The organism is Corynebacterium glyciniphilum AJ 3170 (genome assembly GCF_007673095.1).
Classification (GTDB): domain Bacteria; phylum Actinomycetota; class Actinomycetes; order Mycobacteriales; family Mycobacteriaceae; genus Corynebacterium.
This window is the reverse complement of record NZ_VDYZ01000016.1, coordinates 1-57671: the sequence shown is the minus strand read 5'-3', so window position 1 is coordinate 57671 and position 57671 is coordinate 1. Positions and strand designations below refer to the sequence as shown.

At 66.6% G+C, this 57671-nt stretch carries 48 protein-coding genes, 1 tRNA gene and 2 riboswitches (1 of these 51 running past the window's edge); of the genes, 27 read left to right on the top strand and 22 right to left on the bottom strand.

Annotation, left to right across the window (positions count from 1 at the left end):
• Window positions 1–534 carry the 3' portion of a zf-HC2 domain-containing protein gene (locus FS507_RS14290; protein ID WP_260853512.1) on the top strand. It extends 303 nt beyond the left edge of the window, so the window shows 534 of its 837 coding nt (coding positions 304–837); the start codon falls outside the window, past its left edge; it ends in the stop codon at window positions 532–534.
• 10 nt (window positions 535–544) lie between these two features.
• Here FS507_RS14290 and FS507_RS14285 read toward each other — a convergent pair whose 3' ends face one another.
• Window positions 545–2104: a dolichyl-phosphate-mannose--protein mannosyltransferase gene (locus tag FS507_RS14285; protein ID WP_145943473.1), complete on the bottom strand. Its 1560-nt coding sequence runs from the start codon at window positions 2102–2104 to the stop codon at window positions 545–547.
• 102 nt (window positions 2105–2206) lie between these two features.
• Here FS507_RS14285 and rsmI point away from each other — a divergent pair, with 102 nt between their 5' ends.
• The 11 genes from rsmI to FS507_RS14230 all read left to right on the top strand — a co-directional run bounded on the left by rsmI (window position 2207) and on the right by FS507_RS14230 (window position 17207).
• Window positions 2207–3124, top strand: a complete 918-nt coding sequence (rsmI, locus tag FS507_RS14280; RefSeq protein WP_145943457.1) for a 16S rRNA (cytidine(1402)-2'-O)-methyltransferase — start codon at window positions 2207–2209, stop codon at window positions 3122–3124.
• 200 nt (window positions 3125–3324) lie between these two features.
• Complete coding sequence (locus tag FS507_RS14275) at window positions 3325–4980, top strand: BCCT family transporter (RefSeq protein WP_145943472.1); 1656 nt, start codon at window positions 3325–3327, stop codon at window positions 4978–4980.
• Window positions 4981–5065: 85 nt separating this feature from the next.
• Window positions 5066–6895, top strand: coding sequence for a methionine--tRNA ligase (gene metG / locus FS507_RS14270; protein WP_145943456.1), 1830 nt, complete (start codon window positions 5066–5068; stop codon window positions 6893–6895).
• A gap of 135 nt (window positions 6896–7030) precedes the next feature.
• Window positions 7031–8212, top strand: coding sequence for an HNH endonuclease signature motif containing protein (locus FS507_RS14265; RefSeq protein WP_145943455.1), 1182 nt, complete (start codon window positions 7031–7033; stop codon window positions 8210–8212).
• Between the two features lie 133 nt (window positions 8213–8345).
• Window positions 8346–8441, top strand: a riboswitch (TPP riboswitch).
• Entirely contained in the window at window positions 8429–9112 is a 684-nt protein-coding gene (locus FS507_RS14260; protein ID WP_145943454.1) for a TenA family protein, read from the top strand. (Overlaps the previous riboswitch by 13 nt.)
• Window positions 9113–9150: 38 nt before the next feature.
• On the top strand, window positions 9151–9993 hold the full coding sequence (locus FS507_RS14255) for a TatD family hydrolase (protein ID WP_145943453.1): 843 nt from the start codon (window positions 9151–9153) through the stop codon (window positions 9991–9993).
• Between the two features lie 227 nt (window positions 9994–10220).
• On the top strand, window positions 10221–11372 hold the full coding sequence (locus FS507_RS14250) for a resuscitation-promoting factor (protein ID WP_145943452.1): 1152 nt from the start codon (window positions 10221–10223) through the stop codon (window positions 11370–11372).
• Window positions 11373–11419: 47 nt separating this feature from the next.
• Window positions 11420–12343, top strand: a complete 924-nt coding sequence (rsmA, locus tag FS507_RS14245; protein ID WP_145943451.1) for a 16S rRNA (adenine(1518)-N(6)/adenine(1519)-N(6))-dimethyltransferase RsmA — start codon at window positions 11420–11422, stop codon at window positions 12341–12343.
• On the top strand, window positions 12340–13425 hold the full coding sequence (locus FS507_RS14240; protein ID WP_145943450.1) for a 4-(cytidine 5'-diphospho)-2-C-methyl-D-erythritol kinase: 1086 nt from the start codon (window positions 12340–12342) through the stop codon (window positions 13423–13425). The genes rsmA and FS507_RS14240 overlap by 4 nt, the downstream gene beginning before the upstream one ends.
• A 48-nt stretch (window positions 13426–13473) precedes the next feature.
• Complete coding sequence (locus FS507_RS14235) at window positions 13474–15312, top strand: ABC-F family ATP-binding cassette domain-containing protein (RefSeq protein ID WP_145943449.1); 1839 nt, start codon at window positions 13474–13476, stop codon at window positions 15310–15312.
• A 71-nt stretch (window positions 15313–15383) separates the two neighbouring features.
• Window positions 15384–17207 (top strand): alpha/beta hydrolase, encoded by a 1824-nt coding sequence (locus FS507_RS14230; protein ID WP_260853510.1) that lies wholly within the window; start codon window positions 15384–15386, stop codon window positions 17205–17207.
• A gap of 1353 nt (window positions 17208–18560) precedes the next feature.
• Here the strand turns inward: FS507_RS14230 and FS507_RS14225 are convergent.
• Window positions 18561–19649, bottom strand: coding sequence for a type I restriction enzyme HsdR N-terminal domain-containing protein (locus tag FS507_RS14225; RefSeq protein ID WP_145943448.1), 1089 nt, complete (start codon window positions 19647–19649; stop codon window positions 18561–18563).
• Window positions 19650–19959: 310 nt separating this feature from the next.
• Here FS507_RS14225 and FS507_RS14220 point away from each other — a divergent pair, with 310 nt between their 5' ends.
• Both FS507_RS14220 and ppk2 read left to right on the top strand, forming a co-directional pair.
• A complete protein-coding gene (locus FS507_RS14220) occupies window positions 19960–20283 on the top strand; it encodes a putative quinol monooxygenase (RefSeq protein ID WP_075812491.1) in 324 nt (107 codons plus the stop codon).
• 18 nt (window positions 20284–20301) lie between these two features.
• A complete protein-coding gene (gene ppk2, locus FS507_RS14215; protein WP_145943447.1) occupies window positions 20302–21195 on the top strand; it encodes a polyphosphate kinase 2 in 894 nt (297 codons plus the stop codon).
• Between the two features lie 15 nt (window positions 21196–21210).
• On the opposite strand, the gene FS507_RS14210 is transcribed toward ppk2, so the two are convergent.
• On the bottom strand, window positions 21211–23100 hold the full coding sequence (locus tag FS507_RS14210) for an AMP-dependent synthetase/ligase (protein WP_145943446.1): 1890 nt from the start codon (window positions 23098–23100) through the stop codon (window positions 21211–21213).
• A gap of 161 nt (window positions 23101–23261) precedes the next feature.
• On the opposite strand from FS507_RS14210, the gene FS507_RS14205 reads away from it, so the two are divergent.
• Window positions 23262–24329, top strand: coding sequence for an enoyl-CoA hydratase/isomerase family protein (locus tag FS507_RS14205; RefSeq protein WP_186314697.1), 1068 nt, complete (start codon window positions 23262–23264; stop codon window positions 24327–24329).
• Here the strand turns inward: FS507_RS14205 and FS507_RS14200 are convergent.
• Window positions 24304–25062 carry a nicotinamide mononucleotide transporter family protein gene (locus tag FS507_RS14200; RefSeq protein ID WP_145943444.1) on the bottom strand — a complete coding sequence of 253 codons (759 nt, stop codon included), beginning with the start codon at window positions 25060–25062 and terminating at the stop codon, window positions 24304–24306. The two genes, FS507_RS14205 and FS507_RS14200, sit on opposite strands and share 26 nt — an antisense overlap.
• Window positions 25063–25071: 9 nt before the next feature.
• Window positions 25072–25204, bottom strand: a riboswitch (FMN riboswitch).
• Window positions 25205–25279: 75 nt separating this feature from the next.
• Here FS507_RS14200 and FS507_RS14195 point away from each other — a divergent pair.
• From FS507_RS14195 to FS507_RS17650, 4 genes are all read left to right on the top strand, one after another.
• The gene (locus tag FS507_RS14195; RefSeq protein ID WP_186314696.1) at window positions 25280–26047 is read left to right on the top strand and encodes a DUF1648 domain-containing protein; all 768 of its coding nucleotides are present in this window, start codon (window positions 25280–25282) and stop codon (window positions 26045–26047) included.
• 22 nt (window positions 26048–26069) lie between these two features.
• Window positions 26070–26798, top strand: coding sequence for a DUF1648 domain-containing protein (locus tag FS507_RS14190; RefSeq protein ID WP_145943442.1), 729 nt, complete (start codon window positions 26070–26072; stop codon window positions 26796–26798).
• Between the two features lie 142 nt (window positions 26799–26940).
• Window positions 26941–27837 carry a M23 family metallopeptidase gene (locus tag FS507_RS14185; RefSeq protein WP_145943441.1) on the top strand — a complete coding sequence of 299 codons (897 nt, stop codon included), beginning with the start codon at window positions 26941–26943 and terminating at the stop codon, window positions 27835–27837.
• Entirely contained in the window at window positions 27834–27998 is a 165-nt protein-coding gene (locus tag FS507_RS17650) for a hypothetical protein (RefSeq protein ID WP_186314695.1), read from the top strand. The genes FS507_RS14185 and FS507_RS17650 overlap by 4 nt, the downstream gene beginning before the upstream one ends.
• Before the next feature lie 209 nt (window positions 27999–28207).
• Here the strand turns inward: FS507_RS17650 and FS507_RS18545 are convergent, their stop codons facing one another.
• The 3 genes from FS507_RS18545 to FS507_RS14170 all read right to left on the bottom strand — a co-directional run bounded on the left by FS507_RS18545 (window position 28208) and on the right by FS507_RS14170 (window position 31848).
• Window positions 28208–28621, bottom strand: coding sequence for a DUF1648 domain-containing protein (locus tag FS507_RS18545; protein ID WP_260853505.1), 414 nt, complete (start codon window positions 28619–28621; stop codon window positions 28208–28210).
• A gap of 133 nt (window positions 28622–28754) precedes the next feature.
• Window positions 28755–29405: a TetR/AcrR family transcriptional regulator gene (locus FS507_RS14175; RefSeq protein WP_145943439.1), complete on the bottom strand. Its 651-nt coding sequence runs from the start codon at window positions 29403–29405 to the stop codon at window positions 28755–28757.
• Window positions 29395–31848 carry an MMPL family transporter gene (locus FS507_RS14170; protein WP_145943438.1) on the bottom strand — a complete coding sequence of 818 codons (2454 nt, stop codon included), beginning with the start codon at window positions 31846–31848 and terminating at the stop codon, window positions 29395–29397. The genes FS507_RS14175 and FS507_RS14170 overlap by 11 nt, the downstream gene beginning before the upstream one ends.
• Window positions 31849–31960: 112 nt before the next feature.
• On the opposite strand from FS507_RS14170, the gene FS507_RS14165 reads away from it, so the two are divergent.
• A complete protein-coding gene (locus tag FS507_RS14165) occupies window positions 31961–32632 on the top strand; it encodes a hypothetical protein (RefSeq protein ID WP_145943437.1) in 672 nt (223 codons plus the stop codon).
• Window positions 32633–32636: 4 nt separating this feature from the next.
• Complete coding sequence (locus tag FS507_RS14160; RefSeq protein ID WP_260853503.1) at window positions 32637–33641, top strand: alpha/beta hydrolase-fold protein; 1005 nt, start codon at window positions 32637–32639, stop codon at window positions 33639–33641.
• Here the strand turns inward: FS507_RS14160 and FS507_RS14155 are convergent.
• On the bottom strand, window positions 33622–35166 hold the full coding sequence (locus FS507_RS14155) for an alpha/beta fold hydrolase (RefSeq protein WP_145943435.1): 1545 nt from the start codon (window positions 35164–35166) through the stop codon (window positions 33622–33624). The two genes, FS507_RS14160 and FS507_RS14155, sit on opposite strands and share 20 nt — an antisense overlap.
• A 78-nt stretch (window positions 35167–35244) precedes the next feature.
• On the bottom strand, window positions 35245–36924 hold the full coding sequence (locus FS507_RS14150) for a peptide chain release factor 3 (RefSeq protein WP_145943434.1): 1680 nt from the start codon (window positions 36922–36924) through the stop codon (window positions 35245–35247).
• 123 nt (window positions 36925–37047) lie between these two features.
• Between FS507_RS14150 and FS507_RS14145 the strand changes: the two genes are divergently transcribed.
• A complete protein-coding gene (locus FS507_RS14145; protein WP_145943433.1) occupies window positions 37048–39054 on the top strand; it encodes an aconitate hydratase in 2007 nt (668 codons plus the stop codon).
• 10 nt (window positions 39055–39064) lie between these two features.
• The gene (locus FS507_RS14140) at window positions 39065–39922 is read left to right on the top strand and encodes a DNA-formamidopyrimidine glycosylase family protein (RefSeq protein WP_145943432.1); all 858 of its coding nucleotides are present in this window, start codon (window positions 39065–39067) and stop codon (window positions 39920–39922) included.
• Between the two features lie 3 nt (window positions 39923–39925).
• On the opposite strand, the gene FS507_RS14135 is transcribed toward FS507_RS14140, so the two are convergent.
• From FS507_RS14135 to FS507_RS14085, 11 genes are all read right to left on the bottom strand, one after another.
• Window positions 39926–40720, bottom strand: coding sequence for an ABC transporter permease (locus FS507_RS14135; RefSeq protein ID WP_145943431.1), 795 nt, complete (start codon window positions 40718–40720; stop codon window positions 39926–39928).
• Entirely contained in the window at window positions 40717–41679 is a 963-nt protein-coding gene (locus FS507_RS14130; RefSeq protein ID WP_145943430.1) for an ATP-binding cassette domain-containing protein, read from the bottom strand. The genes FS507_RS14135 and FS507_RS14130 overlap by 4 nt, the downstream gene beginning before the upstream one ends.
• Before the next feature lie 41 nt (window positions 41680–41720).
• A complete protein-coding gene (locus FS507_RS14125) occupies window positions 41721–42920 on the bottom strand; it encodes an HNH endonuclease signature motif containing protein (protein WP_145943429.1) in 1200 nt (399 codons plus the stop codon).
• 101 nt (window positions 42921–43021) lie between these two features.
• Complete coding sequence (locus FS507_RS14120; protein WP_145943428.1) at window positions 43022–43876, bottom strand: spermidine synthase; 855 nt, start codon at window positions 43874–43876, stop codon at window positions 43022–43024.
• Complete coding sequence (pth, locus tag FS507_RS14115; RefSeq protein ID WP_145943427.1) at window positions 43873–44517, bottom strand: aminoacyl-tRNA hydrolase; 645 nt, start codon at window positions 44515–44517, stop codon at window positions 43873–43875. Before pth (FS507_RS14115) ends, FS507_RS14120 begins: the two co-directional genes overlap by 4 nt.
• Before the next feature lie 10 nt (window positions 44518–44527).
• Window positions 44528–45097 carry an aminoacyl-tRNA hydrolase gene (pth, locus tag FS507_RS14110; RefSeq protein ID WP_145943426.1) on the bottom strand — a complete coding sequence of 190 codons (570 nt, stop codon included), beginning with the start codon at window positions 45095–45097 and terminating at the stop codon, window positions 44528–44530.
• Window positions 45098–45132: 35 nt separating this feature from the next.
• On the bottom strand, window positions 45133–45759 hold the full coding sequence (locus FS507_RS14105; RefSeq protein WP_145943425.1) for a 50S ribosomal protein L25/general stress protein Ctc: 627 nt from the start codon (window positions 45757–45759) through the stop codon (window positions 45133–45135).
• Between the two features lie 166 nt (window positions 45760–45925).
• Window positions 45926–46891 carry a ribose-phosphate diphosphokinase gene (locus FS507_RS14100; protein ID WP_038546968.1) on the bottom strand — a complete coding sequence of 322 codons (966 nt, stop codon included), beginning with the start codon at window positions 46889–46891 and terminating at the stop codon, window positions 45926–45928.
• A 109-nt stretch (window positions 46892–47000) separates the two neighbouring features.
• The gene (glmU, locus tag FS507_RS14095) at window positions 47001–48470 is read right to left on the bottom strand and encodes a bifunctional UDP-N-acetylglucosamine diphosphorylase/glucosamine-1-phosphate N-acetyltransferase GlmU (protein WP_145943424.1); all 1470 of its coding nucleotides are present in this window, start codon (window positions 48468–48470) and stop codon (window positions 47001–47003) included.
• 81 nt (window positions 48471–48551) lie between these two features.
• The gene (locus FS507_RS14090) at window positions 48552–49895 is read right to left on the bottom strand and encodes a hypothetical protein (RefSeq protein WP_145943423.1); all 1344 of its coding nucleotides are present in this window, start codon (window positions 49893–49895) and stop codon (window positions 48552–48554) included.
• Window positions 49896–50008: 113 nt separating this feature from the next.
• Window positions 50009–50080: transfer RNA gene (locus FS507_RS14085), tRNA-Gln, on the bottom strand.
• Between the two features lie 70 nt (window positions 50081–50150).
• Here FS507_RS14085 and mfd point away from each other — a divergent pair.
• Both mfd and FS507_RS14075 read left to right on the top strand, forming a co-directional pair.
• Window positions 50151–53879 (top strand): transcription-repair coupling factor, encoded by a 3729-nt coding sequence (mfd, locus tag FS507_RS14080; RefSeq protein WP_186314694.1) that lies wholly within the window; start codon window positions 50151–50153, stop codon window positions 53877–53879.
• 31 nt (window positions 53880–53910) lie between these two features.
• Window positions 53911–55056, top strand: a complete 1146-nt coding sequence (locus FS507_RS14075; protein WP_145943422.1) for a MazG nucleotide pyrophosphohydrolase domain-containing protein — start codon at window positions 53911–53913, stop codon at window positions 55054–55056.
• A gap of 11 nt (window positions 55057–55067) precedes the next feature.
• Here FS507_RS14075 and nrdF read toward each other — a convergent pair whose 3' ends face one another.
• Together nrdF and nrdI are read right to left on the bottom strand one after the other, a co-directional pair.
• Window positions 55068–56090, bottom strand: coding sequence for a class 1b ribonucleoside-diphosphate reductase subunit beta (nrdF, locus tag FS507_RS14070; RefSeq protein ID WP_145943421.1), 1023 nt, complete (start codon window positions 56088–56090; stop codon window positions 55068–55070).
• Window positions 56087–56563, bottom strand: coding sequence for a class Ib ribonucleoside-diphosphate reductase assembly flavoprotein NrdI (gene nrdI, locus FS507_RS14065; protein ID WP_145943420.1), 477 nt, complete (start codon window positions 56561–56563; stop codon window positions 56087–56089). Before nrdI ends, nrdF begins: the two co-directional genes overlap by 4 nt.
• A 78-nt stretch (window positions 56564–56641) precedes the next feature.
• Between nrdI and FS507_RS14060 the strand changes: the two genes are divergently transcribed.
• Together FS507_RS14060 and FS507_RS14055 are read left to right on the top strand one after the other, a co-directional pair.
• Entirely contained in the window at window positions 56642–57073 is a 432-nt protein-coding gene (locus FS507_RS14060) for a pyridoxamine 5'-phosphate oxidase family protein (RefSeq protein ID WP_145943419.1), read from the top strand.
• Window positions 57070–57576: a flavin reductase family protein gene (locus FS507_RS14055; protein ID WP_145943418.1), complete on the top strand. Its 507-nt coding sequence runs from the start codon at window positions 57070–57072 to the stop codon at window positions 57574–57576. Before FS507_RS14060 ends, FS507_RS14055 begins: the two co-directional genes overlap by 4 nt.
• The last annotated feature ends 95 nt before the right edge of the window (window positions 57577–57671 follow it).

Below are 57671 nucleotides of genomic sequence, written 5' to 3'. Positions count from 1 at the left end.
CGGTCACTGCCGCTGGTGCTCAGCAGGGTGGCGCTCGTCGCCGTGGCCGTGTGCTACATCATCTGGTCGCTGTTGCTGCTCACCGGGGCCGCCGGTGGCGGTGCGGAGTCGGTGGACGGCACCGGTCCGGGTGGAACGGTCGGCAACGCCGGTGACCCCGATGTGGCGTCGCTCTCCGTCGATGCCGCGGCTGTCCGGCTGGCGTTGGCGGCCGGGCTGTTGTGGGGGGCGGCCCGTCCCCGTTCAGCTCCCGGGCTGTTCCCTGTGTTCCTGGCGCTGTGGGGGTTCGGCGCTGGTTTCGCGACCCGCGACATCGTCCTCGGTGTGCTGGGCGGGGGGACGGACCTGACCCTGATCGCGGGTCTGCTGCTGCACCTCGCCGCGTGTGCGGCCCTGGTCAGCGTGTGGTTGTCCCGGAACCACGCTGTCGCCCCGCTCCGGCAGTCACTGCGGGGCCTGTCGGCACGTCCGGTGAGCTACAGCCCTGATGATGCCCGGAGCAACTCGTCCTGGCGTCCGGGGGACGACCGGTAACCGCGACCGGTCAGGTCCAGCCCGGCAGCCACATCCGCCACTGCCACTGCTCGTCGGTGAGCGGCATCCCGGTGAAGATCGGGAGGAAGAAGAGGAACATCCAAACGACCAGCACCAGGTAGGCGACCACGAGCAGCATCCCGGTCTTGCCGAGGACGAGTCCGCGCGCGTCGGCGGACACAGAGCGCCTGTCGTCCGTCCCGGGGGCCGGTTCGTCCGGGCGCAACGCCCACCCGGAGACCTGCCCCAGGACAAGGGCCAGTCCGAGGATGAGGAAGGGGGCGAGGTTCGTGGCGTAGAACAGGTACATCTGGCGGTCGACGTTCAGCAGCCACGGCAGGAAACCAGCGGCGTAGCCGACCAACGGCACGAGCCACCTCATGTCGCGCCGGCCGATGATCCGCCACAGGCCCCACAGGAGCACCGGGACGGTCAACCACCAGATCGCCGGCGTACCGATGAGCAGCACCACCTCACGGTGCCCCGAGTCATCGCCGGACGAGTGGTAGAGCAGTGCACGGGTGGAGGCCAGCCAGTCCCACGGCTTGGACTCCCACGGGTGGTGGTGGCCGTTGGAGTTGGTCAGTTCACCGTGGAAGCCCAGGACGGAGACGTGGTAGTAGATGAAACTGAGCCAGCTGTCGGGCAGGAAGTCGAGGCCCCACGAGCTGATCCGGTCACTGCCTGCAGCGGCTTCGTGCCGGAAGACACCGGTCTCGGAGGCGAACCAGGACCGCCAGGACAACAGGTAGACCACCAGAGGGACGAGGACCAGGGAGGCGAACGCGGGGACGCAGTCCCGCACGATGGTTCCCGTGAACGGGCGGGTGACACCGAAACGGTGACGCCGCCACCAGTCGACGGCGACGACGGCTACCCCGAAGAACGCCATGTAGTACAGGCCGGACCATTTGACCGCGAGCGCACAGCCCAGCGCGACCCCGGCGCCGAAGCGCCACCAGCGGTACCCCACCCGTGGGCCGAGTGTGTTGTCGGTGATCCTGCCTTCGGCGGCGACCCGGCGGAACAGCCGTTCCATCTGCCCGTGGTCGCGCAGCAGCAGGTAGACCGCGAGGATCACGAAGAAGACCTGGAAGTGGTCCAGCATCGCCGAACGACCGGTGACGAAGAGGATGCCGTCACACAACGCCAGGATTCCCGCGGTGAGCCCGACCCAGTCGGAGCCGGTCAGGCGGCGGGCGGTCGCGGCGATGAGCAGGATGACCCCTACCGCGAGGAGGGCGACGACGATCCGCCACCCCCACGGAGTGTTCCCGAAGACGGCCATACCCAGGGCTTCAAGATGTTTGGCCAACGGAGGATGCACGACGAGTCCGTAGGCGGGGTTGTCCTCGATGCCTCCGATGAGCAGGTCGCCGCCACCCTCCGTGCCACGCAGCACCTGCCATGACTGCGGTACGTAGTGTTTCTCGTCGAAGACCGGGGTCCCGTCGTCGGTGGGACGCCCCAGCCAGAGGAGCCGACTGACCAGGCCCAGGACCCCCAGTGCCACCAGGATCGACCACCATCGGCGTGGCCGTTCCTGCAGCCCGGGTGCAGGGCCGGGCATTGTGCCTGTCGTGGCTGGAGTCTCCGTCACAGTGGCTTATCCTATACGTCTCCGGCGGGGCCGCGGGGCCCCGAGTCCCCCGGCGGGTAGAGTCTGGTGACCATGCAGGACAACACCCCGGAGCGCCCCGAATCCGACACGGTCACACGTGCGCTGGAGCGCGCACGGGCCGACCGTCCTCTCCCCGGAGGCGGTGTGATCCTCGCGGCGACGCCGCTGGGTAATCCGCTGGACGCCTCGATCCGGCTCATCGACGCCCTCGGCAGCGCCGATGTCGTGGCAGCCGAAGACACACGCCGGACGCGTGCCCTGGCTGATGCGCTCGGGGTGGAGATCACCGGCAAGATCGTCTCCAACTTCGACCACAATGAGTCTGACCGTGCCGCCGGCCTGGTGGCGCGGGCTGAGGCGGGGGCGCGGGTCCTGGTGGTGACGGACGCCGGGATGCCGGCCGTCTCCGACCCCGGCTTCCCCCTCGTCCAGGCGGCGCAGGAGGCGGGAGTGCCGGTGACGTGCCTGCCCGGCCCGTCGGCAGTCCCCACCGCCTTGGCGCTCTCCGGGGTGGGGGTGGGCCACTTCGCCTTCGACGGCTTCGCCCCGCGTAAGGACGGGGCACGGCGTCAGTGGCTGGAATCGGTCCGGGACTCTACCCGGGCGGTGAGTTTCTTCGAGTCCCCGCACCGGCTTGCGGCGACCTTGTCCACCGCCGCCGAGGTCTGCGGGGCAGACCGGGAGGCGGCGGTGTGTCGGGAACTGACCAAGACCTTCGAGGAGGTGGTCCGCGGACCACTGGGTGAGTTGGCGACGTGGGCGGCGGACGGCGTGCGCGGGGAGATTACCGTGGTGATCTCAGCCTCGTCCGGGCCGGAGGCACGGCGTCCCGAGGAGCTTGTCGGAGAGGTAGAGGAGAAGGTCGGGGAAGGGGTGCGTCTGAAGGACGCCACCCGCGAAGTTTCGGCTGTTCACGGCGTCTCCCGCCGGGAGCTCTACGAGGCGGTTCTCGCAGCGCGTGAGGGTTGACCGCAGGGTTCCCCGTGACGGCTGGGAGAGGGGGGTTCGGGCCCGTGTGCGGGGAGTATGGCAGAGTAGTCTGCATGTCCGTTTCAGAAGAGAACCCGCAATCTGACGATATCGGCCCCCCGGGAACCGGCTCCGACGGTGCCCCTTTCACTGATCCCGGTCTGAGTATGGAGAAGATTTCCCCGGTCGCCACCGAGGACATGCTGCCTCCTCCGGCCGAGGATGAGAATGCGAAGGTCGACAAGGCGGTGGTGTTCTTCGCCGCACTGATCGTCCTCGCCGTTGTCGCCTGGGGACTGATCGCCCCGGACAACTTCTCGGCCTTCGCCGATTCCGCCCTCGACTTCGTGGTGACCGACTTCGGTTGGGTCTACATCATCGCCGGCTCGGTGTTCGTGTTCTTCATCCTCTGGGTGGCGCTGAGTAAGTTCGGCAATATCCGTCTCGGTCAGGACCACGAACGACCTGAATTCAACGCCGCCAGTTGGATCGCCATGATGTTCGCCGCCGGCATGGGTATCGGCCTGATGTTCTACGGCGTCGCCGAGCCGTTGACGTTCTACCGCGACGGCGTACCGGGTGAGGCTACGGAAAGTAATCCGGTCGCTTTCTCCACGACGTTGTTCCACTGGACTCTGCACCCGTGGGCGATCTACGCGATCGTCGGCCTGGCCATCGCGTACGGCACCTTCCGGCTGGGCCGTAAACAGTTGCTGAGTTCGGCATTCATCCCGTTGATCGGCGTGCGACGCGCCGAGGGGTGGCTCGGCAAGCTGATCGACATCCTGTCGATCTTCGCCACGGTGTTCGGTACCGCCGCCTCCCTTGGACTCGGCGCCCTGCAGATCGCCTCCGGCCTGGACGCTACTGACATGGTCAGCGACCCGGGTACGGGATGGCTGCTGCTGATCATCGGTGTGCTCGGAATCTGCTACCTGGTCTCCGCTTTCACGGGCGTCAGCAAGGGCATCCAGTACGTCTCGAACTTCAACATGGTCATGGCCGCCATCCTGGCGTTCTTCGTCCTGATCGTCGGCCCCACCGTCGTCATCGCGAACACCGTCCCGACGGCCTTCGGCAACTACCTCCAGGAGTTCTTCGGTATGGCGGCCCGCACGGCCGACTCCGCACCGGGCATGGACGAGTGGCTCGGCGGAAACACCCTGTTCTACTGGGCATGGTGGATCTCCTGGTCGCCCTTCGTCGGTACCTTCATCGCCCGTATCTCCCGGGGCCGTACCGTCCGCGAGTTCATCCTCGTCGTCATGCTGGTCCCGACCGCGGTCTCCGTGGTCTGGTTCGCGATCTTCGGTGGCAGCGCCATCCACGAGGAGAACCAGGGTGCGGACATCTTCGGCGACGGCACCTCGGAGTACATGCTGTTCAACCTGCTGCATGAGCTTCCTCTGGGGACGATTGCCTCGGTGATCGCCATGATTCTGCTGGCGACCTTCTTCATCACCTCGGCGGACTCCGCGTCCACCGTGATGGGCACGATGAGCCAGAACGGCAAGCTCATCGCCGACCGGAAGATCACCGTCCTGTGGGGTCTGCTCACCGCCTTGATCGCTGTGGTTCTGCTGCTGTCGGGTGGGGATGACGCACTCAACAGTCTCCAGTCCGTGACGATCATCGCGGCCAGCCCATTCGTGATCCTCATCTGCTTCCTGTGTCTGGCGATCTACAAGGGGTTGTCGCAGGACCCCTTGTTCCTCGACGAGAAGCAGAAGCGGGCCTTCGCCCTGCGGCTCGCCCGCGAACGTCGGCACCAGGAGACCGCAGAAGCTCGCGCGGCGCGGGAACGCCGACGCGGCAAGCGCGGTGCTGCCGCCGACAAGGCGGACACGAAGAAGTAGTACCGTCTGTGCACGACCGTTGCGCGCGCCAGGGGAACCAGCCCCTGGTGCGCGCTTCGTCTGTGCCATGGCTTAGTCTGGTCGCATGTCGAAACACGTGCTCACCGCCGTTGCCTGGCCCTACGCAAACGGACCCCGTCACATCGGACACGTCGCCGGATTCGGCGTCCCCTCGGATGTCTTCGCACGGTTCCAGCGAATGTCGGGGAACAAGGTGCTGATGGTCTCCGGGACCGACGAGCACGGCACTCCGCTGCTCGTGCAGGCGGAGAAGGAAGGTGTCGGCGTCCAGGAACTCGCCGACCGGTACAACCGTGTCATCGTCGAGGACCTCGCGGGCCTCGGCCTCTCCTACGACCTGTTCACCCGCACCACCACACGGAATCACTACGCTGTGGTCCAGGAACTCTTCCGCGGGCTCAACGACAACGGCTACATGGTCCGTCAGACGACCACCGGTGCCATCAGCCCGTCGACCGGTCGCACCCTGCCGGACCGGTTCATCGAGGGAACCTGCCCGCTGTGCGGTGCCACCGATGCCCGCGGCGACCAGTGTGACAACTGCGGTAACCAGCTCGACCCCGCAGACCTGATCGACCCCCGCTCGAAGATCAACGGCGAGACCCCTGACTTCGTGGAGACCGAGCACTTCATGCTCGACCTCCCGGCGGTGGCGGACGCCCTGGAGTCCTGGTTGACGACTCGCGACGGGTGGCGCCCCAATGTGCTGAAGTTCTCGCTCAACCTGCTCAAGGACATGCGTCCGCGGGCGATGAGCCGCGACATCGACTGGGGTGTGCCCGTCCCGATCGAGGGATGGCAGGACAACAACGCCAAGAAGCTCTACGTCTGGTTCGACGCGGTCGTCGGTTACCTGTCCGCCTCCATCGAGTGGGCGTGGCGGTCCGGGAAGCCGGAGGCCTGGCGTGACTGGTGGTCTGACCCGGAGGCCCTGTCCTACTACTTCATGGGCAAGGACAACATCACCTTCCACTCCCAGATCTGGCCGGGGGAGCTGCTCGGTTACGCCGGGCGTGGCGACCACGGCGGTGAGGCAGGGGAGTTCGGCGAGCTGAACCTCCCGACCGAGGTCGTCTCGTCGGAGTTCCTGACGATGTCCGGGTCGAAGTTCTCCTCGTCGAAGGGCGTGGTCATCTACGTCCGTGACTTCCTGCAGGAGTTCGGCCCGGACGCGCTGCGGTACTTCATCGCCGTCGCCGGCCCGGAGAACATGGACACCGACTTCACCTGGGACGAGTTCGTGCGACGGATCAACACCGAACTCGCGAACGGCTGGGGCAACCTGGTCAACCGCACGGTGTCGATGGCGCACAAGAACTTCGGTGAGATCCCCGCCGCCGGCGAACTCACCGCGGAGGACACCGACCTGCTCGAGGACGCCGCCGCCGCGTTCGACACCGTCGCGGAGTGCCTGGAGCATTCCCGATTCAAGGCGGGGATCGCCGAGGCGATGCGTATCGTCGACCGTGGCAACCAGTACATCGCGGCCCAGGAGCCGTGGAAGCTGGCGAAGGACGAGTCCCAGCGGGAGCGGCTCGCGACGGTCCTGCACACCGCCCTGCAGGTGGTGTCGGACGCCAACACGCTGCTCACCCCGTACCTGCCGTTCTCCGCCCAGCAGGTCTTCGAGACCCTCGGTGGTTCCGGCGTCTGGGCGGCACAGCCGCAGGTCGTCGAGGTCACCGATGATTCGCCGCGGACACCGGTGGGCGCCGGTCTGCCGGCGGAAGGTCGCAGCTACCCGGTCATCATGGGTGACTACGACGATCAGCAGGCGCACTGGGGCCGGACCACGCTCACCCCGGGGACCCCGTTGACGAAACCGTCCCCGCTGTTCACGAAACTGGACCCCGAGCTGGCCGAGACCGGCCCGTCCTGGGCCGCGGTGGAGTAGGGGCCGGGACCGGGGACGGTCGTGCCGTAGTGACGACACCTGCACCACTCGAACGCATGTTCGAACAGGTGCAGGTGTCGTGCTTTCCGTGTCCGTGCTGTCCGATACGGTGTTCCCATCATAAGGAGGGGACCCATGACAAGCACCCGCACCACTGAACCCACCACCGGTGAGACCTACACTGCGCTGGCGGCCCGCTACGCATCGGCGGTCAACACCGCCGAACTCGACCTGGTGGCCTTCCTGACCACCATCCCGGTGGACGCCCGGCACTCCACCGCCCTGGCGATACGCCGTCGTACACCCGCCGAGGCCCACCGTTACACCCACGCCGCCGACCTGGCCGAACGTATGCCTGACCTGTTCCACTCGTTCCGTACCGACGGGCGCTACTCCCTCGACCACCTCGATGCGATCTGGACCAAGGTCAACCGGCACGCCCGGGCGCTGACTGCCGCCGGAACAGAGGTCCCGGCGAACCTGGACGCCGCGGTGGCTCTGGGGATCGCCGGCTGGATCCGTGCCACCGGGATCACCGCCCTGACCGCCCTGGCTGATGTCGCCGACGAGGTACTGTGCACGCTTGCCCCACTGGCCGCGGCCGACACCGAGGCCCGGGAGGCCGCGGCGGTGTCCCTGACCCGGAGCGGGACCCGGTTGACCCTGGACTGCGGTAGCAGGTACACCGCAGAAGCACTCTGGTCGGCGATCAGCGCCGCCGCGCTGGAGGTGCGCCGGGAGATCGTGCAGGACGACCGGGAGGGCCCGTCGGCCCCGTCGACGGCACACTGCCGTGGGCAGGTGGCCCTGGGGCTGCTGGGTGGGCATCGTGAGCAGCTGAAGGTCACGTTGAACGCCTACCAGGCCCGACCGGAGGCACCGGCTTATGTGCTGGGGTGCGGGTGGGTCAGCCCCGCCACCGCCGCGCAACTGGCCGCTCTGGCCGACAAGGTGCGTGAGCTGCCCGAGGCCGGACGGATACCGGAGAGTCCTGCCTACCGGTTCCCCGCGGTGCACAAGGCGGCGATGCAGGGCCGCGACGCCCACTGCCGGTTCCCCGGCTGCACGGTTCCCGCCGACGACTGTGAGCATGATCATCTGGTCAACTCCCCGCACACCGACCCCGGCAGTGACGGGCCGACCAGTGTGGCCAACGGGATCTGCCTGTGCCGGACGCACCACACGCTGAAGACCGCGGGGATCTGGAGGCCTGTCAGTCAGGATGATGCGGTGACGATCAACTGGTCCGGGCCCGGTGGGGTCAGGGTCACCACGACTGCGGCGGGCCCGTTGTCGCCGGTGAGAGATCCCGCCTGACACCGCACGCTGCAGGTGTAGTCCTCGCCGTCACCCCGACCGGCGAGCACATCAGCATGCCCGGGGACCTTGACCGCCGCTCGGCGATCCCTCGGCACGCGTTCTGCTAGCGTGGCAGCGCGCACCCGCGCGCTTCACCGACACGGGGTGCCCGGACCCGGGCTGAGATCCATACCCGTTGAACCTGATCGAGGTCACACTCGCGGAGGAATTGTCATGACCGACCACGCACGTTTCACCGACCGGCTCCGACAGGAGCATGCCGACACCTGGGACGCCGCCGTCACCCACGGCTTCGTCCGTCAACTCTTCGCCGGCACTCTCCCGGACGACGCCATGGCGTCCTACCTCGTCCAGGACTACCGGTTCGTCGACGGGTTCATGGCGCTGATCGGCGCCGCGATCGCCACCGCCGACAACTTCACCTCCCGCCACCGTCTGGCGGAGTTCATCGGCGAGGTCGCCGGAGACGAAAACACATACTTCATCGAAGCCATGGACGAGCTCAGCACCGGAGAGGGTGACGACGTCCCTGATACGGCTCCGACCGTGGGCTTCAAGAAGATCTTCGCCGAGGCGGCGGAGACCAGGAACTACGCGGCGATCGTCTCCGTCCTGGTGGTCTGCGAATGGCTGTACCTGGACTGGGCGACCCGCGAAACGAACCGGGCTGAGGCGCCGGACGGTTCCGGCGGATACCCGGAGCGGTACGTCCATGCGGAATGGGTGCGTCTGCATGACTACCCGGCGTTTCATGAGCTTGTCGCTTTCCTGCGCGACGAGGTGGACCGGACTGCGACACAGTCAGCGGAGAATGAGGCGCTGTCCCGTGACTTCTTCCGGCGGACCGTGGATCTCGAACTCGCGTTCTTCGACGAGTCACTGCCGCGGCACTCCTGAGGATCTTCCCCCGCCGGACGGCAGCTAGCCTGGGGACCATGTCACGGAAGAAACCACGTCCCACTCCTGTGCCTCCCGAACCGCTGGCGGAGGTCTTCGACGCGCACACCCACCTGGCCTCCTGCGGGGCCGCCGACGCAGAGTCCGTGCGGGCCGTCATGGACCGTGCTGCCGCGGCAGGTGTGAGCGGCGTGTGCACCGTCGGCGACGGAATCGACGAGGCGGAGCTGGCCCTGCAGGCGGCCTACGCCGACGACCGGATCGTCGCGGCATGTGCCGTACACCCGACCAAGGCACATGAGCTCACCGACGACGTGAGGACGCGACTGCGTGTGCTCGTCGCCGACGACCGGTGCGTCGCGGTGGGGGAGACGGGGTTGGACACCTACTGGATCACGCACGATCCGGAAGGCACCGCGCCGCTGGAGGTCCAGGAGGAGGCGTTGCGCTGGCACATGGGCCTGGCTGCGGAGGTCGGCAAGCCACTGATGATCCACAACAGGGAGGCCGACGAGGACCTCATGCGGGTGCTCGACGACGCCCCGGACGGGCTGACCGTGATGCTCCACTGTTTCTCGTCACCGTTGGAGGTCGCCCTCGAGGCCATCGACAGGGGGTACTACCTCAGCTTCTGCGGCAACGTCACCTTCAAACGCAATGAAGAACTGCGGCAGGCGGCTGCCCGGGTTCCGGGGGACCGCATCCTCGTGGAGACGGATGCGCCGTACATGACTCCGGAGCCGTTCCGGGGTGCCCGCAATGAGCCGACGTTCGTCGGCTACACCGCCCGGCTCCTCGCCGAGGTGCGTGGCGTTGATCCCGACGAGTTCGGTGCGTCGGTGTCGGCGAACGCCCGGCGGCTCTACGGCCTGACGGTGTGACGCGTGGGGACGCTGTCTCATTCTGTTGCTTCCTGTCACCTGCTGTTATCCGCGGTGGGAGGAGCGGGTGTGATGATCGCGACAGAAACGGGGGCAGAATCCCGAATTTCTTGATCGTGACCCAATCGTTACCGTATCGTGATCAACGTTATGTCGGTTGACCCGACTCGTCGTCCCTGCGAGATAGGGGCTCGGCAGAGACAAAGCCACCGGAGGTAGAAGAGCGCGTGTCCCCCAAGAAGAAGTCCACCCTGCACCGCATCAACAGCACCAGCTCGGTCCCGCTGCGCGCGGCGACCGGCGGCATGCTGGCGGTGCTCGTTGTCGGTGGCACCGTCGTCGCCACCAACCACAAGGACGTCACCCTGGACGTCAACGGCGAGATCATGCAGGCCAGTGCGATGTCTGGCGACATCCGCAGCCTGCTTGAGGACAACGACGTCCAGGTCGACGACCGCGACATGATCACCCCGGGGCTCGACGAGAAGGTGGAGAACGACGGCACCGTCACGGTGCGCTCGGCACGCCAGGTCGCGGTCACCGTCGACGGACAGCTCAAGGACGTCGACACCACGTCGCTGACCGTCGCCGACCTGCTGTCGGAGCTGGGCTACGAGGGCAACGACGCCACCCTGTCCGAGGGTGTGGGGACGCAGATCCCCGTCGAGGGCATGGAACTGAACATCACCACCCCGCGTGACTTCACCCTCAACGACGGCAACCCCGGCGAAGAGCCCGCCCGCCTGTCGCTGGCTGCGGCCACCGTGGGTGAGGCACTGGAGCTGCGCGGCACCCCGCTGGGCAAGGACGACGTCGTCACCCCGCCCGCCGACACCCCGCTCACCCCCGGCACCCATATCGAGGTCCACCGCGTCAGCACCGACGAGACCACCGAGGAACGTCCGTTCGACCCGCCGGTGAAGGTCCAGGAGGACCCGGAGAAGCCCGAGGGCGAGGAGGAGGTCCTCGAGGAGGGCTCCGCCGGCCGCGAGAAGGTGACCTTCAAGATCACCAGGACCAACGGCGAAGAGACCGACCGTGAGGTCCTCGAGCGCACGGAGCTCGAGCCGGCAACGGAGCGGGTTGTGGTGCGCGGCACCAAGAAGGGCTCCAGCGCCGCAGCCGTGGCCGGGGGATCGGTGTGGGATGAGCTGGTGCAGTGTGAGGCCACCGGCGACTGGTCGGCCAACACCGGCAACGGTTTCTCCGGCGGCCTGCAGTTCACCCCGTCCACCTGGGCGGCGTTCGGCGGAACCGAGTACGCACCTGAAGCGCACATGGCCTCCCGTGAGGAGCAGATCGCCGTGGCCGAGAAGGTCCAGGCCGCACAGGGCTGGGGCGCATGGCCTGCCTGCACCTCGAAGATGGGTCTGCGCTAGACTTTCCGGTTCGGGGGACCGGGTGCGGACGACTAGGCTGGTGAACCGTGGAACTAGACAACAGCACCGGTGTCCGTCTGCTCGGCCCCGGCGAGATCCGGGATTTGGCGGCGGAGCTTGACGTCACCCCGACGAAGCGGCTCGGCCAGAACTTCGTCATCGACCCCAACACGGTCCGCAGGATCGTCTCTGCGGCGGAGGTCGGCCCCGATGACCATGTCATCGAAGTGGGGCCGGGACTCGGGTCGTTGACTCTGGCGTTGCTGGAGTCCGTCGGCCATGTCACCGCGGTGGAGGTCGATCCACGGTTGGCCGGACGGCTGGGACGCACCGTCTCCGAGCACGCCCCGGACCGGGTCGCCGACCTCACCGTGGTCACCGCGGACGCCCTGTCGGTGCGTGGGGAGGATCTTGGCGAACAGTCCGCTCCGACGGCACTGGTGGCGAATCTGCCGTACAACATCTCGGTGCCGGTCCTGCTGCATCTTCTGGAGGTCTTCCCCAGCATCCGGCGGGTGTTGGTGATGGTGCAGCTGGAGGTCGCCGACCGGCTCGCCGCCGCCCCGGGCAACCGGGTCTACGGTGTGCCCAGCGTGAAGGCAGGCTTCCACGGGCGGGTGCGCAAAGCCGGCACCATCGGCAAGAACGTGTTCTGGCCCGCGCCCAAGATCGACTCGGGTCTTGTCCGGATCGACCGCTGGGTCGATGGGGACCGTCCGTGGCAGCAGACGATCGACGAGGTGGGGGAGGACGCTCTGCGCCGGGAGGTCTTCGCGATCACCGACGCCGCCTTCCTGCAGCGGCGGAAGACCCTGCGCGCCGCCCTGTCCGGGTACTTCGGGTCAGCCCCTGCGGCGGAGAAGGTCCTGACCGATGCGGGGATCGACCCCCGGGAGCGCGGTGAGAAGCTCGACACCGCGGCGTTCGTGGACCTGGCTGTGGCGTCCCTCGCGGCAGGAGAACAGCCGTGACCGCCGCAGACAGTGCGGAGTTCTCGGTGCAGGGGCAGTCTGTCACGGCCACGGCACAGGGCAAGGTGAACCTGCACCTCTCCGTCGGTGACGCCCGTGATGACGGCTACCACGACCTGGTGACGGTATTCCAGGCCCTCGACCTCACCGAGACCGTGACTCTGACGGTGGCCGACATCCATGAGGGTGTGCCCGCCGAGATGGCGGACCTCATCGGGGCCTTCAAGGTCACCGGTCGCGACGCCGCGAAGGTCCCCACCGGCGATGACCTGGTCGACAACCTCGCCGTCCGCGGTGTGTTGTCCGTCCTGGAGCACTACCGCGACGATCTGGCGGGCGTTCCCTCTGCGACGTTCCCCGTCCTCGACATCGTGGTGGACAAGGGTGTACCGGTCGCCGGTGGTATGGCCGGAGGATCGGCGGACGCCGCCGCGGCGATGGTCGCCACCCGTGAGATCCTCCACGGCGCGGGCGCCGTGGACGCCGGTTTCGACCGGGCACCGCGGCCCGACGATGACACGTTGGCGGTCCTTGCCGCAGGACTCGGGGCCGACGTCCCGTTCTGCCTGACCGGTGGCACCGCACTCGGTCAGGGCAGGGGCGACGTCCTGGTTCCGGTCCTGACCCGGGGCACCTACCACTGGGCACTGGCGATGGACCCGCGTGGACTGTCCACCGCCGATGTCTTCGCACGCCTTGACGAACAGCGGGCCGCTGCCGCACGGGGCGAGCGTCCCGACCAGCGGGCCGGTGGCCCCGAGGACGCCCAACGCGCGATCCTCACCGGCGACGTCGACGTGCTCGCCGCACACCTCGACGGCGCGGTCGTCAACGACCTGCAGGCACCGGCCATCAGCCTCAGCCCCGATCTGCGTCGTACCCTGGCGGCGGGCAAGGACGCCGGCGCGCTGGCCTGCCTGGTGTCCGGGTCCGGACCGACCGTGGCGATGCTCTGCCGCGACCGGGAGCACGCGGTGGACGTCGCGACGGCGTTGTCCTCTGAGGGGGTCGGCGGCCGCGCCGTCCCCACCACCACCGCGGCGTCCTGCCGCCACGGTGCGCGTATCGTGTCCCCAGCCTGACCCCGACAGCCTTACCGTCACCAACCGAGAGGATCCTCCCGAACCGCCATGGCAACACCGGTCAACCTGATCAACCTGGAGAACGTAGAGAAGTCCTACGGTCTCAAAACCCTGCTGGACAAGGTCAGCCTGGGAGTGAACTCCGGCGACCGTATCGGTGTCGTCGGGCTGAACGGTGGAGGCAAGTCCACCCTCCTGCGGATCCTGTCGGGCGCCGACACCGCGGACGCCGGACGCGTGTCGCGTAACAATGATCTGCGCATGGCGCGGGTCTCGCAGGACGTCGACCTGGTGGGCGACACCGTCGGAGAGTCGGTCCTGGAACCACTGGGGCTGCAGACCTTCGAGTGGGCCTCGGATCCACGGGTCCGTGAGGTGCTCCACGGGCTCGGGGTCGTCGACCTCGGCGAGGACGGCCTGGACACCCCGGTATCGGGGCTGTCCGGTGGCGAGCGACGTCGCGTCGGTCTCGCCGCTGCGCTGGTGCGCGACCTCGACCTGCTGATCCTGGACGAGCCCACGAACCACCTGGATGTCGAGGGTGTGCAGTGGTTGGCGTCCCACCTGCTGTCCCGTCGGTGCGCACTCATCGTCGTCACCCACGACCGCTGGTTCCTCGACACCGTCGCCAACCACACGTGGGAGGTGCACGACGGTGTCGTCGACGTCTACGAGGGCGGTTACAACGACTGGACGTTCGCACGTGCCGAACGCGCCCGCCAGGCCGATGCCGCGGAGCAACGCCGGGCCAACCTCGCACGGAAGGAACTCGCGTGGCTGCGTCGTGGGGCGCCGGCCCGGACCTCGAAGCCGCGGTACCGCATCGAGGCCGCCGAGGCGCTGATCAAGGATGTCCCGGCCCCGCGTGACTCCGTGGAACTGATGAGCTTCGCGGCCCGCCGCCTGGGCAAGAAGGTCATCGAGCTCGAGGACGCGACCATCACCACCCCGGACGGCCGCCCCCTCGTCGAGGACCTCACCTGGCGGCTCAACCCCGGCGAGCGCATCGGCCTCGTGGGTGTGAACGGTTCGGGGAAGACCACGCTGCTGCGCACCCTCGCGGGCGAGTATCCGCTGGCCGGTGGTCGGCGGATCGAGGGCAGGACGGTGAAGATCGGATGGTTGCGTCAGGAACTCGACGACCTCGACCCCACCCGTCGTCTCCTCGACGCGGTCGAGGACGTCGCCACCCGGGTACAGATCGGGGACAAGGATCTCACCGCGTCCCAGATGGCGGAACGTCTCGGCTTCTCCTCCAAACGCCAGCGCACCCCGGTGGGGGACCTCTCCGGCGGGGAACGGCGGCGTCTCCAGCTCACCCGGGTGCTCATGGCGGAGCCGAATGTCCTGCTGCTCGACGAGCCGACCAATGACCTGGACATCGACACCCTGCAGGAACTCGAGAGTCTGCTCGACGGGTGGGCCGGCACGCTGGTCGTGATTTCCCACGACCGTTATCTCGTGGAGCGTATCTGTGACTCCACCTGGGCCCTCTTCGGGGACGGGAACCTGACGAACCTTCCCGGCGGTATTGCGCAGTATCTCGAACGGCGCGCTGAGCAGGCGGCGGTCGAGAGCAGGCACACCGGCAACATGGCACTCGGTGGTGCGCAGGCCTCTCAGCAGCCCACCGGTCTGTCGGCCCAGGAGGACCGGGCCCTGACCAAGGAGCTCAACGCCCTGGAGCGGCGGATGTCCAAGGTCCAGGCCACAGTCGAGGACCTCAACCAGCGGCTCGCTGCGGCATCGGCGCCGGAGGACGGCAACGTCGACACCGCCCTGCTTGCCGACCTCGACGCGAAGCTCACCGCGGCGAAGGACGAACACGACGAACTCGAGATGAACTGGCTGGAGGTCGCGGAACGGCGGGAGTCCGGCGGCGCCTGACCTTGCTAGACTCACTGGACGATACTGATATGAACTGACGTGAAGTGGTGTGACGGACGGGAGCCGGTGCGGTGCAGGATGACTTCCCGGGCGTGATCGTCCGGCAGGACCACAGCAGGATCGGTACCGCCGACCCGGAGAAGCCGGCGCACACCGGATTCCTCCGTCGGCTGATGGAACCCAGTCCCTGGGGCCTCGTCGTCGGCGCACTGATGTTCGCCCTGTCACTGACTCCGTCGCTGCTCACCCGCGACTGGTTGTTTCAGGGGGTCGCCGCCGGACTGTCGGCGGCAACCGGACACCTGATCGGGGTACTGCTGCAGTGGGTGTGGGTGTTGTGGATCCGTGACCTGGTGGAACCGTTGGTCACTCTGCTGACCCGGGGACGGTCATTACCGGCACGTTGGCAGCTGCGCCTGCGCATCGCCCTGATCGCCGTGATCGTCGTCGCCCTGCTGGTGTGGATCCTCTTCGCGGTGCGGTGGCAGCAGGAGATCGCCGACATCATGGGGGACGAGGCGTACTCCGCCGGCGAGTTCCTCAAGGTGCTGCCTGTCGGGTTGCTGCTCTGGGTGGGCATCTACGTGGTGGGCAAGGTGGTGGTCCGCGGGACGGTGCTGCTCGCCCGCGCCGTCCCGGGGCAGCACACCCGGTACGGCCTGAAGCTGCTCCTGTCGTGGGCTGTCGTCGGTCTGGTGACCGTGTTCGTGGCGGACCAGGTGCTTCCCGGCACGATTCTGCGGGTCAGCGAGCGGATCTTCTCGGTGCGCGACCAGGAGATCCGTGAGGACCTGGTCCGCCCCCACGTCAGCGAGCGGAGTGGCGGACCCGGGTCACTCAACGAGTGGGAGGACCTGGGTGCCTACGGCACGCGGTTCACTGCGCTGGGGTTGTACAAGGACCAGCTCGAAGAGCTCACGGGACGGGACTCGGAGGAGCCTATCCGGGTCTACTCGGGACTGAGCAACGGTGACTCCGACCGCGAGCGTGCGCTCAATGTGGTTGACGAGCTGGAGCGGACGAATGCCCAGGACCGCCAGGCACTGATGATTGCCCCGACGACGGGGACGGGATGGGTGAACCCCACGGCGGCACAGGCGTTTGAGCTGATGTTCGACGGTGACACCGCCATCGCCGCTGACCAGTATTCATACCTGCCCAGCGCGATCCAGTTCATCACGGACCGGAACCGCGTGCGTGAGGCGGGCAAGGAGCTGATCTCCACGGTGGCCGAGTGGTGGAACAGGCTCCCGGAGGACAACCGCCCGAAGCTCTACGTGTACGGGGAGTCCCTGGGCACCACTGCCGGTGAGGGAGGGTTCTCCGGTATCCGTGACATCGCTTCGACGGTGGACGGCGTGCTGTGGCTCGGCCCGCCGAACAGCAATGAGCTGTGGCGTGATTTCGTGTCGCGGCGGGACCCCGGTACCCGTGAGGTCGACCCGGAGTACTCCGGCGGCATGATGGTGCGTTTCGCTGAGAACTCGGAACAGATCCAGAAGTGGATCGAGGATCCTGAGGACGGTGGGACCTCCTGGGGCGGTAGCCGTGTGCTCTATGTCCAGCATCCGTCGGATCCGGTGGTGTGGTGGTCACCGAATCTGCTGTTCCGTGAACCCGACTGGTTGAAGGAGCCGCCGGGCTTTGACCGCTCGCCGACGATGCGGTGGATGCCGATCGTCACGTTCTGGCAGGTGACTCTGGACCTTCCGCGTGCCGGGAACGTCCCCAACGGGCACGGTCACAACTACGGCACCTCCGTGTTGGACGGCCTGGTCGCGGTGGCGGGGGAGGACCGGTTCTCAGTACAGGATGTGGAGAAGCTGCGTGGTGAGTTGGACAAGGCCATGGAGAACCAGGGACCGGAGAAAGAGGTCGGCGTCGACAACGGGTGACGCGTGGGCGTGGCCTGCGCCGTGAGCGGGGTGGTCCAGAATATGTGGAGGGCCTAGCGTGGACACTGCAGGGAGTGGATGGCCCCGGTACCAGGTACACATCGATCATGTATCACCTCTGGTTGACGCACCCTACGGTTCTCATACGGTGGACCGTAGGGTGTTTTGCTTTTCCTCCGTCAACGAGTAAATGATGCTCGCTGGCATGAGCGGCGATGTCGGCCCCCGCACCTCGGTGCGGGGCTTTCTGTGCGACTACCCCCGGGGGTAAATACGTTCATTGCCTTAACTAACCGCTTCTGCCGTTGTAATGTACGTCTCGTGACTGGAACACCCGTCGCACCCCAACTCGCCTTTCAAGGAGATTCCCCATGATCGAGACCATTCAGGACATCATCGACACCGTCTTCGGCGCCATCGCCGTCATCGCCGTCAACGTCGTCAGCTCTCTGCAGGGCGCCCGGTAGTTTTCCGGAGCTCATCGCCCCCGCACTTCGGTGCGGGGGTTTTCTGCTGGCGATGGGGGAACGGTGGCCTGACCCTCTGGCCGGCGACGGTAGGGCTGCGCCGCTCCGAGGTTCGGCGGATCGTACCCCCGGGGGTGTGGTGATTCGGGCGGAGATTTCCAGGGGGATAATGTTCTAGTTGCAGGGGACATGGATGGCCCCCGCGCAACGATACAACTCGATCATGTATCGCCTTTCTCGGTAGGCGCACATCACGATCCGCAACGGCGGAGCGGATGTGCGTCTATTCGTGTTTACCCTCCCTGACCTGCCGATATAAGCTGCGCTAACCCATATGGGGGTAGGTAATATCCCTGTGTAACGTTTCTTATCCCCCCACCGGTATGGTCCATCGTGCGACTCAGAACACTGGGGCGCGAAACCAAACTTCTACCGAAGGGAAGATCATCATGATCAACACCATTCAGAGCATCATCACCACCGTCACCGACGCCATCGTCTCCGTCTTCCAGGACGTCGTTGGCTCCATCAACAACTAGTTGATGCTTGTCGCGTAAGCGACATAGTCGGCCCCCGCACCTCGGTGCCGGGGGCTTTCTGCATTCAGCAACAACGTGTGTGCCTGCCAACGGCGGGGTGCCTGGGGAGTCCGGTGTGGAGGGGGCTGGTTGCGCACCGACGGTGATGAACAGCGGTCACGTGAGAACGATTTTCGGTAGTATCGGTGAAGCGCCTCCAGTCCCATGGGAGCGCTCTGTGGAACGTTCCTGGTGTCAGCCGACTCTCACGTCAGGAACAGTGCTGGCCCGTTCAGTGCGGTCTTCGGCACCGAGTCCCCATCGCCGGCGTGACGATGGGGGCTCTTGCTGTACGGCGACCGCCGAATTTATCCGGCTACTAGCGACCTGACGCGAGAGCGCAGGTGGTCGGCGTGACTGTAGATACCTTCGATGGAGTCCAGGTCATGCGGAGTTTCGTTCTTGTTCTCATCGAACAGGACGATTCGGGGGATTTTGCGGTCGAACAGGAGGCGTGCGATCGGTTTGCGGTTGTTGTCCTGAAACAAGATCGCACAGTAGGTCTTGGCGTCTCGCATGGTGATGTCGGTGGCGGGTACGTCGGAACAGCAGATTGCGCGGATGATGCTGTGGGCCTGCCGTTCTTCTTCGGTGGTCACCACGCCGTCTTCTGAGACCGGCACGTCGGGGGCCTTCTCTTCGACGCTATCGGCGCCGGTTGCGACGGCTGTGGTGGGATCCTCAAGGTCCTGGGCGGAGCGGAGACGACGGTTCGTTTCGTCCCGCAGGTACTGGCTGGCAGCAGTCGCAGCGAGACGGGTGAACAGATCCAGGTTTGCCGCGGTCATTCGGCGGGAGGTGACTCGGGCGGCCAGCAGCTTGACCCATTCCGTGGATGGCTCCTTGAGCTCCGCTGCGATGCCCTTCCTCAGTTCAGAGACGTATTTCAGCTCTTCTGCGCTGGCGGCGATCGTCTCGGAGTCGAACCGGGTTTTCGTGCACATCTCGAGGTGCGGGAAGATTCGGGCGTCAACGGACGAGAGGTCGAGGGTCATGAACGGTTTCTCGTCCATACGGTTGACGGCGTCGAGCTGAGCATAGAACTGGTAGACCTCGCCGTTCGTGAGAATCGCGAACTCGGTGTCCGTGACGTTGAAATACCGGACGAGCTGGGTAGCGTGATTGAGGTCGAGGGGTTCCCCGATCTTCTTGCACTCGATGAGGAACCGGAAGTCGTCACCGGACTTGATGGCGAAGTCGACTTTCTCACCCTTCTTCTTCCCGATGTCTGCGGTGTACTCGGGGATGACCTCACGGGGGTCCGTGACGTCATAACCGAGGACGTTGCTGATGAAGGGGATGATGAACGCTGTCTTGGTGGCTTCCTCGGTCTCGATGATGGGTTTAAGTTCGTGGACTTTGGTTGCGAGTGCGCTGATCGCCTGGTCGATGCTCATGGTTGACTCTCTTGTCGGGGGATTTGCACTGGGAGGTGGAGAGTCCTTCCCTGAGCGTTTAGGGATGAAGATGATAATACATCAGGCAAAAGCTCCGAGGTGGATGTTCTGACACCGCCCCGTTACCTCTTTTCGTGTTCCTACTGGAGCATCCTGAAACTGCGGGTGCGGACCAACCTTTCCGGAGGGCGTGACCGTGAACCACCCACCGGTACCCATCCAGAGGACGAAATATTCGCCATACCTGCTGTGAAGGATATCGCCTGACCTGCACCAACACAGTCCGGCCAGCTCGCGTACCCTGGTTTCCATGATTTTGATCAACGTGCGGTTCCGCCCGCTTCCCGAGTACGTCGAGAACTTCCGCGAGGTTGTCGCGGACTTCACCGAGGCCACCCGTGCCGAGGACGGTAACCTGTGGTTCGACTGGTTCCGTGGCACCGACGACCCCTCCGAGTACTTCCTCGTCGAAGCATTCGAGGACGGCGCGGACGGTGCCCACGTCAACAGCGACCATTTCCAGGCTGCCTGCAAGCTGTTCCCGACGGTGCTCTCGGAGACCCCGCAGATCATAAACACCTCCATCCCGGGAAAAAGCGAGTGGGACCGGATGGCGGAGTTCTCCGTCGAATAGCAGGTAAACTCGGTCCCCATGACGTCACAGAACGCTCCGGGACCGACTGCCCCCGCCGAGAACCCGTCGGGAACCCGTCCGCCGAAACTGAACAAGAAAGCCTATGAGAAGGAGCTCAAGAAGCTCCAGGCCGATCTGGTGGACATGCAGCAGTGGGTCCGGGAGACCGGCGCCCGCGTGGTGGTCATCATGGAGGGGCGCGACGCCGCCGGCAAGGGGTCGGCGATCAAGCGGATCACCCAGTACCTGAACCCGCGGTTCTGCCGGGTGGAGGCACTGCCGGCGCCGACGTCCCGCGAACAGGGGCAGTGGTACTTTCAGCGCTACGTCGAGAAGCTGCCCACCGCCGGAGAGATCGTGATCTTCGACCGCTCCTGGTACAACCGTGCCGGGGTCGAACGGGTCATGGGGTTCTGCACCGCCTCGGAGTACCGCCGGTTCCTGCACCAGGCTCCCGTCTTCGAGCGACTGCTCGTCGAGGACGGTATCATGCTGCGCAAGTACTGGTTCTCGGTCTCCGACGAGGAGCAAGTGGCGCGGTTCACCTCGCGCCGTGAGGATCCGCTGCGGCAGTGGAAGCTGTCGCCGATGGACCTGCAGTCCATCACCCGGTGGGAGGACTACTCGCGGGCGAAGGACGAGATGTTCGCCCACACAGACACCCCCGCCGCCCCGTGGTACACCGTGGAGAGCGAGGACAAGAAACGCTCCCGGATCAACGTGATCAACCACATCCTCTCCTCGGTGCCGTGGGAGAAGGTCGAGCACACACCCCCGCGCATCCCGGAGCGGCCGGAAGTGGCGTCAGACTACGAACGTCCCCCGCGCACGGAGTTCCGCTACGTCCCCGACCTCGCCTCCGACCTGGAGCAGGGAAAGCAGCAGAAGAAAAAGAAGCGGAAGAAGAAGTAGGACTCCGCAGGCCGATCACTCGTAGTGGGAGGCGATCTCCTGCGCGAAGTGCTCGTGGATCACCTTGCGGCGGAGCTTCAGTGACGGCGTGATCTCCTGGTAGTCGACCCCGAGGTCACGGTGCAGGATGGTGAACTTCTTGACCTGCTCCCACCGGTTGAGGTGACTGTTGAGCTCGTCGATGTAGCCCTGCACCATCTCCCTGGTCTCGGGGGCACGGACGATCTCGCGGTAGCCACCGGAGACGCCCTGCCGTTCCGCCCACGCGGTCACCGCATCTTCGTCGAGGGTGACCAGGGCGGACACGAACGGGCGGTCGTTGCCGACGACCACCAGCTGGCTGGCGACCGGGCAGAGCCCCTTGAACTTCGCCTCGACCTGGGCAGGGGCGACGTACTTGCCGTTGGAGGTCTTGAACAGCTCCTTCTTGCGGTCGGTGATCTTGACCCGGCCTTCGCTGTCCATTTCACCGATGTCGCCGGTGTGGAACCAGCCGTCGGGTTCCAGGACCTCGGCGGTCGCCTCCGGGTTGTTGTGGTAACCGTCCATCACGCCCGGCCCCTTCACCAGCACCTCGCCATCTTCGGCGATGCGGACCTCGATACCTTCCAGCGGACGGCCGACGTAGCCGGCACGGTAGATGTACGGCCGGGTCAGGCAGGTTGCTGCACTGGTCTCGGTGAGTCCGTATCCCTCGACGATCGGCATGCCGGCAGCGCCGAACCACCGTGCGATGTCGGTGTTCATCGCGGCCGAGCCGGAGATGAAGTACTTGACGTTGCCCCCGAAACGCTCACGGATCTTCGACATCACGAGACGGTCACCGATCTTCGCCTGCAGACGGACCCAGGCACTGGCTGAACCGACACCGTTGTCGGCGTCGAAGACCTGGACGCCCACCCGGCTGGCCCAGTGGAAGAGCTTCTCCTTGATACCGCCGTCAGTGGCCATCATCGTGGCGATGCCGTTGTAGGCCTTCTCGAAGATGCGGGGGGCCGAGCCCATGAACGTCGGTTTGACGACGGCGAGGTTCCCGATGATCTTGTCGATCCGCCCGTCGATGGCGGTCTCGTACCCGACATGGAGGGGCAGGACGAGGAGCAGTTTGCCCATCACATGTGCCAACGGCAGCCAGAGGAACTGTTTGTCGTCGATGGTCAGGAGCTTCTCCGGGCCGGAGTTCGAGGTGACCTCGGAGGCGTGGGCCTCGAACACCCACACCCGGTGGGGGAGACGCACTCCCTTGGGTCGTCCGGTGGTGCCCGAGGTGTAGATCAGCGTCGACAGGTGTTCGAGCCGGGTCGCGTCGATACGGTCGTCGACGGCAGACGGGTGGGCGTCGAGGTGTTCGCGTCCCCGTCGGCGCAGTTCCTCCAGGGTGATCACCCATCCGGGGGCACTGTTCTCGACCTCATCCGGCACGTCCCCGCTCATCACCACGATGGTCTGCACCCCGGGGATCTCATCGCGGAGTCCGAGGAGTTTGTCCACCTGGTCCCGGTCCTCCGCGAACACCAACCGGGAGCCCGAGTCGTCGAGGATGAAAGCGACGTCATCGGCGACGGTGGTGGGGTAGACCGTGACGGTGGCTGCGGAGGCGTACATGATCCCGTAGTTCGCCAGGGCCCATTCGTAGCGGGTGGAACTGGCGATGGCGACCCGCTCCTCGGCCTCGATGCCCAGTGACATCAGGCCGCCGGCCACCTCGGACGCCTGTGACCCGAGCTCTGCCCACGTCACCGCCTCCCAGGTTTCCCCCGAGGCTCCGTGGTCGACCGGGAAGCTGTAGGCCCGACGCTCCGGTGTTTCCTTGATCCGGTTCCGGAGCATATGACCCACGGACTGGATCGAGGGGTCGATCGGCACGGTGGTGGACGGGGTGCTGCCTGCAGACGCGGTTGTCATTTCTTCTCCATCCGGACGGTGGTGTGGATCGCCTCGACGATTCATCCTTTCCGTCACGATATCAAACGAAACGTGTTTCAGTTCACAGTTGTACGCGATTCACCCGGGCATCGGCGGTGCCGCTCCGCCGCCGTCCGTCGTTTCGTGCCACCATGGCAGACATGGACACCACTTCCACCTCCCAGACATCCGCCGTCCGTGTCGAGAATGTGCACGGTACCGGCATCATCACCCTCGATCGTCCGAAAGCACTCAATGCGCTGAACCACGAGATGATCAGTGCGATCGGCACAGCGCTCGACACCTTCCGCGACGACGACGGTGTGCAGCAGGTTCTGCTGTGCTCGGCGGGGGAGAAGGCCTACTGCGCCGGTGGTGACGTGCGGGCGGTCCGCGACTCCGACCTCACCGGGGACTTCACCCCGGGAGACGACCTCTTCCGTGACGAGTACGACATGAACCATGCCCTCGCCACCTTCCCGAAGCCCACCATCGCCATGGTCGACGGTATCGCCATGGGCGGTGGGCTGGGCGTTTCCGCCCATGCCGACCTCCGGGTGATCACGGAGAGGACGTGGCAGTCCATGCCGGAGATGGCCATCGGCTTCATCACTGACGTCGGTATCTCCCACGCATTCACCCACCTGCCGCATGTTCCCGAGGAGTCGCGCACCGCGCTCGGACTGTTCCTGGCGACGACCGCCTACCGGATCAGCACCGGTGATCTCCTGTGGAGCGGCCTGGCCACCCATATTCTGCGCGACGGGGACACCGCCGCTTTCCGGGAGACGCTGGTGAACGACGGGCTGGACGCGGCGTTGGCGCGGACCGGGGGGAGGGATTCCGCCGGGACGTCGACGTTGGCGGAGAACCTGGACTGGATCACCGCCACGTTCGCGGGGGAGGACTGGCTCACGATCGAAGGTCGGATCGCTGAGTCGGAAGGGGAGTTCGCCGACAGCGTCCGCGAGATGCTGGCCCCGGCGAACCCACTGTCACTGGTCGCCGCGACAGTACTACTGAACTACTCCGCGCACAGCACCCTGCGGCAGGCACTGGACGCGGAGTACGCGCTGGGACGGCTGCTTCGTCGTCAGCCCAACTTTCCCGAAGGCGTCCGGGCGGTGCTGGTCGACAAGGACCGGCAGGCGAACTTCTCGCCGGCCACTGTCGCCGAGGTGACCGCCGCCCAGGTCGAGGAGATCAGACGGACCGTGTCAGAGAGCTGACCTGCTCCGCCGCAGTGCGCCGCTGCACCCGCAGCCACACCACGAAACCCCAGGCGACGAAGATTCCGTAGACGAGGTAGAGCACGGCACTGGGGTAGTAGCCGGCGGTGAAGAGGAGGGGGACACCGACGATGTCGACCGCGATCCAGATCAGCCAGAACTCGGTCCATCCCCTGGCCATGCCGAAGGTGGCGAGCAGTGAGCCGGTGAAGATCCAGGCGTCCGCCCATGGCCCCCAGGAGCCCAGAGCGCTGAAGACCCAGGCGAAACCACAGGTGCCGATGACGGCGACGGCGAGCATGAGCAGCCGTTCGCGTGACGTCGCCCACCGCGGTTGCACTGCCTCGTAGCTGTCCGCCGGTTCGGAGAGGATCGAGCGTGACGGGTCGGTGTCCTCGGGCTCCCGCATGCCGGCGGTCGTGGCCCGGTGCCACTGCCACCAGCCGTAGACGCTGACGATGAGGAACATGACCTGGCGTCCTGCCTGGCCGTAGAGGTCGAGGTCCTGCGGGGTGTGGAACACGCCGCCGAGGAAGACGGTGAACAACAGGATGTTACCCGCGATCCCCACCGGCCACGCCCAGACGACCCGCCGCATGCCGCCGATGGCCGACGCGATGCCGAAGCCGTTGCCGATGACCTCGCGCCAGAGGACCGCCGAGTCACCGATCGACCACTGCGCGTTGAGGAATGTCGTGAGGGCGTCGTTGACCGACGCCAGAATTCCGGACATGAGGTGTCCAGCCTTTCTCTCCCGTCCGGACTGTGACCGTCGGCTCCGGAATTACACCGGATCTGCTTGTCCCACCTGGTGGAGGTGGCGCTCGCGGGCTTTCACCGCCGGTGGGGAATTTCGCCCCGCCCTGAGAATGCGTACAGGACGTCACGTTACACCTGTCGCCGCGCTGCGGCGGAGGTTCGGCCCATGCGGACTGTTACTCTCTGAGAATATGACGGCGGAATCACACGGAATGCCTGAGAAAGCGGACTATCCGCCGGTGACGATGCCGGGCTACCTCTATCTGCTGGCATTGCTGCCGCCTGCTGTGGCAGCGGTGGCGCTGGTGGCGTCCTACGACGCACTTCCTGACCCGATGCCGACACACTGGGGCTTCACCGGGGAGCCGGACTCCTGGTCCCCGAAGTCGATGGGGACGTTACTGTTCGGTGTGCTCCTCGGGCCAGTGATATGTGTGTTGACGATGGGGTTCGTCGGCGTCTTCGTGCGGGTGCACTCCGGGTCTCTGTTTGAACGCGGTGGGGCGAAATCGACCGTGGACGCCCAGCGCACCTGGCACGAGCTCAAGGTGATGCAGCCGTTGATGGGCTGGTACTGCGTCATGCTCTCGACGTCGATGACCGTGATGATGCTCGGTCTGAACGGGCCGTGGGGGTGGTTGGAAGGAATCTCCGGATGGCTCGACGCGCTGGGGATGCTCGGCATTCTCGCCAGTAGCGTCTGGCTGTTCGTGGTGATGGGACGACACGGCGACGCCATCGCCGAGAGGTTCCCCCACCCGGACGGGCGCCGACGCCGGTGGCTGATGTTCATGGACATTCCGGGGAGTGACAGGGTGATGGTCGACACCGGATCGGGGATGAACTTCACCTTCAATGTCGCGACCCGTGGTGGGCGGATCGGCGCAGTGGTCATACTGCTCCTCCTCGCGGGCACGGCCGTGATGCTCCTGTCTATGGCGGTCACGGCGTTGTTCTGAGGGGCTGATACCGTAGATTCTTATGGATACACAGCGGACGCCCAGGGTACGGGCACGATCGCCTGTGCATTCCCTGGCGCTCATCCCACCGGTCGTCCTGGCCGTGGGGCTGCTCGCCTCCTACGGGTCTGTCCCGGATCCCATGCCCATTCACTGGGGTGCCGACGGTACTCCGGATTCCTGGGTGGGACGGTCACTGCCGTTGCTGATGGTGTTTGCCCTCGGCGCGCCGGTCGTCGGCGTCCTGGGGTTGTGCATCGCTGCCGTAGGAGTTGCCTCCCAGGGAGGTGGGTTGCCTCTCGGGGATTCGGAGCGGTCCAGGAATGACGCGCTCAATACCTGGGCGCACGCAGAAGCGGTGCAGACGCCGTTGGCCTGGTCCAATGTCGCGCTGTCTGCCTCGCTGACGCTGAGCTTCACCGGGCTTGCTGGCCCGTGGAGCTGGGCGGGCGGTGGTCTCGTGGCAATCGGTGGACTCGGCGCTCTGGCGACGCTCATCGCTTTGATGCTGGTGACGGGACGGACCAGTCGGGACATCGACGTTCGGTATCCGTCGCCCTCCGGCCGCCGTAACCGGTGGCTGGTATTCGTCGACGCGCCGGGTGGCGGCATCATCGCGCAGAACAACCGTGGAAAGTACACGCTGAACATGGCGACGACTACCGGACGGGTTCTTACCGTTGTCGTGGCCGCAGTCGCCGTTGTGGTGGTCGTCGAGCGCGTGACCGGCGCTCTTGCGGCGGCAGTGTAGGTAAGGGGCCGCGTCCTGACGTATTCTCTTGTACGTAATTACGAAGTTGCGTACTATGGGATGACATGGCAGCTACCCCTACATTGATGGCGCACCTTGGTGCGGCCGTGCGCCTACTCACCTGGATGGTCGGGGCACACTCATGAAGCTCTTCATTATTGCCGCCTACCGGTGCCGCACGCTGATCCTCGCATCTGCAGTGATAGCGACACTCATCTGGATCGCTGTAGATCTGACGCTGTTGCGGGGCGTCGACGTCAGCACGAGGATCCGCCTGTCGATCTCGCTTCTCGCGGTACTCGTTCTTGCACTGGTGTCTGCCCTTTCGGTCATTGGTCCTAGAGTGTTGCCCCGTTCCCCGGTCAAGCTTGTCCATTCACCGGTGACTGGTCGTTGGACCGGAATGAACAGCCCTGCGTCAAGCGTCCCTAGCCATGGAACCCGGGCATATGGACAGACCTATGCCATCGACCTTGTCCATGAGCCTGATAGCCCGGGGTCGCGCCCTGAGTTCGGCGGTCCGGTGTTTCGGGCAGCGAACGAGTATCCGGCATACGGCGAACCCGTGCTAGCGATGGTTGGTGGCACGGTGGTGGGCGTCACCAGCTCCCACCGTGACCATGCTGCCCGTTCGAACATCCTGGGGGTCATGTACATGATGGTGGAGGGGATCTTCCGGAGCATCGGAGGACCCCGTTTCGTCATCGGGAACCATGTCGTGATTCGAACGGCCGGAAGCGTCTTCGCCACTGTGGCTCATCTGCAGCGGGACTCTGTCACAGTGGAGGTGGGGGACCACGTGCAGGCGGGTGAACAGATAGGACGCTGTGGCAACTCCGGGAACAGCAGCGAACCTCACGTCCACGCCCAGCTGACTGACCGTTCATCATTCTGGACCGCGGAAGGCATCGCTGTCGCATTTCGAGGGATCACCCTCACCGGCGAGAACAGTTGTGCCCCCGTGGACGGACTCCCGCAGAATGGCGAAACCATGACCTGGTACCCGGCAACCAGCACTCCGCGAGAGGAAGAACAGTGACCCGCTACTGGTCTGCGATCCTGACTCTGTTGTTCGCGCTCCCCATCTTCTCCATGATGTTCGACGACGGACTTTCCACTGCAGTCGGGTTTTCACTCGTGCCGACTCTGCTTGTCTATCTGATCTGGAAACCGACCGGGAAGAAAGTCGATGAAGCCTGACCACATCAGCCGAGCGTCACCAACATACGGCGACCGAGCCGTCGCCGAACGTTTTCTGCAGAACATTCCGGGGAAGCCCACCCTATTCGGAGCCGCGGTTGCTGTAGCAGGCCCCCACATCCCTTGGCGGGGCGGCAGTCGGCGGTATCGGCTATCCGACAGACCGCACCTTCCTTCTTAGCTCGGCCGGGCGTTCGGGTGCGGCGACGTCAGGCCCGGATGGTCTTGGTCAGGCCAGCCACTGTCGCTCCGACCAGCACAGTCAGCCCCGGGACAAGGACCATCGTCGCATTGATCTCACTGAGCATGGTTGTCGCCATTCCGGCGTAGATCGCCACGAGTCCGACATTCAACCACACGAGGAACTGCTCACCGGCCCGGTAGAGCCGCTGGGCATTGTCCTCGGTGACGTCTTTCGGATAGTTCATCCACCTGGAGTCGGGGTGTCGGGAAGCCCAATCAGCTCCACCGATGCACACCAGCATGATCAGCGACAGGAAGAGCACCGTCGTTTTCGAACCCCAGGCGTCCGGCTCCCCTCCGGGGCCGAAATGTACAGGAATGGTGTCCGGGAGTCCTGGGTAGCGGACCAGGACCAGCACCGTGATGACCCCGGCGACCACACAGGTCAATATCGTTATCCGAGTCTCGGACGCACAGACACGAACGACGGTTTCTGTCCGGGATTGCGGGCGAAGTGGGCACTTCACTCCCGGATCCGGACAGAAACCGTCGTTCAGTGCGTGTCCAGGTGCCTCAGCTCCCGAAGCCGCTGCGCAGCAGTGTGAACCCTTCGTCGAGTACCTCGGCAGGGGACTGCTCGGACGATGCCCAGCTGGGGAACATGACCATGCAGTCATGTCCCTTCTCCGCCGCCCGTGACTCCACCGCGATGGCGCCTGCGGTCAGGCAGGACACCAGCATGAGCGCACTGGCCTGACGGCTCATCGTTCCCTGGGCCCGCTGGTGGAGCGCATCCAGCAGGCCGTCGGCGATGTGCATCACCCGTTCCTTGTCACCGGGGCCGGTGATGTAGCTCAGGTGGTCGGCGATGGAACGCAGATTCAGCAGCGTGCCGGGATCGTCGGAGACCCCGCCGTCATCGTCCACGCGGTCGATCACCAGCCGCTGCATGATGTCCAGGGGATGCTCGCCCTCGGGGGCGTCCTCGACCTGCTGACGCAGTTCGTCGATGGTCTCCTCGATGAAGAACAGCAGCGCGTCCTCCCGCCGGGGGAAGTAGTTGTGGAACGTCCGGGTGGACACCCCTGCCCGTTCGGCGACGGCGGCGACGGTCATCCCGTCGCTGCCCTCGCTGAGCAGGAGTTCCGCGGAGGCGCGGGCGAGCGCGCGGCGCGTCTCCTCCTTCTTCTGCTCGCGGTGCGAGAGCGCGTCGTTAACGGCCATCTGTCGTGGTGCTGTCGTCGGACGGGTCGGTGTCGGCGGCGTGCTCGCCGTGGGTGCCGTCGGGGGTGTCGGCCCCGACGGTGGCGGGCTCCTTCTCGTGCTTGCCGGCGGTGTCGTGCTCCGGGGCTTCGAGGCCGACGAGGCCTTCGCCCTCGACATCGACGGTCGGGATGATCTTGTCCAGCCAGCGGGGCAGCTTCCACGCACGGTCACCGAGCAGGAAGAGCACGGCGGGCACGATGGTCATGCGGACCACGAAGGCGTCGATCAGCACGGCCATCGCCAGGGCGGAGCCCATCACGGCGATGAACGGCTCGTCCATCAGGATGAAGGCGGCGAACACCGAGATCATGATGAGTGCGGCGGCGGTGACCACGCGGGCGCCGTGCTTGAAACCGTTCGAGACGGCGTTGCCGGCGGTCTTGCCGTGGACGTAGCCCTCGCGCATGCGGGTCACCAGGAACACCTGGTAGTCCATGGCGAGGCCGAAGACGATGCCGATGAGCATGATCGGCAGGAAGGAGATGATCGGCTGCGGGTCGTTGGTGATGCCGAGCCACCCCCACTGCCAGATACCGACGGTCAGACCGAAGGTGGCGGCGACGGAGAGGGCGAAGCCCAGCGCGGCGATCAGCGGGACCCACAGGGACCGGAAGACGATCATCAGCAGGACGAACGCCAGAACCACGACGATGGCGATGTACGGGACGAGCACCTCGGACAGCCGGTCGGAGATGTCCTCGAAGATCGGGGTGACACCGGTGACGGCGTACTCCGCCCCGGTCTGGTCGTGGAAGGACGCCTCGGCGTCGCGGAGGGCCTGCAGGGTGTCGTTCGTGGCCTCGTCGTTGGCACCGGTGGTCGGGGTGATCATGACCTGGGCGGCGGAACCGTCCTCGGTCATCTGGGTGATCTGGGCGTTCGCGACGCCGTCCTGGCTGCTGATGGTCTCCACGGCGGCGCCGTAGGCGGCCGGTGCGGTCTCCGGGTCATCGGAGGTCACCAGTGCGATCATCGGGGCGTTGCGGCCGGGGCCGAAGTCCTCGTTGGTCCATTCGGCGGCGGTGCGCTGCGGGCTGCCGAGCTTGGCGGAGTCGTCGGTGGGCATGGCGAGCTGCAGGCCCAGCGCCGGGATGGCCAGCACGACCAGCAGCAGCACGGCACTGACGGAGAAGACGACGGGGCGCTTGCGGATCTGGCGGACCCACTTCAGGCCCATGGTGGGCTTCTCGTCCTCGGGGTCGGGGGCCTTGACCACCGGGGCGCGTCCGGCGAAGGACTTCGTGCCGAAGGCGCCGAGGATGGCGGGCAGCAGGGTGACGGCCACGACGACGGCGATGAGGACGGTGAATGCCGCAGCCAGTGCCATCGCGGTGAGGAACGGGATGTTGATGATCGACAGCGCGGCCAGCGCGATGATGACTGTCAGACCGGCGAAGCAGACCGCGGAACCGGCCTTGCCGACAGCGAGTCCGGCCAGGTGGGCCCGCTGTCGGTGGCTCGTGTTCTTGATCGCCTGGGCGAGTTCCTTCGGTGTCATGTTGTTGCCGCCGGCGAAGGCGACGAGTTCATTTCTGAACCTCGACACGATGAACAGGGCGTAGTCGATACCGACGGCCAGGCCGATCATGGAGGCCAGGGTCGGGGTCATGCTGTTGATGGTGTCGGTCAGCGCGGTGGCCGCCATGATCAGCATGATTCCGGTGCCGACGCCGGCGATCGCGGTGATCAGCGGCAGGCCTGCGGCGACGAAGGAGCCGAAGGTGATGATCAGCACGAGCGCGGCGATGATGATGCCGACGAGTTCGGCGGTGCCGCCGATCTCGGCCATCTGGAAGGCGTTGCCGTTGTAGGAGACCTCGAGGTTGTCGGTGGCGGCGTCGTCCAGGACCTCGGTGACCGCCTCGGTGTCCTCCGGCGCGATGTCCATCGCGGAGTCGGCGTCGAAGGCGACGGTGAACGTACCGGTCCGGCCGTTCTCACTCACCGGGGACAGCGCCTGGATGTCGGCCTGGATCTGCTTCTCCGGCAGACCCTGCTGGGCCTTGGCCTCGGTGAGCTGCTGCTCCATGCCGGCGGCGGCCGTGACCGGGTCGACGATGGCGTCGGTGTCGGTCAGTGCGTCCTGGCCCTTGAGCTCGGTGATGAGCTTCTCCAGGTCGGCGTGGGTCGCCTCGTCGGTCAGCGAGCCGCCTTCGGGGGCGCGGACGACGACGGTGCCGGTGGCGGCCTCCATCTCGTCACTGCCGCCGGGGAAGTAGTCGCCCATCTTCTCCTGGGTCTCGACCGACTCGAGCCCGGGGATGGTGAAGGTCATGGAGGTCGATTTCGCCATGGTTCCGGCCAGGGTGCCCGCACCGATGAGCACCAGCAGCCAGACGGCGATGAATCGCCACCTGTACAGGTATGCGGATCGTCCGATCCGGTAGAGGAGTTTAGCCATGCGCGATATTATTGCACCGGTTGCACAATATTGCACGATCAGTGCACAGCTATGTTTTTAGCGGTGATGGCGCGGGGTATGCCTGTGCAGCCACCGTGTAGGATCAGCCGGTGTGCTGTACGTGCTGAGTTTCGCCCTCGCGGACACCGTCAACTTCCTGCTGATCGGTGTCCTCGTCGCGGTCGGGATCGCGCAGCCGCTGAAAGACAGGGGAGGCCGTTACGGCGCGGTGGCTACCCGTCTCGTCTTCGGCGACTGGCTCGGAGTGCTGGTGCTCGCGCTGCTCACCATGGTGGTCTTCGACGGGCTCGGCGAGAAGATCAAGACCGTCGTCGAATCTCCTGTCCTCGGCATCCTGCTCATTCTCACCGGTGTGGCCGGTGCGGTCCTGTCGTGGCGCGGCGGCGGGGACGGATCGTCCGGCCTGGTCCGGCGCATCATGAAACCGCTCACGACACCGTCCTGGGCGACCGTCGGCACCGGCATCGTCCTGGGCCTCGTCCAGTCGGTGACCTCCGTCCCCTTCTTCGCCGGCATCGCCGTGATGAGTGCCGGCGACTTCGCCACGGTCACCCGCTATATCGGCATGATCGCCTATGCGTCGGTAGCGTTGAGTCTGCCGTTCCTGTGCGCTCTCGTGGTCGGATACATCCGGATGCGCCCGTACAGTGCCGTGGGTCGCGGCTTCGGGTGGATGCGACAGAACCAGGCGACCGTCGCGCGCGCCGGGGGCTATGTCGTGGCGGTGTTCCTCATCCTCCTCGGCGTCTTCCACCTGGTGTGACGCCGTGGACCTGACCTTCAGCTACCCTGGCCGCGCCGAGCGCGTGTTCCTCCACATCGACGGGATGCACGACCACCACACCCCGGATCTGCACCGTATGACGCCGGACGGGGAGGGGTGGACGTCCACGCTCCCCGTGCCGGACGACCTCGTCTCGTCCTACCGGGTGGTCCCGCTGGACGTGGCCGCGGCGGCACGGTTCGACGCCACCACTGACTCCCGGTCGCGGTGGCTGGGCCTCATGGACTCCGTTGTTCCGCACGTCCTGGACCATCCCGCCTGGCGGACGCCGATGCGCGGCAGTGGCGCTTCCGGACGGCTGATCATGCCGGGCGCCCCGGAACAGCCCGGGTGGGCCGAGGACGACCCCGTCACCTGGGACGAGACGGAACTGGACGGGCGACGGTTGTGGACCAGCGGATTCCGCGGGGCAGACCATCTGCTGGTCATCAGCGACGGGGCCGCATGGTCGCAGACCCCCCTCCCGGCAGCTCTGGATCGGTTGCACACGTCCGGACGACTCCCGCGACTCGCGGTCGTGGCGGTGGACACCCGCGATGACCGCGTCGCCCTGCTGTCCCGTTCGGAGGACTACCGTACCCTCATCGCCGACCGGGTGCTGCCGTGGGTACGCGGTCATGTCGACGTCCCGCCAGCGCGCACGGTCATCGCCGGAGAGAGCCTCGGCGGACTGTCCGCGGTGGACCTGGTGCTGCGGCGACCCGACGCCGTCCGGCTCGCCGTGGCGACCTCGGGGTCATTCTGGTTCGGCGATGTCGCGGCCGAGATCAGGGAGTCCGGCGCACCGTCCGGCGTGCGGGTACACCTCAGCGCCGGGCGTGGTGAGGGGAGGAGCATGCCCGAGCACGCGATGGCAGTGGCGGACGCACTGCGCGGAGCGGGAGTGCCGGCCAGCCTCGACATCGGCACCCACGGTCACGAGATGGCCGGCTGGACCGGCGCGCTGACCCGCGGGCTGGTGGAGCTGCTCAGGCGAAGTACGCGCTGATCTCGTCCTCGAACGCCTGCGGATCCTCCAGCAGGACGCCGTGGGAGTAACCGTCGAGGGTCAGCAGGTCCCCGCCCATCGCGCGGTGCATGTCGGTGGCGCCCTCCGCGGTGACCGCGGTGTCGTGGGAGTAGCCGATGTTCAGCGGTGCGTGCTCCAGCTCCGCGCCGGAAGGATCGGTCGGCACGGTGGTCGCGGACCAGCCGTCGCAGTACAGGCCGGAGCCGATCAGGTCCTCGTTGTACCGGATCAGGTCGCCGCCGGTGTACTGCGTGACCAGGGTCGGTACCACGAGTGAGGGGTCCGGTGCCGAGGTGTTCTCGTTGCAGATGATCGCCCGGTCGACGTAGGCCATCTGGGTCTGCATCAGTTCCAGGGCGGCGGCCTCCTCCTCGGACAGCTGTGGCTGCTGCGGTTGTTCAGCCTGCTCGGCGCCGGGGTTGCTGAGCTGTTCCCCGATGACCGGCCACAACTTCTCGCTGTACAGGCCCTCCATGAGGCCGGACTGTCCGGCGGTCACACCGACCAGTGCACTCTCGTCGCCGAGGAGCATCCGTGTGGTGTCGGAGAGGGTTCCGGCCCGCCACTGGGCGTAGACGACGGCGTCGACGACGCGGGTCGCCAGCTCGCCGGGCAATGGCGCGTCCGCGTCCGTCGATGCGGGCGGGGTGGTCGGCAGCTGGACGCCGTAGGGGCCGGCGACGACCTCGGCCCACCGCTGGTAGACCTGCAGGGGTGTGGTGCCCAGGTGGTACTCGTCGTCGCGTTCGGCGAGCCAGGAGAACATGGCGTCGAGACCGTCCACACGGGCCTGCTTCCGGGCCTGGCCGAGGCCGAACCACCGCTGGTCGGGGGACGCCGACGAGTCGAGCAGTACCCGGCCGGTGTGCCCCGGGAAGAGCGTGGCGTAGGTCGCCATCAGCGGGCCTCCGTAGGAGACGCCGTAGAGGTTCAGTGTCTCCTCGCCCAGCGCCTGGCGCGCCTCGTCGAGGTCGCGGGCGGTGTTGTCGGTGGTGATGGTCGCGGCGTACCCCGGATTGTTCGACTCGCATCCGGCGAGCAGGTCGCCGGCGGGGGCGGCCGGTCCGGCCGGCGTCGAGCAGTCCAGCGGCGTCCCCCAGGCCAGTCCACGGGGTTCGACGGCGAGGAGGTCATAGCTCTCCCGGACGTCGGCGGGCAGGACGATCCGGCCTTCGGCGTCTGCTCCGTCACTGCCGGCGAACATGGCGAGTGCGTCGCCGCCGGGGCCGCCCGGGTTCCCGGCGATGACGCCCTTACGCTCACCGGTGGCCGCGATCCGGCTCATCGTGAGCGTGATGCTCCCCGCGTCCGGGTTCGCGTAGTCCTCGGGGACCTCGATGTCGGCGCACTCGGCGGCGGGGTCGGCGAATGATCCGGTGGGACAGGGGCCCCAGTCCAACGGGTCGGGCGCCGCCGTACCGGCAACAGCGGCGGGGGCGGCGAGGGCTGCGAGGGTACTGGCGACGACAGCGGCACACGCTGTTCGGAGGATCCGGGATGACACGGGGAGGAGCTACCTTTCACTGAAGACGTCCTGCCGGACACTACCTCATTTCCCGGTCAAAATCAGGGGAATGTCCGCCTAGTCTGCCACCAGGGGTTCCATCGTGAGCTCCGGGTGCTCCTTCTCCACGAAGGCGAGCTTCCACTTGTCGCCGAACAGCGCGATGAGCGCCCCGTCGGAGCGGGTGAAGATCTCCACGCCGCGCTGGCGGCCGAGTTCGGGGGCACTGGCCGCGTCGGTACGTCGGGCCACGGAGTAGGGCACGGGTTCGGTGACGGTCTCCACGTTGTACTCGGCCATCATCCGGGCCTGCATGACCTCGAACTGCATGGGGCCGACGGCCGCCATCACCGGGCTGGCGTCGCCACGGGCGTCGTTCTTGAGGATCTGCACCACGCCCTCGGAGTCGAGCTGGTCCAGGGCCTTGCGGAACTGCTTGTACTTGCCCAGCGTCTTCGCCCGCAGCGTGCGGAAGTTCTCCGGAGCGAACTGCGGCATGGGCCGGAACTGGACCTTCCGTCCGGCGTAGATCGTGTCGCCGGGGGCGAGGGTGCCGGCGTTGACCAGTCCGACGATGTCGCCGGGGTAGGCGGCCTCGACCGTGTTGCGGTCGCGGCCGAAGACGGTGAGGGCGTACTTCGTGGAGAAGGAGCGCCCCGACTGCGCGTGGCTGACCTGCATGCCCCGGGTGAACTCGCCGGAGACGACGCGCATGAAGGCGAGCTTGTCACGGTGGTTGGTGTCCATGCCGGCCTGCACCTTGAAGACCACACCGGCGAAGGCGTCGGTGACGTCGCGGACCGTGTCGATCGCCGCACCTGCCGAGGATGCCGCGGCCTCGACCACGGCCGGGTCGGACTCCCGGGGCCCCGGTTGCGGGGCCAGGGCGCAGAGGGTGTCCAGGATCTGGTGGACGCCGAAGTTCAGCATCGCGGAGGCGAAGATCAACGGGGAGGTCGTGCACTCCAGGAAGAGCTCCTGGTCGTGTACGGCGCCGTCGGCGGCGAGCAGTTCGGCCTCCTCGGCCGCGGTGTCCCAGGCGTCGTCCTCCTTCGCTGATGCGTCGGCGGGGGAGTAGTGCTCCTCGGGGGCGATGGTGGATCCACCGGCGGTGCGCAGGAAGTGGATGTACTCCTGCACCTCACCGTCGCGGTCGAGACGGGCCAGCCCGCGAAAGTCACCGGCAGGGCCGACCGGCCAGAACAGCGGCGTCGGCTGCAGGCCGATCTCCGTGACGATCTCGTCCACCAGCTCGAGGGGTTCCTTACCCGGACGGTCCCACTTGTTGACCACGGTGATGATCGGCAACCCGCGGGCCTTGCACACCCGGAAGAGCTTCAGGGTCTGCGGCTCCAGGCCCTTGGCACCGTCCACGAGCATCACGGCGGCGTCGACGGCGGTGAGCACACGGTAGGTGTCCTCGGAGAAGTCGGCGTGGCCGGGGGTGTCGACCAGGTTGATCATGTACGGCTCGCCGGTGTGGCCTTCCGGGGCGTACTCGAACTGCAGCGCGGAGGACGCCACGGAGATGCCGCGGTCCTTCTCCATGTCCATCCAGTCGGAGACGGTGGACTTGCGGCCGGCCTTGCCGTGGACGGCGCCGGCCTCGTTGATGACACGGGCATGCAGCGCCAGCGCCTCGGTCAGCGTGGACTTACCGGCGTCCGGGTGGGCGATGACGGCGAAGGTGCGCCGGCGGTGAGCTTCGGAGGCGACGGTGGAGGTGCTGGCGGGGGAGGCTGCTGCGGTGTCTGACACGTCTGGACACCTTACCTGCGTTGCAGGCGCTCCGGAAAAGGGGGACGACGTACTTGTTCACGATCTGAAACATGTTCCACTCTGGCGTAGCGTTGGGGGCACGCGATGAAGGAGGTGTGCCGTATGCAGACTGCACAGCACGAGAAGAGGAATGTCGCACAGAAACTCATCGCCGACCACCTGGTCGACGGTGACATGGCCGATCTGGCCCCGGGGAGTGAGATCGGCCTGACCGTCGATCAGACGCTCACCCAGGACGCCACCGGCACCATGGTGATGCTGGAACTCGAGTCGATGGGGCTGGACCGGATCCAGACGGAGCTTTCCGTCCAGTACGTCGACCACAACCTACTGCAGACCGACGAGAAGAACCCCGATGACCACGTGTTTCTTCAGTCCGCGGCCCAGCGGTTCGGCCTGTGGTTCTCGAAGGCGGGAAACGGGGTGTCGCACCCTGTCCACCAGGCTCATTTCGGACGGCCCGGTGCCACGATGATCGGGTCGGACTCCCACACCTGCGCCGCCGGTGCCCTGGGGATGCTGGCCATCGGCGTCGGCGGCCTCGAGGTCGCCATGGCCATGGCGGGTCAGCCGCTCTACGTGTCCATGCCGGAGGTCTGGGGCGTCGAGCTCACCGGCGAACTTCCCCCGTGGGTGTCGGCGAAGGACGTCGTGCTCGAGATGCTGCGCCGCCACGGGGTGAAGGGCGGCGTCGGACGGATCATCGAGTACCACGGCCCGGGGCTGGACAATCTCACGGCGATGGACCGTCACGTGATCGCGAACATGGGTGCCGAACTCGGCGCCACCGCGAGCGTCTTCCCCGCGGACGACGCGGCGCGTGACTACCTCGCCGCCGTCGGACGTCCCGACGACTTCACCCGTCTCGTCGCCGACGACGGTGCGGAGTATGACGTCACCGAACACATCGAGCTCGGCGACCTGGAGCCGCTGATCGCCCGGCCGTCCTCACCCGGCAACGTCGTTCCGGTCCGCGAGGTGGCGGAGGAGGACGAGGAGGTCTCCCAGGTGGTCGTGGGGTCGTCCGCGAACCCGGGCGTCCGTGACTTCGCCGTGGTCGCGGAGATCCTGGCCGGGAGGCAGACGGCACAGAGGGTGTCCGTGGACATCAACCCGACGTCCCGTGAGGTGCTGGCCGACCTGATTTCCGGAGGATGGCTGACGTCGCTGGTGAAGTCGGGCGCCCGGATCCACCAGTCCGGCTGCATGGGATGCATCGGCATGGGGCAGGCGCCCGCCAGCGGACGGAACTCCCTGCGCACCATGCCACGGAACTTCCCCGGCCGTTCCGGGACGGAGGAGGACGCCGTCTGGCTGTGCTCGCCGGAGACCGCGGCCGCTGCTGCTCTGACCGGGAAGATCACCGACCCGCGCGAGCTGGAGTCGATGTACGACATGAGCTGCCCCGTGCCGAAGATGCCCGAACGCTTCAGTTCCGTCGACGACATGCTGCTGGCCCCGCTGGAACCGGAGGAGGCGTCGAAGGTCGAGCTGGTCAAGGGGCCGAATATCTCTTCCCTCCCGGAGTTCGCACCGCTGGACGACGACCTGACGGCACCCACGCTGCTGGTCATGGGCGACGACGTGTCCACCGACGAGATCATGCCCGCCGGGTCGCGGGTGCTGCCGTACCGCAGCAACATCCCGAAGATCTCGGAGTTCAGCTTCTCCCGGGTCGACGACACCTACTTCGAGCGCGCCAACGCGACCGACGGTGGGCACATCGTGGTCGCCGGTGAGAACTACGGTCAGGGTTCGTCCCGCGAGCACGCGGTGATCGCGCCGCGGTATCTGGGGCTGCAGGCCGTGGTGGCGAAGTCCTTCGCGCGGATCCACTGGCAGAACCTGGCGAACTTCGGGATCCTGCCGCTGGAGTTCGTCGACCCCTCCGACCACGACGCGATCTCCCAGGACGACGAGTTCGTGGTCACCGGGCTGCGTGACGCGCTCCGAGAGGGAAACCAGGTCACCGCGACGATCGGTGGTCGCGACGTGGCGCTGCGGCACCGCCTCTCGGACCGGCAGGTCGAGATGCTGATCGCAGGCGGTCGTATCCCGTACACCGCGGGCCAGGCCGAAGGCCCCGCGACCGCCAACGCGCTGAACTGACGGGTGCCCTGTGCCGGAGTCACCTGACGTCGAGGCACTCGCGTCCGACCTGCGGCGCAGGATCGCGGGACGCGTGGTCGACCGCGTCGACCTGACGGCGTTCTCCGCGCTCAAGACGGTGGCCGTGGCGCCGTCCTCAGTCGTGGGTAAGACGGTCACCGACGTCCGTCGCCACGGAAAATTCCTCGACCTGCAGATGGACGACGTCCACCTGATCATGCACCTGGCGAGAGCGGGGTGGGTCACGTGGCGTGATTCTGTCCCGGCGACCCGGCCGAAACCCGGCAAGGGGCCGCTCGCCGTCCGGCTGATGCTGGGGGACGGGTGCCTGGACGTCACGGAAGCGGGGACGAAGAAGAAACTCGCGCTCTATCTCGTGAACGATCCTGCCGAGGTGACCGGGGTCGCGGCACTCGGCGTCGATCCGGTGGCCCCGGACTTCACGTTCGAGGCGTTCTGCGGAGTGTTGGATGAGGCTGGGCGCGCCCGGATCAAAGGCGTCCTCCGCGACCAGACACTCATTGTGGGGATCGGAAACGCGTACTCGGACGAGATCCTGCACCGCGCGCGCACGTCGCCGTTCACCTCTGCCGCGATGTCTCCTGAACTGCGACGACCGCTGTACGATGCGGTCGTCGAGACGCTCACCTCGGAGGTCGGTCGTCTGTCGGGGCTCGACGCCGCGGACATCAAACAGGCGAAGAAGGACGGCATGCAGGTACACGGCCGCGCCGGGGAGCCCTGCCCGGTCTGCGGCGACACCGTGCGGCAGGTGGTGTTCAGCGATTCGTCGTTCCAGTACTGCCCGACCTGCCAGACCGGTGGACAGGTCCTCGCCGACCGGGGGATGTCCCGGTTGCTGAAGTGACCGCTACTCCGCCCGCCGGAACTTCATCACCGACAGGGGAGCGAAGATCAGGACGAGCAGGATCGCCGCGGCGAAGACCGCGAGCACGGGGTTCTGCATCGTCCAGATGTCCGGGGGCGGTGCGTCGCCGGTGTTGCCGAAGAGTTCGCGGGTGGCCTGGACCAGCGCGGACACCGGATTCCACTCGGCGAAAACGCGCAGGGCGGTCGGCATCGTCTCGGACGGGACGAAGGCGTTCGACAGGAACGTCAGCGGGAACAGGACCATGAACGTGGCGGAGTTCATCACCTCAGGGCTGCGGACGACCTGGCCGAGCAGCACCATGACCCAGGAGAACGCCCAGGAGAACAGCAGGAGCAGGCCCATCCCGGCGAGGAAGCGTCCGACCCCGTCCTCGAACCGCCATCCGACGGCGACTCCGGACAGCACCATCACGATCAGCGTGAGTGTATTGAGGACGAGGTCTGCCAGCGTCCTGGCGACGAGGACGGCGGACGGTGCCATCGGCAGGGTCTTGAACCGGTCGATCAGGCCTTTCTTCCGGTCCTCGGACATGAACATGCCGGAGAAGGTGGATCCGAAGACCACGGTCTGCACGAAGATGCCGGCCATGAGGAAGTCGGTGTAGTCCTGTCCTGGCACCTGGATGGCGCCACCGAAGACCTGGCTGAACAGAAGGACGAACATGATGGGTTGGACCATGCCCCACATCAGCACGTCCGGTGTACGGCGGAAGTGGATGAGGTTGCGCAGGGTCACTGCCCGGACATCGGTGAACCAGTTGCTGAGGGTGGTCATGACACGTCCTTCCGGGTGTCGTCCCCGGTGAGGGAGAGGAAGACGTCGTCGAGGGTGGGGCGGGCCAGGCCGATGTCGTGGACGACGATGTTGTGGGACCGGATGTCGTGGACGGCGCGTTCGAGGGCGGCGGGGCCGTCGTCGACGGCGAGCGTGAGGGTGCGTTCCTGGCGGCTGACGCTCTCCTGGCCAAGGGCGAGCGGTTGCAGAAGCTGTGCCGCGGCCTCCACGTCGGTCGGGTCGGCCAGGGTGACGGTGACCCGTTGGCCGCCCACCTGTGTCTTGAGTACGTCGGCGGTGCCTTCGGCGATGACCGTGCCGTTGTCGATCACGCTGATCTCGTCGGCGAGTTGGTCGGCCTCTTCCAGGTACTGCGTGGTCAGCAGGAGTGTGGTGCCGGCGGCGACACGTTCCCGGATCACGTCCCAGAGGCTGAGGCGGGCCGCCGGGTCGAGGCCGGTCGTCGGTTCGTCCAGGAAGAGGATCCTCGGGTTGTTGACCAGTGAGGACGCCAGGTCGGCACGGCGGCGCATACCGCCCGAGAAGCCTTTGACCGGGCGGTCGGCGGCATCGGTGAGGTTGAAGAGTTCGAGGAGTTCGTCTGCCCGCTTCTTCGATGTCCGGTCGCCGAGGTGGAACAGACGCCCGATGAGCATGAGGTTCTCCCGGGCGGAGAGGTCTTCGTCGATGGTGGCGTACTGCCCGGATGCGCCGATGATCTCCCGGATGCGGGCAGACTGCTTCACCACGTCGAGCCCCGCCACGGTGGCGGTGCCGGAGGTGGGTCGGATGAGTGTGGTCAGTACTTTGACGGTGGTGGTTTTTCCCGCACCGTTAGGTCCGAGGAGCCCTCGGACGGTGCCTTCCTCGACCGCGAGGTCGAGGCCGTCGAGGGCCCGGACCTCCCCGGAGGAGGATCGGTAGGTTTTTCGGACGCCATGCAGCTCGATGAGGGGCATAGCCTCGGATGGTACTGCACTGGTGCTGTGGTGAACAGTGGTCAATCGGGTTGTCTCGCCGGGGACAGTGGGCCGGCGGCGACCGTGGTGACCCTGCTGCCGCCGGGGCCGTCCCAGCGCAGCGTGACCGCATCATCCGGGGTGCTGGGTTCCCACACCCCGGCGGTCTTGAGTACGTGGTGGGTCCGGCACAGACAGATCCCGTTGGTCACACTCGTCGGCCCGTTGCTGTCGGGGTCGGTGTGCGGGGAGTTGACCAGATGGTCATGCTCACAGTCGTCGGCGGGGATCTCGCAGCCGGGGAACCGGCAGTGCCCGTCACGTCCCTCAATCTGGACCCGCTGCAGGGTCGTGAACCGGTAGGCATCGGTGTCCGGAACCTGCTCGAGCGGCGGGAGCTGGCGGATGTGCCGGGCGATGGCTGTCAGTTCCGCGCCCGTGGCAGGGGACACCCACCCGGAACCGAGGATGTAGGACGCGGCGTCGTCACGCATGCGGTAGGTGTTCACCGTGACGTTGAGCTGATCACGCCGGCCGCCGAGCACACCGAGAGCGACCTCACCCCGGCACCGGGACATCGACGGAGGCGACGGCGGTGCGGTCTCTGGGGTCTGGTCGGCCTGGTCAGTAAGGACCTCCCGGCGCACCTCCAGCGCGGCAGTACTGATCGACGACCACAGTGCATCAGCGACGAACTCGCTGCCGCAGTCCAGGGTGAAGCGGCTCCCGCGACGTGTCAGGGACACCGCCGCAGCTTCCTCCTGTTCGGTCGCCTCCACGATCAGGGGAGCCACGGTGCACAGCACCTCGTCGGCGACATCCGCCAGTGCAGTCAACGCGGTGATGCCGGTGGTGGCGATCCAGTCGGCGATGCCGAGGGCGACGGCGGCGTCGAGACACTGCGGCACCTCTGCCCCGGCGGCCTGGAGTGCCGCGGCGTGCCGGTTGATGCGGCTCCAGATCGCGTCGAGATGGTCGACGGAGTAACGACCGTCGTCCCGGAAGTGGCTGAACAAGGTCGGCATGCGCTCGGCGATGTCGGCGGCATGGGCGTAACGGTAGGCCTCGCGGGTGGTCCTGCGTCGGACGGCCTGGGCGGTGGACAGGCGACTGTCCTCCGGGATGCTGACAAGGAAAGCGACGAGTTCGAGCTCGGCGGTGTTGATCTGGACGGAGTAGGTGGTGGCCAGAGAGGTGTAGCTCTGGCCGGTGGTGGGTTCGGTGGTGTAGGTGCTGGTCATGGTCCCCTCCTTGTGTATACGAACACTGTATCGCACAAGACGGACACGAAAACGCCAGAAGCAAACATCATTCGAACGCATGAGCGAAAAAGGTGGTGCAGCTACCCTTCCCACCGCGGCTTCGCACCGGAGAAGAACCGCCGCACCCAGGCGTCGTCCTTGTGCTGCGCCGGTACCGCGCCACCGAGAAGCTCACGGGTCACTGTGGCGTGGGCGGTCGATCCGGAGGCCAGCAGGGGGACATCCGACGCGAGCAGGATGATATTGCCGTACCGGCGCCCCTTGAGCATCGACGGATCCGCGATGACGGCCAGGTGTTCCCACACCTCGGCCATGCCTGCGAGCTCCGCCTTCGCGCCGCGCAGGTCGGAGTGGTCGCCGCAGTTGGCGATGTACACACCGCCGGGAGCGAGCCCGCGTCCGCAGTCCCGGAAGAACTCCACCGTGGTGAGGTTCGTCGGGGTGACCGCGCCGGCGAAGGCGTCGCGGATGATCACGTCGCGGCTGGCGGGGGCGAATGATTCTGCGACGTCACGGGCGTCGTCGACCCGGATCTTGACCCGCGGGGAGCGGGGGATGTCGAACCACTCGCGGGCGAGCCGGGCGAGCTCACCGTCGAGTTCGACGACGGTGTTGCGCGAGTCCGGGTAGACGTCCGCCACATAGCGGGCCAGCGTGCAGGCGCCGCCGCCGAGATGCGTGACCCGCAGGCTGGCCGGGTCCAGATGCCCGTTGACGTGCGCGCGTAGGCCGCTGGCGATCCACTGCATGTACTCGAAGACGAGCTGACGCGGGTCTCCGAGGACGACATGGCTGCTCGGGACACCGTTGACGCTGATCAGCCACCCGTCGGTGACGTGGGGATCCGGCTCGAGCTCGAGGATGCCGTAATCCCCCTCGTACGTCCCGGCGACAGGGGACGGCAGGCGGGCGGTCTTCTTCTTCGCGTTCCTCACGCCCGGGAGTGTATCTCGTTCTGCGCCGCCGAGAGCCCACGGGTGACGGTGATGTCGACGGCGTCGGCGGCGGTGTCGGAAGTGGCGTCCCAGTCGGTGTCGTCGTCCAGCGGGGCGAGGACATGGTCGGTCACGCCGGTACCCGCGGGAGGACGTCCGATGCCGACGCGGATGCGCACGTAGTCCCGGGTACCCAGTTCCGCGGTGACCGACTTCAGCCCGTTGTGACCGTTCTCGTTGCCACCGAGCTTCACCTTGACCTTCCCGGCGGGCAGGTCGAGTTCATCGTGGACGACGATGACATGGTCCGGGCTGACCCCGTAGCTGGTGGCGAGCGGGGCGACCGCCTCGCCGGACAGGTTCATGTACGTCGTCGAGCGCACCAGCAGCACGCCGTGACCGTCGATCTCCACCCGGGCGACCTGGGCTTTCGTCCCCGGGATGCCGAGCAGCTCGTCGGCGTCCGACCTGTCGAGCAGCCGGTCGGCGACGAGATAGCCGACGTTGTGCCGGGTCCCGGCATACCTCGCACCGGGATTTCCCAACCCGATGACCAGCCACTGGGCGGGCGCCAGGGCATCCGCTCCGGGAGAGGCGGGGCGACGTCGGACGAGGGCCGTCAGGCGGGAGAGCAGGCTCATACCGCTGAGTCTACCGACCGGCGGCCAGGTCGAGGATCAGGTCCGCGGCGTCCGCGAGAGTGATCGGCAGCTCCGCGCGTTCACTCTTCGAGAAGGGCTTGAGGACGTAGGACGCCGGTGCCATGCGTCCGGGTGGGCGTCCGATGCCGACCTGTACCCGCGGGAAGTCCCGGGTCCCCAGGGATTTCGCGATATCGCGGAGGCCGTTGTGCGAGTTCAGTCCTCCGCCGGACTTCATCTTCACCGTGCCCGGGTCGAGGTCCAGTTCGTCGTGGACGACGAGGACGGAGTCGACAGGTACCCGGTAGTAGGAGGCGAGCGCCTTCACCGGCCCACCCGACTGGTTCATGTAACTGCGGGGGACGGCGAGGACCGCGCGCCGGTCGCCGATCCGGGTCTCAGCGACCCGGGCGTTGAGTTTGCGGTTCGTGCTGAAGGTTGCCGGGCCCGTCGGGCCACCGCAGTGTCCGGCGAGTTCTTCGAGGACCATGGCACCGACGTTGTGGCGGGTGCCGTCGTACTGTGCCCCGGGGTTCCCGAGGCCGACAACGAGGAAGGGAGACCGGTCAGTGCTGTTCACTGATCCAGTCTCCCACACCGGGGTGCGGCGTAAAACTACTCCGCGGACTCCTCGGAGGGAGCCTCGGCCTCGGCGTCACCGGTGGCCTCGTCGGTCTCCTCGGGCTCCGCGGCGACCTCGGGCTCGATGATGTTGACGATCAGGGTGTCGGCGTCGGACACCAGGGAGGTGTTGCCCGGCATCTTCAGGTCGCCGGCGGTGATCTGGTCACCGATCAGCTTGCCCTCGATGGAGAAGGCGATCTCCTCGGGGATGGACAGCACGTCGGCCTCGATGGTGACGGTGTCGGCGTCCTGCACGACCTGGGTGCCCGGGGCGGCCTCGCCCTCGGCGACGACGGGGACGTCGACCTCGACGGTCTCGCCGCGCTTGACGGAGAGCAGGTCGGCGTGGTCGATGTCCAGGGTCAGGACGTTCTGGTCGACGGCCTTGATCATGCAGAGGTTGTCCTCGCCGTCGATCTCGACCTCGAGGATGGCGTTGGCGCCGTGGTTACGGACGATGCCCTGGAACTCGAGCAGCTCGAAGCTGACGTGGATCGGCTCGTGGAAGGATCCGTAGAGGACGGCCGGGATGCGCCAGTCGCGTCGCAGACGGCGGGAAGCGCCCTTGCCGAACTCGGTGCGCGGCAGGCCGCTGATGCGGGTGATGTTCGTTGCCATGGTGATCTCCTAGATGTCGGAACTGATCGGTCTCACGAAAAAAGCCGCAGACTCTGCTGCGGCTCATGGTGCGGTGACCGTCCCGTGGTGAAAGAACACCGTGGAACGTATGCGCGCCGATAACGGCCGGTATGAACCAGCCCTCGCCGAGACGGTCAAGAGTGTATCACTCGAAGAGGGTTGTGACCGAACCGTTCTCGAAGATCTCGTGGATGGTCTTGGCGACCAGCGGGGCGATCGGCAGGACGGTGAGGTTGTCCCAGCCTTCGGTGCTCTGCGGGAGCGTGTCGGTGGTGATGACCTCGCGGGCGCCGCAGTTGTCGAGGCGCTCCCGGGCCGGGTCGGAGAACACACCGTGGGTGGTGGCGATGATGACGTCGCCGGCACCGGCCTCACGCAGGACCTTCACCGCGCCGGCGATCGTTCCACCGGTGTCGATCATGTCGTCGAGCAGGACGCAGGTGCAGCCTTCGACGTCACCGACGACACGGTTGGCGGTGACGCTGTTGGCCACGTCGATGTCGCGGGTCTTGTGGACGAACGCCAGCGGAGCGCCGCCGAGCACGTTCGACCACTTCTCGGCGACCTTCACGCGACCGGCGTCGGGGGAGACCACGCAGAGGTTGTCCTTGCCGTACTTGTCGATGATGTAGTCGGTGAGGATCGGCATCGCGTGCATGTGGTCGACCGGGCCGTCGAAGTAACCCTGGATCTGGTCGGTGTGCAGGTCGACCGAGACGATGCGGTCGGCGCCGGCCGTCTTGAGCAGGTCGGCGATCAGCCGGGCGGAGATCGGCTCGCGGCCGCGGTGCTTCTTGTCCTGGCGGGCGTAGGGATAGAACGGCAGGATCGCGGTGATGCGCTTGGCGGATCCGCGCTTGAGCGCGTCGATCATGATCAGCTGTTCCATCACCCACTTGTTCAGCGGCTGGGGGTGGGACTGCAGGACGAAGGCGTCCGAGCCGCGGACCGACTCCTCGAACCGGACGAAGATCTCGCCGTTGGCGAAGTCGTGCGCCGTGGTGGGGGTCAGGGCGATCCCCAGCTCACGGGCGACGGCCTCGCCGAGCTCTGGGTGGGCACGACCGGAGAAGAGCATCAGGTTCTTCTGGTTGTCGATCCAGTGGGACACGGATTCTACGACCTTTCCGACTTGGGGAGGTTGTGGGGCATGAGCTTATCGCTGCTGTGAGTCTAAGACGGGGGCTTCGCGCGAACCAATCCGGCTAACCCCGCCGGGGTCAGGATTCCTCAGGCGTCTCAGGTGTCTCAGCAGCCTGGGCCGCCTCAGCCGCTTCAGCGGCGGAGCTTCCGGGCCGCTTGCGCTGGACCCAGCCCTCGATGTTGCGCTGCTGGCCGCCGGACACGGCCAATGCCCCGGCCGGGACGTCGTCCTTGATCACGGTCCCCGCACCCGAGTAGGCACCGTCCCCGACGGTGACAGGCGCGATGAACATCGTGTCGGAACCGGTCCGGACATGGGAGCCGACGGTGGTGTGGTGCTTGTTCACACCGTCGTAGTTGACGAAGACGCTGGACGCGCCGATGTTGGAGTATTCGCCGATCGTGGCGTCGCCGACGTAGGTCAGGTGGGGGACCTTCGAGCCACGGCCGATGGTGGCGTTCTTGGCCTCGACGAAACCACCGAGCTTGCCCTCCTCGCCCAGCACGGTGCCGGGGCGCAGGTAGGTGAAGGGGCCGACCTCGGCGTGCGCACCGATGACGGCGTTGAGTGCGTGGGTGCGCACGACCGACGCTCCCTCGCCGACCGTCACGTCCTGCAGCGTGGAATCCGGGCCGACCGTGGCACCGGCGGCGATCGAGGTGCGGCCCTTGAGCTGGGTGCCGGGCAGCACGGTGACGTCGGCACCGACGGTGACCTCGACGTCGATCCAGGTGGTGGCGGGATCGACGACGGTGGCGCCGCCCCGCATCGCGGCCTCGACCGTGCGCCGGTTGAGTTCCTTGCCGGCGGCGGCGAGCTGGACCCGGTCGTTGACGCCGGCGAGCTCACGGTAGTCCTCGGAGCGGTAGGCGCGTACCGGGTGGCCGTCGTGCCGGGCGATGCCGAGGACGTCGGTGAGGTAGAGCTCGCCCTGGGAGTTGTCCGTGCGCAGGCGGGTGAGCGCATCGCGCAGGATCGCGGCGTCGAAGGCGAAGACACCGGAGTTGATCTCGGTGACCTCACGTTCGGTCTCCGTTGCGTCCTTCTCCTCGACGATGGCCGTGACCTCGTTCTCGTCGTTGCGGATGATGCGGCCGTAACCGTAGGGGTCCGCCAGGTCGGTGGTCAGCACCGTCACGGCCGTCGGCACTTCGGTGTGTGCTGCGTGCAGGTGGCCGAGGGTGTCGCCGGTCAGCAGCGGGACGTCGGCGTTCGTCACGATGACGGTGCCCTCGAACCCCTCCAGTGCGGGCATGGCGCACTGGACGGCGTGGCCGGTACCGAGCTGCTCCTCCTGCACGGCGAGGTCAACCGGGGCGCTGAGCTCCCCGGCGATCGTCTCGGCGGCGGGGCCGACCTGGTCGCGGCCGTGACCGACGACGGCGACGATGCGCTCGGGGGAGACGGTGTCCGCAGCGTGCAGACTGTGCGCCAGCAGGGTCCGACCCCCGATGGAGTGCAGGGTCTTCTGCGTGGCGGATTTCATGCGGGTCCCGGCACCGGCGGCGAGTACGACGACGGCGACCGGCTTGTTCTGTTCAGTCACGATGGGCGGTGTCCTTACACATTGGCGGTCGGCTGCGGACGTGGATCACGCGAATGACCGACAGTCTAACGCCGCGGACGCTCAGGACCGGGAACCGCCCTCAGCGGGTTCCACGACCGCGACGACGGTGTCGGTGCCGTTGTTGTGGTTGACCGAGTCCGCGAACCAGCCGCGCCCCTGATCGTCGACGTGGATCGGCAACATGCCCTGTTCCATGAGCGCTTCCTCGTCACCGACCTGCATGGAGGCCGCGACCTGGGTGGCGTTGTCGCCGCTGCCTTGCTCGCCGTAGCCGTAGACGGTGCCGTCGTCGAGCGCGATGCGGGGTGTGAAGTCACCGCGACGCGACTGCTGGCACGACAGAATGCCGTTGTCCGCGTCGATGAGGTACTGGGCATACGAGACTGTACTGCCGTCCGTGGAGACGGAGAGCCGCTTGTCGTCGTCGGCGATGAAGCCTGCCGAGCAGTCGTCCTCCGTCCGGGCGACGATGTCGCCGTCGGAGATGTCGACAGCGATGGTTTCGGCGGGGGAGGACGGGCCCTCCGAGATCGAGAAGACGGCGTAGTCCCCGATGAGAGTGTTGAACTCGGCCCTTCCAGAGTCTGCGGAGTTCAGCAAGTCGTCCTGGGTCCATGAGTCGGTCTCGTACAGTGAGTCTTTCATCCCCATCATCGAACCGATGTTGTCCGTGCTGGGCACTAGGGTCTTCATGAGTGGCTCTGAGGCGGAAGCACCGTACCCGACGACCGTCGGAGAGTCCCCGTCGCCGTTGTCACTGTCGTGGACAAGCTCTCCGGTCAATGGGTCCAGCGTGTCTCCCCGGTACTCGACCAGGCCGGCGTGGATCCTGGCGATCTCGTCGACGCCATCGAGGGGTCCGTCGAACACAGATGAGCCGTCAGCGTCCCAGACGGCGAGGAAGACCTCAGCATCGGACGACGTTTCGTCTCCGAGCCGCCGGGAGTCGTTGGACTCCGGGACGCCCTTTCGCCACAGAGCGACGTAGTCCGTGCCCTCCCCGGAGAAAGAGTCGATCCTGTAGTCCTGCTGGGCGGCATTCTGCTTCAGCGGTGTGACGTCCAGAAGTGTGGTCCCGTCTCCCGTCGACCGCTTGATCTGGTTGAGACCTTCGCCAACATACAGGGCATCTCCGACGACGGCTCCGCTGGAGTCGACACCTCCGCCGATCATCGAGGACTCCAGGACCAAGGCGACAGATTCAGGATCCCAGCGTTCCGGGATGTCGTAGCTGAGCGAGAAGTCCGGTGCAGGATGGTTTTCCTGCTGCTCGTGCGAGGAGCCAGCGGCGGAGTCGTCATCGTCGCCGTTGTTGTCGCTGCAGGCGGTTACGGTGAAGACCAGGGCACCAGCCAGGAAGGCGGCGAGGGTGCCGCTGGAGCGGGATCGGAGGGGAGTGCGCATTCTTACCTCGGCGTCAGTCGCATATGAACATTTTCATGTGTGATTATGCATATTGCGACACCCGGGTGCGTGCTGTTCGGGGAAAACTCCCCGGAAGCTCCCACTGTCTGAAGCTCCCCCACCAGGACTCGAACCTGGAATGACGGTACCAAAAACCGCAGTGTTGCCGATTACACCATGGGGGAAGGGCCGGGTCGGTGCGTCCCGGTCAACCGGTCACTCTACCTGATGGTCGTCAGACTACGATGGTTGCCCATGAGTGCCACCCACACAACCCCGACACCTCCGCTGTCCGGGGTGCTGCGTTCTGTCGCCTCCGATCCGAAGTTGAGGGGCATGGTCACCCACGTCGGCGACCGGCGTCTGCACCTGCAGGGCCCGGAGGCGGCGTGGCCGTTCGCCGTCGGCGCGCTGGCACAGCGCGCCCCGGTGCTGCTGGTGACCGCGACGGGGCGCCAGGCGGAGGATCTGACGGCCCAGCTCACCGCGATGCTGGGGGACACGGTGGCGATGGTGCCGTCCTGGGAGACGTTGCCGCACGAGCGGCTGTCGCCGGGTGTGGAGACGGTGTCGCAGCGTCGTCAGGCGCTCTACCGGCTCGCCCACGGCCAGGTGCAGGTGCTCGTCGCCCCCACCCGCTCGGTGGTCCAGCCGGTGATGGCCGGCCTGGGGGACGTGGAACCGGTGCGGCTGGTGGAAGGCGAGGAACTCGACTTCGCCGAGGTGCAGAAGCGCCTGGTGGAATTCGGTTACACCCACTCCGACGTGGTCGGTCGCCGCGGGGAGTTCGCGACCCGCGGCGGGATCCTCGACATCTTCCCGGCGACCGCGGAGATGCCGGTGCGCGTCGAGTTCTGGGGTGACGAGGTCAGTGAGGTCCGCGCCTTCTCGGTGGGGGACCAGCGGACGATCCCGGAGGCGGTCACGCAGGCGGTCTTCGTCCACCCCGTCCGGGAACTCCTGATCACCGACGACGTCGCGCGGCGGGCGGAGTCGCTGGCGCGGGAGAACGCGGGGAACCCGGAGCTGGCGGAGGCGTTCGACAAGATCAGCCAGCACACCCCGGTGCAGGGCATGGAGTCGCTGATCCCGCTGCTCTACGGCGGGCCGATGCAGACGTTGCCTGAGCTCATGCCCGACGGCGCCCATACCGTGGTGCTCGCACCGGCCGCCGTGCAGCGACGCGCCGAGGACCTCATCGCGACCGGTCGGGAGTTCCTTGCCGCGGGCTGGGAGGTCGCGGCGATGGGTGGTGCCGCTCCGGTGGACGTCAGTGCCATCGCCGACGGTTCCGGTGACCGGGACGTGGACCGGGCGGGCTACCGGAGCCTGGCGTCGCTGCAGAAGACGCAGGACGCGTTGGGGGTGCCGTGGTGGACGTTGTCGCCGACCGGCGTGGCAGACTGGGACGACAGCGATGAGGGGGACGACGGTGATGCTGAGCCGCTGCTGCTCGACTTCGACGTCGCACCGGCACCGCACGGCGAGATGGAGGCCATCGGCCAGCTGATGTCCACGATCCGTCGTCGGGTGGAGGACGGCGGACGGGTGGCCTACGCCGCACCGTCGCCGACGATCGTTGCCCGGATGCTCCGGCGGTTCCGGGAGGCGGGGATCGCCGCGGAGGCCGTGGGCGTGGACCTGGACGGGATCACCGGGCAGGGCAGGATGCGGCGGTCGAAGCGCACCCCCGACGAGCTTCCCGCCACCGGGACGGTCAGCATCTACCAGGCTGCGGCGCATGCCGGGCTGGACACCCGTGAACTGCTGTTCATCACCGAGTCCGACGTCACGGGCAACCGTGTGGAGGCCAGTGCGACCGGGCGCCGTAAGCCCGCCAAGAAGCGCAACCGGGTGGACCCGCTGGCACTGGCCCCGGGCGACCTCGTCGTCCATGACCAGCACGGCATCGGCAAGTTCGTGAAGATGACCGAGCGGACGATCGGCAAGGGGCCGGACGCGTCCCGACGTGAGTACCTGGTGCTGGAGTACGCCCCGTCGAAGCGGGGCGGCCCCGGTGACCAGCTCTACGTCCCGATGGACCAGCTGGACCTGCTGTCCCGCTATGTCGGCGGTGAGAAGCCGTCGCTGTCGAAGATGGGCGGGTCGGACTGGAAGAACACCAAGAAGAAGGCCCGTGGGGCGGTCCGGGAGATCGCCGGGGAGCTGGTGCAGCTCTACGCGGCCCGGCAGGCCGCACCGGGTTACGCCTTCGACCCGGACTCGCCGTGGCAGCGGCAGATGGAGGAGGCGTTCCCCTTCACCGAGACCGAGGACCAGTTCAACGCCATCGAGGCGGTGAAGGGTGACATGGAGAAGCCGGTGCCGATGGACCGGGTGATCGTCGGTGACGTCGGCTACGGCAAGACCGAGGTGGCGGTGCGTGCGGCGTTCAAGGCGGTGCAGTCCGGCAAGCAGGTCGCCCTGCTGGTACCGACCACGCTGCTGGCGCAGCAGCACTACCGCACGTTCATCGACCGGATGCAGGACTTCCCCACACAGATCCGGGAACTGTCGCGGTTCACCTCGCCGAAGGAGTCCGCGGAGATCTTCGCGGGCATGGCCGACGGCACCGTCGACATCGTGATCGGCACCCACCGGTTGCTGGGTACCGGTATCCAGTGGAAGAACCTGGGGCTGATCGTCGTCGACGAGGAGCAGCGCTTCGGCGTGGAGCACAAGGAACACATCAAGTCGCTGCGTACCCACGTCGACGTGCTGACGATGTCGGCCACACCGATCCCGCGCACCCTGGAGATGTCGATGGCGGGCATCCGTGAGATGTCGACGATCCTCACCCCGCCGCAGGACCGACATCCGGTGCTGACCTACGTCGGCTCGCAGGACGAGAAGCACGTGGCCGCGGCGATCCGCCGGGAACTGCTGCGCGACGGGCAGGTCTTCTACGTCCACAACAAGGTCAAGAGCATCGAGGACACCGCCTCGCGGATCCGGCAGCTCGTCCCGGAGGCGCGGGTGGTCGTCGCCCACGGGCAGATGAGCGAGGAACAGCTGGAGACCACGGTGCAGGGGTTCTGGGACCGTGAGTTCGACGTGCTGGTGTGCACCACCATCGTCGAGACCGGGCTGGACATCGCCAACGCCAACACCCTGATCGTGGAGAACGCCCACCACATGGGTCTGTCCCAGCTGCACCAGCTGCGTGGTCGGGTCGGACGCTCGCGTGAGCGCGCCTACGCCTACTTCCTCTACCCGAAGGGCGAGACACTCACCGAGACATCCTACGACCGGCTGACCACGATCGCGCAGAACAATGACCTCGGCGCGGGCATGGCGGTGGCGATGAAGGACCTGGAGATGCGTGGTGCGGGCAACGTCCTGGGTGCCGAGCAGTCCGGCCACATCGCCGGGGTCGGGTTCGACCTCTACGTCCGGCTCGTCGGTGAAGCTGTCGAGGCCTTCCGTGCGATGGCCGACGGCGAGACGGTCGACGGCTCGGACACGGCGGAACGTCGCGAGATCCGGATCGACCTGCCGGTCGACGCCCACATCCCGGTGACCTACATCGCCAGTGAACGGCTGCGGCTGGAGGCCTACCGCAAGTTCGCCGAAGCCACCGACGACGAGGCACTGGAGCAGGTCCTGGAGGAGCTGCGTGACCGTTACGGTGACATCCCCGAGGAGGTGCAGCGGCTCGTGGTCGTCGCACGCCTGCGGATGGTCTGCCGGGACCTGGACGTCACCGAGGTCATCCAGACCGGGGCGAAGATCAGTTTCTCCCCGATCACGCTGGCGGACTCCGGTCAGGTGCGTCTCAAGCGGTTGTTCCCCGCGGCGACGTACCGGGCGACACCGAAGACGGTGCTGGTCCCGGTGCCGAAGGAGGGGTCCGGCATGCGGGCCGTGGCGCTGCGCGACCTCGACCTGGTCCAGTGGTGCGCCAACGTGTTGACCGACCTGGCGGGCGTGCCGCGACGTGACGTCACGGCGGTGGCCGGACACACGGAGCCGGTTACCCGCTGAGACCGGACGGTCACCCGGTACACTTACCCCCATGTCAGTCGTGCTGCTGGATCCCAGGTTCCCCGCGATGCTGCCTGTGGAGGCGGTACCGCTGCTCGGTGATGACGTCTGCTACACCGAGGAGGTGCCCGTACGGATCCGTTGGGTCATCGCCGACCTCGGCGGGCACACGGTGGACGACACCGAGGTGATCGTCACCACTGACCTCGCCAATGAAGCCGTCATGGAGCGGCTTGAGCGCGGGGACACGCTGGTCAAGGCGCCGAGTCTGCTGATGGAGATGGCCGGGGACCGGGAGATCGAGGCGGCGTCGGACCCGGCGCTGACTGCGACGACCGGGCAGCAACCGGCAGCAGTGGACTACTCGGGCGGCGGCGTCGTGGACGGGGAGATCGTCGGCACGGACGACCACACCGCCGCCGTGGCCGGACTGCGTCGGACCTCGCGCACCGAGGTGCCGTCGTCGGTGATGGACGAGGTCGAGGACGCCGTGGCCTTGATGACCCGCGCGATGCGGCAGGGCGAGTGGGAGCAGTCCCAGACCCACCACTCGTTGCTGGCCTACCTGCGGGAGGAGACCGAGGAACTGGCCGAGGTTATCGACCAGGTGGGCCCCGGTGAGGACGAGTCCGGAATCGACCAGCAGGAGCTGTGCACGGAACTCTCGGACATCCTGCTGCAGGTGCTCTTCCACGCCGAGATCGCCAACCGGCGGGGCGCGTTCGACATCGGGCACGTCGCCGGCGCGTTCGTGGCGAAGATGCGGTCACGGGCGCCGTACCTCTTCGAGGAGGTGGAGCGCCCGGTGTCCCGCGACGAGCAGGACCGCCTGTGGGCGGAAGGACGGGTGGCTGAGGGCAAGCCGGCGCACAAGGAGGAGCCGACACACCGGGAGGAACCGCATGCGACGACATTCGCCGCGGTGAAGAACCCGGCAGGGACTCCCTCGGCACCATCGGCACCATCGGCACTGGCTGCGGCGGAAGAGGTCATCATCCTGGCCCGTCGCAACGGTCTGGCCGACTCCGAGATCCCGACGGACATCCGGTTCCCGATGATCGGGCTGGAACGGGACAATGTCGGCGACTCGGACAACCGGCTGATCACCGCGGTGGAGACGTTCCGCCGTGAGCTGGAGCACCGTTTCGGGGAATCCGCCGACAGCTGGGGGAAGTAGCGCGAGGGCGGTCAGAACGACCAGTCGGATTCCTCGGTGGCCTCGGTGCGCCCGATCACGTAGGCGGACCCTGAACCGCTGAAGAAGTCGTGGGTTTCGGCCGATTCGGGTGACAGTGCGGCGAGGATCTCCGGTTCGACCCCTGCCGACTCCTTCTCGTACTGCGGGGTGTATCCGAGGTTCATCAGGGCCTTGTCTGCGTTGTAGTGGACGAAGGCGTCGACCCCGGAGTACCTGAGTCTGTTGCCGGGCTCGTCGGTGACGAGCTGATAGAGGTCCTCGGAGTACTCGCGCTCCAGGGCGAGGAGATCCGCGGTGAAACCCATGGTGAAGTCCTCCATTTCTCCGGCGCGCTCAGGATGTGCCTCCAGGCCCTGCTGGTACTTGTAACCGGAGTAGTAGCCGTGCACGGCTTTGTCCCGCAGGATGAGCCGGATCATGTCCGCCGTGTTCATCATCACCCCACGGCTGGAGAACCACAGCGGCAGGTAGAACCCCGCGTAGAGAAGCAGGGACGACAGCAGTGTCGCCGCGACCTTGCGTTTCAGCGGATCGTCTGACCGGTAGTGGGCCATGACGTCGGTGGCACGGCGTTGAAGCACCGTATTGCCCACGGACCAGGTGTAGGCGTCCTGGATTTCGGCTGAACTGCACATGGTGCTGAACACCGAACTGTAACTACGGGCGTGGACCGCCTGCATGAAGGCGATGTTGGCGTAGACGGCCTGCTCGTGTTCGGTGCGGGCGTCGGGGATCTGGCTGATCTCCCCGACGGTCGCCTGGACGGTGTCCAGGAGCGTCAGACCGGTGAATACCCGTGTCGTCAGCGTCCGTTGCCGGTCGCTGAGGCTCGCCCAGTTGCTGAGGTCATTCGACAGCGGGACTTTCTCGGGCAGCCAGAAGTTGCTGGTCAGACGCTGCCAGATCTCCAGGTCCTTGGAGTCCTGGATCCGGTTCCAGTTCACCGGGCGGAGGGGCACTCCTGAGCCCGGCCGCCACTGCGGGGGAGTCTGTGAATGGTCGATGTAGGTCATGGATTCTCCTTGTTGACTGCGGGGAGTGGACGAGGGGTGCCGGCACAGAGTCGGTCCCAGTGGTGGAGCAGGCCGTCGTGGACGGTGTCCACGTCGCGCCGGGTTCCGAGGAGCTCGAAGCGGTAGAGCTCGGGTACCTCGCACTTCCTTGCGATGATCGGCCCCGCAGCGCAGTAGGCCGCACCGAAATTCGTGTTCCCGGCGGTGATGACGCCACGGATCCACTGCCTGTTGGCCGGGTCGTTGAGGAAGTGGATCACCTGGCGAGGGACGGTTCTTCCGGAGGCACCGCCACCGTAGGTCGGGGTCACCAACACGAATGGTTGTCGGACCGCGAGTGGGGGGTCGCCACGACGCAGGGGGATCCGGGCCGACGGGAGGCCGACTTTGCCGATGAACCGGCGCGTGTTTTCTGACACCGAGGAGAAGTACACGAGCAGAGGGCCGTGTCGCGAGTCGAAGTTCAATGGCATGAACTTAAATGTACCACGCGACGAACACCGTGCTAGGATCGCCGATGTGACCTTGTCCCCACTAGCGAAGGAGAACTGATGTCCCACGAGACAAAGATCACGGAACCCATGAAAAGCATGCTCGGAACCCAGCTGCCGATACTTGCGACGGTCAGTGACCCGACAACCCCGAACATCGGCCCGAAGCGGTCGCTCCGCGTCTACGACGACCACACCCTGATCTACAACGAGAACACCGGCGGACAGCACCTCGACAACATCGAGGCAGGATCGCGGGTCGCTGTCGCTGTGATCGACCGTGAGGCGCTCGACGGCTACCGCTTCCTCGGCCGTGCCGAGGTGGCCACTGACGGTCCGGCGTGGGACAACTGCCTCGAGTTCGCAGCCGCCAACGGAATGAAGGAACCGAAGCGTGCCGTCCTGATCCACCTCGACACGATCTACTCCCTGGCATCCGGGGCGAAGGCAGGAACGGTGATCACCGACGAGACCCCGGGGTCCTCGGAATGACGGTGACGGCCGCAGGGTTCCGGACGCTGTTCCGGAGCGTTCCGCAGGACGTCTGGATCGTCACGACCAGGGACCCGGACGGCAGTCCGGTCGGTACGACGGTGTCGTCGTTGACCTCGGTGTCGTCGGACCCGCCGACAGTCGTGTTCTCCCTCCGGGAGAGTGCGTCGGTGCTGCCGCAGTTTCTCGCCGCGGAGCAGGTCCTCGTCCACGCGGTGTCGACCGAGGGAGTCGAGGCCGCACGGACATGCGCTGAACACGGCGCGGACCGGTTCGCGCAGGTTGAGTGGCAGACCGGTCTCGGCGGCCTTCCCCAGGTCGACGGTGTGTACGGCTGCCTGCTCACCCGGGTGACCAGGACCATCCCCGTTGCAGGAAGTGCTCTGTTCATCTGTCCCGTCCAGGCCACCTGGATCCCGGGATCCGCCGGGCCACCGGCGCTCTACCGGGACAGGTCATTCAACTGGACGGTCGCAGAGTCCGGACCGGAGAGTGAGTACTGATGACCACCACGATGCAGGCCGATCAGTTGGATTACCACCAGCTCAATGCGCTGCTCAATCTGTACGATGCCGACGGTCAGATCCAGTTCGACAAG

What these genes read in the sequence shown, in the direction of transcription:
- FS507_RS14285 (WP_145943473.1), bottom strand. Translation starts at nt 2,104, where the DNA reads ATGCCCGGCCCTGCACCCGGGCTGCAGGAACGGCCACGCCGATGGTGG.
- rsmI (WP_145943457.1), top strand. Translation starts at nt 2,207, where the DNA reads ATGCAGGACAACACCCCGGAGCGCCCCGAATCCGACACGGTCACACGT.
- FS507_RS14275 (WP_145943472.1), top strand. Translation starts at nt 3,325, where the DNA reads ATGCTGCCTCCTCCGGCCGAGGATGAGAATGCGAAGGTCGACAAGGCG.
- metG (WP_145943456.1), top strand. Translation starts at nt 5,066, where the DNA reads ATGTCGAAACACGTGCTCACCGCCGTTGCCTGGCCCTACGCAAACGGA.
- FS507_RS14265 (WP_145943455.1), top strand. Translation starts at nt 7,031, where the DNA reads ATGACAAGCACCCGCACCACTGAACCCACCACCGGTGAGACCTACACT.
- FS507_RS14260 (WP_145943454.1), top strand. Translation starts at nt 8,429, where the DNA reads ATGACCGACCACGCACGTTTCACCGACCGGCTCCGACAGGAGCATGCC.
- FS507_RS14255 (WP_145943453.1), top strand. Translation starts at nt 9,151, where the DNA reads ATGTCACGGAAGAAACCACGTCCCACTCCTGTGCCTCCCGAACCGCTG.
- FS507_RS14235 (WP_145943449.1), top strand. Translation starts at nt 13,474, where the DNA reads ATGGCAACACCGGTCAACCTGATCAACCTGGAGAACGTAGAGAAGTCC.
- FS507_RS14225 (WP_145943448.1), bottom strand. Translation starts at nt 19,649, where the DNA reads ATGAGCATCGACCAGGCGATCAGCGCACTCGCAACCAAAGTCCACGAA.
- FS507_RS14220 (WP_075812491.1), top strand. Translation starts at nt 19,960, where the DNA reads ATGATTTTGATCAACGTGCGGTTCCGCCCGCTTCCCGAGTACGTCGAG.
- ppk2 (WP_145943447.1), top strand. Translation starts at nt 20,302, where the DNA reads ATGACGTCACAGAACGCTCCGGGACCGACTGCCCCCGCCGAGAACCCG.
- FS507_RS14210 (WP_145943446.1), bottom strand. Translation starts at nt 23,100, where the DNA reads ATGACAACCGCGTCTGCAGGCAGCACCCCGTCCACCACCGTGCCGATC.
- FS507_RS14205 (WP_186314697.1), top strand. Translation starts at nt 23,262, where the DNA reads ATGGACACCACTTCCACCTCCCAGACATCCGCCGTCCGTGTCGAGAAT.
- FS507_RS14200 (WP_145943444.1), bottom strand. Translation starts at nt 25,062, where the DNA reads ATGTCCGGAATTCTGGCGTCGGTCAACGACGCCCTCACGACATTCCTC.
- FS507_RS14195 (WP_186314696.1), top strand. Translation starts at nt 25,280, where the DNA reads ATGACGGCGGAATCACACGGAATGCCTGAGAAAGCGGACTATCCGCCG.
- FS507_RS14190 (WP_145943442.1), top strand. Translation starts at nt 26,070, where the DNA reads ATGGATACACAGCGGACGCCCAGGGTACGGGCACGATCGCCTGTGCAT.
- FS507_RS14185 (WP_145943441.1), top strand. Translation starts at nt 26,941, where the DNA reads ATGAAGCTCTTCATTATTGCCGCCTACCGGTGCCGCACGCTGATCCTC.
- FS507_RS14175 (WP_145943439.1), bottom strand. Translation starts at nt 29,405, where the DNA reads ATGGCCGTTAACGACGCGCTCTCGCACCGCGAGCAGAAGAAGGAGGAG.
- FS507_RS14170 (WP_145943438.1), bottom strand. Translation starts at nt 31,848, where the DNA reads ATGGCTAAACTCCTCTACCGGATCGGACGATCCGCATACCTGTACAGG.
- FS507_RS14145 (WP_145943433.1), top strand. Translation starts at nt 37,048, where the DNA reads ATGCAGACTGCACAGCACGAGAAGAGGAATGTCGCACAGAAACTCATC.
- FS507_RS14135 (WP_145943431.1), bottom strand. Translation starts at nt 40,720, where the DNA reads ATGACCACCCTCAGCAACTGGTTCACCGATGTCCGGGCAGTGACCCTG.
- FS507_RS14130 (WP_145943430.1), bottom strand. Translation starts at nt 41,679, where the DNA reads ATGCCCCTCATCGAGCTGCATGGCGTCCGAAAAACCTACCGATCCTCC.
- FS507_RS14125 (WP_145943429.1), bottom strand. Translation starts at nt 42,920, where the DNA reads ATGACCAGCACCTACACCACCGAACCCACCACCGGCCAGAGCTACACC.
- pth (WP_145943427.1), bottom strand. Translation starts at nt 44,517, where the DNA reads ATGAGCCTGCTCTCCCGCCTGACGGCCCTCGTCCGACGTCGCCCCGCC.
- FS507_RS14105 (WP_145943425.1), bottom strand. Translation starts at nt 45,759, where the DNA reads ATGGCAACGAACATCACCCGCATCAGCGGCCTGCCGCGCACCGAGTTC.
- FS507_RS14090 (WP_145943423.1), bottom strand. Translation starts at nt 49,895, where the DNA reads ATGCGCACTCCCCTCCGATCCCGCTCCAGCGGCACCCTCGCCGCCTTC.
- mfd (WP_186314694.1), top strand. Translation starts at nt 50,151, where the DNA reads ATGAGTGCCACCCACACAACCCCGACACCTCCGCTGTCCGGGGTGCTG.
- FS507_RS14075 (WP_145943422.1), top strand. Translation starts at nt 53,911, where the DNA reads ATGTCAGTCGTGCTGCTGGATCCCAGGTTCCCCGCGATGCTGCCTGTG.
- nrdF (WP_145943421.1), bottom strand. Translation starts at nt 56,090, where the DNA reads ATGACCTACATCGACCATTCACAGACTCCCCCGCAGTGGCGGCCGGGC.
- nrdI (WP_145943420.1), bottom strand. Translation starts at nt 56,563, where the DNA reads ATGCCATTGAACTTCGACTCGCGACACGGCCCTCTGCTCGTGTACTTC.
- FS507_RS14060 (WP_145943419.1), top strand. Translation starts at nt 56,642, where the DNA reads ATGTCCCACGAGACAAAGATCACGGAACCCATGAAAAGCATGCTCGGA.
- FS507_RS14055 (WP_145943418.1), top strand. Translation starts at nt 57,070, where the DNA reads ATGACGGTGACGGCCGCAGGGTTCCGGACGCTGTTCCGGAGCGTTCCG.